Source organism: Methylobacterium persicinum (assembly GCF_022179525.1).
Lineage (GTDB): Bacteria > Pseudomonadota > Alphaproteobacteria > Rhizobiales > Beijerinckiaceae > Methylobacterium > Methylobacterium persicinum.
In genome coordinates, this window is record NZ_BPQX01000016.1 from 1 (window position 1) to 55,875 (window position 55,875).

52 protein-coding genes (1 of these 52 only partly in view) are annotated in these 55,875 nt (G+C 70.0%); 26 read left to right on the forward strand and 26 right to left on the reverse strand.

Features of this window, described 5'->3' with window-relative positions:
• Positions 1-63 precede the first annotated feature (63 nt).
• The 3 genes from MFF22_RS06655 to MFF22_RS06665 form a co-directional block, all read right to left on the reverse strand.
• On the reverse strand, positions 64-930 hold the full coding sequence (locus MFF22_RS06655) for an amidohydrolase family protein (RefSeq protein WP_238248206.1): 867 nt from the start codon (positions 928-930) through the stop codon (positions 64-66).
• Between the two features lie 2 nt (positions 931-932).
• Complete coding sequence (locus tag MFF22_RS06660; RefSeq protein WP_238248207.1) at positions 933-2,240, reverse strand: MFS transporter; 1,308 nt, start codon at positions 2,238-2,240, stop codon at positions 933-935.
• A 146-nt stretch (positions 2,241-2,386) separates the two neighbouring features.
• Complete coding sequence (locus MFF22_RS06665; RefSeq protein ID WP_238248208.1) at positions 2,387-2,899, reverse strand: hypothetical protein; 513 nt, start codon at positions 2,897-2,899, stop codon at positions 2,387-2,389.
• 209 nt (positions 2,900-3,108) lie between these two features.
• Between MFF22_RS06665 and MFF22_RS06670 the strand changes: the two genes are divergently transcribed.
• The gene (locus MFF22_RS06670; protein WP_370877559.1) at positions 3,109-3,870 is read left to right on the forward strand and encodes a phosphodiester glycosidase family protein; all 762 of its coding nucleotides are present in this window, start codon (positions 3,109-3,111) and stop codon (positions 3,868-3,870) included.
• Between the two features lie 107 nt (positions 3,871-3,977).
• Here the strand turns inward: MFF22_RS06670 and MFF22_RS06675 are convergent, their stop codons facing one another.
• A complete protein-coding gene (locus MFF22_RS06675) occupies positions 3,978-5,096 on the reverse strand; it encodes an NADH:flavin oxidoreductase/NADH oxidase (protein WP_238248209.1) in 1,119 nt (372 codons plus the stop codon).
• 189 nt (positions 5,097-5,285) lie between these two features.
• Between MFF22_RS06675 and MFF22_RS06680 the strand changes: the two genes are divergently transcribed.
• Positions 5,286-5,723: a phospholipase A2 family protein gene (locus tag MFF22_RS06680; RefSeq protein ID WP_238248210.1), complete on the forward strand. Its 438-nt coding sequence runs from the start codon at positions 5,286-5,288 to the stop codon at positions 5,721-5,723.
• 28 nt (positions 5,724-5,751) lie between these two features.
• Here MFF22_RS06680 and MFF22_RS06685 read toward each other — a convergent pair whose 3' ends face one another.
• Together MFF22_RS06685 and MFF22_RS06690 are read right to left on the reverse strand one after the other, a co-directional pair.
• A complete protein-coding gene (locus MFF22_RS06685) occupies positions 5,752-7,668 on the reverse strand; it encodes a propionyl-CoA synthetase (RefSeq protein WP_238248211.1) in 1,917 nt (638 codons plus the stop codon).
• A gap of 364 nt (positions 7,669-8,032) precedes the next feature.
• Positions 8,033-8,212, reverse strand: coding sequence for a YdcH family protein (locus tag MFF22_RS06690; RefSeq protein WP_238248212.1), 180 nt, complete (start codon positions 8,210-8,212; stop codon positions 8,033-8,035).
• 173 nt (positions 8,213-8,385) lie between these two features.
• Between MFF22_RS06690 and MFF22_RS06695 the strand changes: the two genes are divergently transcribed.
• The 4 genes from MFF22_RS06695 (at position 8,386) to MFF22_RS06710 (ending at position 11,459) form a co-directional block, all read left to right on the forward strand.
• Positions 8,386-8,604 (forward strand): YdcH family protein, encoded by a 219-nt coding sequence (locus MFF22_RS06695; RefSeq protein WP_238248288.1) that lies wholly within the window; start codon positions 8,386-8,388, stop codon positions 8,602-8,604.
• Between the two features lie 77 nt (positions 8,605-8,681).
• On the forward strand, positions 8,682-9,176 hold the full coding sequence (gene purE, locus MFF22_RS06700) for a 5-(carboxyamino)imidazole ribonucleotide mutase (protein ID WP_238248213.1): 495 nt from the start codon (positions 8,682-8,684) through the stop codon (positions 9,174-9,176).
• Entirely contained in the window at positions 9,173-10,270 is a 1,098-nt protein-coding gene (locus MFF22_RS06705) for a 5-(carboxyamino)imidazole ribonucleotide synthase (RefSeq protein WP_238248214.1), read from the forward strand. Before purE ends, MFF22_RS06705 begins: the two co-directional genes overlap by 4 nt.
• A gap of 316 nt (positions 10,271-10,586) precedes the next feature.
• On the forward strand, positions 10,587-11,459 hold the full coding sequence (locus MFF22_RS06710) for a tetratricopeptide repeat protein (RefSeq protein ID WP_238248215.1): 873 nt from the start codon (positions 10,587-10,589) through the stop codon (positions 11,457-11,459).
• Positions 11,460-11,688: 229 nt separating this feature from the next.
• On the opposite strand, the gene MFF22_RS06715 is transcribed toward MFF22_RS06710, so the two are convergent.
• From MFF22_RS06715 to MFF22_RS06730, 4 genes are all read right to left on the reverse strand, one after another.
• Positions 11,689-12,843 carry an acyl-CoA dehydrogenase family protein gene (locus MFF22_RS06715; RefSeq protein WP_238248216.1) on the reverse strand — a complete coding sequence of 385 codons (1,155 nt, stop codon included), beginning with the start codon at positions 12,841-12,843 and terminating at the stop codon, positions 11,689-11,691.
• 243 nt (positions 12,844-13,086) lie between these two features.
• Positions 13,087-14,283 (reverse strand): acyl-CoA dehydrogenase family protein, encoded by a 1,197-nt coding sequence (locus MFF22_RS06720; protein ID WP_238248217.1) that lies wholly within the window; start codon positions 14,281-14,283, stop codon positions 13,087-13,089.
• A 3-nt stretch (positions 14,284-14,286) separates the two neighbouring features.
• Positions 14,287-15,471: an acetyl-CoA C-acyltransferase gene (locus MFF22_RS06725; protein WP_238248218.1), complete on the reverse strand. Its 1,185-nt coding sequence runs from the start codon at positions 15,469-15,471 to the stop codon at positions 14,287-14,289.
• Positions 15,472-15,664: 193 nt separating this feature from the next.
• Positions 15,665-17,737 carry a 3-hydroxyacyl-CoA dehydrogenase NAD-binding domain-containing protein gene (locus tag MFF22_RS06730; RefSeq protein ID WP_238248219.1) on the reverse strand — a complete coding sequence of 691 codons (2,073 nt, stop codon included), beginning with the start codon at positions 17,735-17,737 and terminating at the stop codon, positions 15,665-15,667.
• Between the two features lie 739 nt (positions 17,738-18,476).
• Between MFF22_RS06730 and MFF22_RS06735 the strand changes: the two genes are divergently transcribed.
• From MFF22_RS06735 to MFF22_RS06745, 3 genes are read left to right on the forward strand one after another with little or no spacing between them, the layout of a single operon-like run.
• Positions 18,477-19,376, forward strand: coding sequence for an NAD(P)H-dependent flavin oxidoreductase (locus MFF22_RS06735; protein WP_238248289.1), 900 nt, complete (start codon positions 18,477-18,479; stop codon positions 19,374-19,376).
• The gene (locus MFF22_RS06740) at positions 19,373-20,161 is read left to right on the forward strand and encodes an IclR family transcriptional regulator (protein WP_238248220.1); all 789 of its coding nucleotides are present in this window, start codon (positions 19,373-19,375) and stop codon (positions 20,159-20,161) included. The genes MFF22_RS06735 and MFF22_RS06740 overlap by 4 nt, the downstream gene beginning before the upstream one ends.
• A gap of 10 nt (positions 20,162-20,171) precedes the next feature.
• The gene (locus MFF22_RS06745; RefSeq protein WP_238248221.1) at positions 20,172-21,371 is read left to right on the forward strand and encodes a CaiB/BaiF CoA transferase family protein; all 1,200 of its coding nucleotides are present in this window, start codon (positions 20,172-20,174) and stop codon (positions 21,369-21,371) included.
• A gap of 112 nt (positions 21,372-21,483) precedes the next feature.
• Here the strand turns inward: MFF22_RS06745 and MFF22_RS06750 are convergent, their stop codons facing one another.
• A complete protein-coding gene (locus MFF22_RS06750) occupies positions 21,484-22,680 on the reverse strand; it encodes a complex I NDUFA9 subunit family protein (RefSeq protein ID WP_238248290.1) in 1,197 nt (398 codons plus the stop codon).
• A gap of 190 nt (positions 22,681-22,870) precedes the next feature.
• Here MFF22_RS06750 and MFF22_RS06755 point away from each other — a divergent pair, with 190 nt between their 5' ends.
• Positions 22,871-23,074 carry a hypothetical protein gene (locus MFF22_RS06755; protein ID WP_238248222.1) on the forward strand — a complete coding sequence of 68 codons (204 nt, stop codon included), beginning with the start codon at positions 22,871-22,873 and terminating at the stop codon, positions 23,072-23,074.
• Positions 23,075-23,090: 16 nt separating this feature from the next.
• Here MFF22_RS06755 and MFF22_RS06760 read toward each other — a convergent pair whose 3' ends face one another.
• From MFF22_RS06760 to MFF22_RS06770, 3 genes are all read right to left on the reverse strand, one after another.
• Positions 23,091-24,050, reverse strand: coding sequence for an MBL fold metallo-hydrolase (locus MFF22_RS06760; protein WP_238248223.1), 960 nt, complete (start codon positions 24,048-24,050; stop codon positions 23,091-23,093).
• Positions 24,051-24,347: 297 nt separating this feature from the next.
• On the reverse strand, positions 24,348-25,511 hold the full coding sequence (locus MFF22_RS06765) for a L,D-transpeptidase family protein (RefSeq protein ID WP_238248224.1): 1,164 nt from the start codon (positions 25,509-25,511) through the stop codon (positions 24,348-24,350).
• A 174-nt stretch (positions 25,512-25,685) separates the two neighbouring features.
• Positions 25,686-28,265, reverse strand: a complete 2,580-nt coding sequence (locus MFF22_RS06770; RefSeq protein ID WP_238248225.1) for an ABC transporter ATP-binding protein — start codon at positions 28,263-28,265, stop codon at positions 25,686-25,688.
• A gap of 302 nt (positions 28,266-28,567) precedes the next feature.
• On the opposite strand from MFF22_RS06770, the gene MFF22_RS06775 reads away from it, so the two are divergent.
• The 14 genes from MFF22_RS06775 (at position 28,568) to MFF22_RS06840 (ending at position 42,632) form a co-directional block, all read left to right on the forward strand.
• The gene (locus tag MFF22_RS06775) at positions 28,568-29,176 is read left to right on the forward strand and encodes a cytochrome c3 family protein (protein WP_238248291.1); all 609 of its coding nucleotides are present in this window, start codon (positions 28,568-28,570) and stop codon (positions 29,174-29,176) included.
• Positions 29,173-32,130: a TAT-variant-translocated molybdopterin oxidoreductase gene (locus tag MFF22_RS06780; RefSeq protein ID WP_238248226.1), complete on the forward strand. Its 2,958-nt coding sequence runs from the start codon at positions 29,173-29,175 to the stop codon at positions 32,128-32,130. Before MFF22_RS06775 ends, MFF22_RS06780 begins: the two co-directional genes overlap by 4 nt.
• Before the next feature lie 37 nt (positions 32,131-32,167).
• Entirely contained in the window at positions 32,168-34,150 is a 1,983-nt protein-coding gene (locus tag MFF22_RS06785; RefSeq protein WP_238248227.1) for a quinol:electron acceptor oxidoreductase subunit ActD, read from the forward strand.
• Positions 34,147-34,695 (forward strand): c-type cytochrome, encoded by a 549-nt coding sequence (locus MFF22_RS06790; RefSeq protein ID WP_238248228.1) that lies wholly within the window; start codon positions 34,147-34,149, stop codon positions 34,693-34,695. The genes MFF22_RS06785 and MFF22_RS06790 overlap by 4 nt, the downstream gene beginning before the upstream one ends.
• Entirely contained in the window at positions 34,692-35,744 is a 1,053-nt protein-coding gene (locus MFF22_RS06795) for a hypothetical protein (protein ID WP_238248229.1), read from the forward strand. Before MFF22_RS06790 ends, MFF22_RS06795 begins: the two co-directional genes overlap by 4 nt.
• Positions 35,741-36,250, forward strand: a complete 510-nt coding sequence (locus tag MFF22_RS06800) for a hypothetical protein (protein ID WP_238248230.1) — start codon at positions 35,741-35,743, stop codon at positions 36,248-36,250. Before MFF22_RS06795 ends, MFF22_RS06800 begins: the two co-directional genes overlap by 4 nt.
• Complete coding sequence (gene coxB / locus MFF22_RS06805; RefSeq protein ID WP_238248231.1) at positions 36,247-37,215, forward strand: cytochrome c oxidase subunit II; 969 nt, start codon at positions 36,247-36,249, stop codon at positions 37,213-37,215. The genes MFF22_RS06800 and coxB overlap by 4 nt, the downstream gene beginning before the upstream one ends.
• Complete coding sequence (locus tag MFF22_RS06810; protein WP_238248232.1) at positions 37,212-38,888, forward strand: cytochrome c oxidase subunit I; 1,677 nt, start codon at positions 37,212-37,214, stop codon at positions 38,886-38,888. The genes coxB and MFF22_RS06810 overlap by 4 nt, the downstream gene beginning before the upstream one ends.
• Positions 38,885-39,565: a cytochrome c oxidase subunit 3 gene (locus MFF22_RS06815; RefSeq protein ID WP_238248233.1), complete on the forward strand. Its 681-nt coding sequence runs from the start codon at positions 38,885-38,887 to the stop codon at positions 39,563-39,565. Before MFF22_RS06810 ends, MFF22_RS06815 begins: the two co-directional genes overlap by 4 nt.
• A gap of 2 nt (positions 39,566-39,567) precedes the next feature.
• Positions 39,568-39,879 carry an oxidase gene (locus tag MFF22_RS06820; protein ID WP_238248234.1) on the forward strand — a complete coding sequence of 104 codons (312 nt, stop codon included), beginning with the start codon at positions 39,568-39,570 and terminating at the stop codon, positions 39,877-39,879.
• A gap of 69 nt (positions 39,880-39,948) precedes the next feature.
• Positions 39,949-40,746 carry a class II glutamine amidotransferase gene (locus MFF22_RS06825; RefSeq protein WP_238248235.1) on the forward strand — a complete coding sequence of 266 codons (798 nt, stop codon included), beginning with the start codon at positions 39,949-39,951 and terminating at the stop codon, positions 40,744-40,746.
• Between the two features lie 151 nt (positions 40,747-40,897).
• Entirely contained in the window at positions 40,898-41,632 is a 735-nt protein-coding gene (locus MFF22_RS06830) for a NepR family anti-sigma factor (RefSeq protein WP_238248236.1), read from the forward strand.
• A gap of 186 nt (positions 41,633-41,818) precedes the next feature.
• On the forward strand, positions 41,819-42,232 hold the full coding sequence (locus tag MFF22_RS06835) for a DUF1236 domain-containing protein (RefSeq protein ID WP_238248237.1): 414 nt from the start codon (positions 41,819-41,821) through the stop codon (positions 42,230-42,232).
• A 130-nt stretch (positions 42,233-42,362) separates the two neighbouring features.
• Positions 42,363-42,632: a hypothetical protein gene (locus tag MFF22_RS06840; RefSeq protein WP_238248238.1), complete on the forward strand. Its 270-nt coding sequence runs from the start codon at positions 42,363-42,365 to the stop codon at positions 42,630-42,632.
• Between the two features lie 33 nt (positions 42,633-42,665).
• Here MFF22_RS06840 and mscL read toward each other — a convergent pair whose 3' ends face one another.
• From mscL to MFF22_RS06865, 5 genes are all read right to left on the reverse strand, one after another.
• Complete coding sequence (gene mscL, locus MFF22_RS06845) at positions 42,666-43,094, reverse strand: large conductance mechanosensitive channel protein MscL (protein WP_238248239.1); 429 nt, start codon at positions 43,092-43,094, stop codon at positions 42,666-42,668.
• A 69-nt stretch (positions 43,095-43,163) separates the two neighbouring features.
• Positions 43,164-44,012 (reverse strand): CDP-alcohol phosphatidyltransferase family protein, encoded by an 849-nt coding sequence (locus MFF22_RS06850; protein WP_238248240.1) that lies wholly within the window; start codon positions 44,010-44,012, stop codon positions 43,164-43,166.
• 11 nt (positions 44,013-44,023) lie between these two features.
• Positions 44,024-44,734 (reverse strand): phosphatidylserine decarboxylase, encoded by a 711-nt coding sequence (locus MFF22_RS06855; protein ID WP_238248241.1) that lies wholly within the window; start codon positions 44,732-44,734, stop codon positions 44,024-44,026.
• A 60-nt stretch (positions 44,735-44,794) separates the two neighbouring features.
• Positions 44,795-45,109 (reverse strand): type II toxin-antitoxin system RelE/ParE family toxin, encoded by a 315-nt coding sequence (locus tag MFF22_RS06860; protein ID WP_238248242.1) that lies wholly within the window; start codon positions 45,107-45,109, stop codon positions 44,795-44,797.
• Positions 45,106-45,336: a hypothetical protein gene (locus MFF22_RS06865; protein WP_238248243.1), complete on the reverse strand. Its 231-nt coding sequence runs from the start codon at positions 45,334-45,336 to the stop codon at positions 45,106-45,108. Before MFF22_RS06865 ends, MFF22_RS06860 begins: the two co-directional genes overlap by 4 nt.
• Before the next feature lie 61 nt (positions 45,337-45,397).
• On the opposite strand from MFF22_RS06865, the gene MFF22_RS06870 reads away from it, so the two are divergent.
• Entirely contained in the window at positions 45,398-46,288 is an 891-nt protein-coding gene (locus MFF22_RS06870; RefSeq protein ID WP_238248244.1) for an NAD(P)-dependent oxidoreductase, read from the forward strand.
• Positions 46,289-46,411: 123 nt separating this feature from the next.
• Here MFF22_RS06870 and MFF22_RS06875 read toward each other — a convergent pair whose 3' ends face one another.
• The 7 genes from MFF22_RS06875 to MFF22_RS06905 all read right to left on the reverse strand — a co-directional run bounded on the left by MFF22_RS06875 (position 46,412) and on the right by MFF22_RS06905 (position 55,109).
• Positions 46,412-47,206 carry an ABC transporter ATP-binding protein gene (locus MFF22_RS06875; RefSeq protein WP_238248245.1) on the reverse strand — a complete coding sequence of 265 codons (795 nt, stop codon included), beginning with the start codon at positions 47,204-47,206 and terminating at the stop codon, positions 46,412-46,414.
• Between the two features lie 63 nt (positions 47,207-47,269).
• Positions 47,270-48,079 (reverse strand): ABC transporter permease, encoded by an 810-nt coding sequence (locus MFF22_RS06880; protein WP_238248246.1) that lies wholly within the window; start codon positions 48,077-48,079, stop codon positions 47,270-47,272.
• Between the two features lie 4 nt (positions 48,080-48,083).
• On the reverse strand, positions 48,084-49,055 hold the full coding sequence (locus MFF22_RS06885) for an ABC transporter substrate-binding protein (protein ID WP_370877562.1): 972 nt from the start codon (positions 49,053-49,055) through the stop codon (positions 48,084-48,086).
• Between the two features lie 247 nt (positions 49,056-49,302).
• Positions 49,303-51,210, reverse strand: coding sequence for an ABCB family ABC transporter ATP-binding protein/permease (locus MFF22_RS06890; protein WP_238248248.1), 1,908 nt, complete (start codon positions 51,208-51,210; stop codon positions 49,303-49,305).
• Positions 51,211-51,437: 227 nt separating this feature from the next.
• On the reverse strand, positions 51,438-52,307 hold the full coding sequence (locus tag MFF22_RS06895; protein ID WP_238248249.1) for a flagellar motor protein MotB: 870 nt from the start codon (positions 52,305-52,307) through the stop codon (positions 51,438-51,440).
• Positions 52,308-52,335: 28 nt separating this feature from the next.
• On the reverse strand, positions 52,336-53,193 hold the full coding sequence (gene motA / locus MFF22_RS06900) for a flagellar motor stator protein MotA (RefSeq protein ID WP_238248250.1): 858 nt from the start codon (positions 53,191-53,193) through the stop codon (positions 52,336-52,338).
• A gap of 368 nt (positions 53,194-53,561) precedes the next feature.
• Complete coding sequence (locus MFF22_RS06905) at positions 53,562-55,109, reverse strand: LysM peptidoglycan-binding domain-containing protein (RefSeq protein WP_238248251.1); 1,548 nt, start codon at positions 55,107-55,109, stop codon at positions 53,562-53,564.
• A gap of 231 nt (positions 55,110-55,340) precedes the next feature.
• Here MFF22_RS06905 and MFF22_RS06910 point away from each other — a divergent pair, with 231 nt between their 5' ends.
• Positions 55,341-55,875, forward strand: the 5' portion of a protein-coding gene (locus MFF22_RS06910; RefSeq protein WP_238248252.1) for an LOG family protein. It continues 62 nt past the right edge of the window; only the first 535 of its 597 coding nucleotides appear in the window; its start codon is at positions 55,341-55,343; its stop codon lies beyond the right edge, outside the window.

Genomic DNA, 55,875 nt, shown 5'->3' on the forward strand with positions numbered 1-55,875 from the left:
GCCGCACCTCAGGATGAGGTGGGGGCTTGGAATGGCCACCATGCGGCCCGCGAGGGGCCCCCCTCAGAACTCGTAGAGACCCTTTGGATTGTCCACGAACAGCTTCCGCCGCCGGTCCTCGTCGGGTACCCAGTCGGCCAGCAGGTCGAGGAGCACGGGAAGCTTCGGCGGCCCGTTCCAGGCGGCGACGTGGGGCCAGTCGGAACCCCAGAGGCAGCGGTCCGGCCCGGCGTCGTTGAGGGCGCGGGCGAAGGAGATCGTGTCCGCGTAGGGCGGCCCCGCGACGGAGACTCGGAAGGCGCCGGAGAGCTTCACATAGGCCCCGTCCCGCACCATTCCGAGGAGGGCCTGGAAGCCCGGATGCTCCACCCCTGCCGATGTCGGCATGTGGCCCATATGGTCGAAGACCAGGGGCACCGGCAGGCGGGACAGGGTGCCGACGATCCCCGGCAAGTCCCGGGCATCGAGGAGGAACTGGAGGTGCCAGCCCATCTCCCGGGCGAGCGCACCGTAGCGCTCCAGCTTGTCGAGCCCGACGCCGCCCCCGAACAGCACGTTGAGGCGCAGGCCCGTCACCCCCGCCTCCTTGAGGGTGGCGAGTTCCCCCTCCCGCAGGTCGAGGGGGATGACGGCGATGCCCCGCAGGCGCTGCCGGTTCGCCCGCAGAGTCTCCAGCATCAGCCGGTTGTCGGTCCCGTGGACGCTGACCTGCACGAGGACGCCGTGCGCCATCCCCGTGGCGTCGAGCATCGCCAGATACGCCTCGGCCGGTGCCGCCGGCGGGGTGTAGCTCCGCTCCGCGACGAGGGGATAGGCCGGCGGCAGGCCGATGACGTGGGCGTGGGTGTCTACCGCCCCCGGCGGCACGGCGTAGCGGGTCGGGCCCGCGGGGTGCGGATCGGGGGCGGGGCAGTCCCGGATCTCAGGCATGCTCAGGTATCCGCGTGCAGGACCCGGCCCCGCGTCTCGGGCAAGGCGAAGGCGGCCAGGAAGAACATCCCGTAGGCCACGGCGGCAAAGAGCGCGATGGCGGAGGCGAGCCCGACCCGCTCGGACAGGTAGCCCACCAGGGCCGGGAACAGAGCGCCGACGCCCCGGCCGAAATTGTAGCAGAAGCCCTGCCCCGAGCCCCGCAGGCGGGTGGGGTAGAGTTCGGTGAGGAAGGCGCCCATCCCGGAGAAGTAGCCGGAGGCGAAGAAGCCCAGGGGGAAGCCCAGCACCCAGAGGATGCCGTTCGACAGGGGCAACTGGGTGTAGGCCACGATCACGGCGATGGCGCCGACAGAGAAGATCAGGAAGAGCGGCCGCCGCCCGAGCCGGTCTGCGAGCCACGCGCCGACGAGGTACCCCGTGAAGGATCCGACGATCAGCGCGGCGAGGTAGCCGGTGGAGGAGACGATCGAGAGGTGGCGCTCGGTCGTCAGGAAGCGCGGCACCCAGGTGGTGATGGCGTAGTAGCCCCCCTGGCAGCCCGCCGCGGCGAGGGAGGCCAGAAGGGTCGTGCCGAGGATCGGGCCGGAGAAGATCTCCCAGATCTTCGGCCGGTCACCCGCCGCGACGGCGGCGGCCCGGGTCCGGGCGGCGACCTCGGGCTCCTTCACGTGGCGGCGCAGGTAGAAGACCAGCAGGGCCGGAAGGGCGCCGACGGCGAACATCCAGCGCCACGCGCTCTCGGGCGGGAGGAGCGAGAACAGGATCGCCTGCGACAGCACCGCGAGCCCCCAGCCGACGGCCCAGCCGGACTGCACCGAGCCCACGGCCCGGCCCCGGTACTCGGCGCGGATGGTCTCGCCGATCAGCACGGCCCCCGCCGCCCATTCGCCGCCGAAGCCGAGGCCCAGGATCGCCCGGGCCACGAGGAGTTGCTCGAAGTTCTGGACGAAGGCGCAGAGGAGGGAGAAGAACGAGAACCAGAGGATCGTGATCTGGAGGGTGAGGACCCGGCCGATCCGGTCGGCCACGAAGCCGGCGATCCAGCCGCCCAAGGCCGAGGCGAGGAGAGTGACCGTCGCGGCGAGGCCGGCGGTGCCGGGATCGACCTTCCACAGGCTGATGATCGTGCCGATCACCAGCGGGTAGATCATGAAGTCCATGCCGTCGAGGCACCAGCCCGCGGTACAAGCCCAGAAGGTGTGCCGCTCCGGTCCCGTCATGGACTTGTAGAAGGCCGTCAGGCTCGCGTCCCGGATCTCGACCGCTCCGGACTCCGCGGCCGCCCCCTGCCCCCCGACCGTATCCATGATTCACTCCCGCTTTTGCGGGAGTATCGGCCCGGGATTCCGGACTGTCCAACGGTGAGCGGGGTTTCTTCCGGGGTTTCTTCCAAGAAAAAGGGCCGCCCTCTCGGGCAGCCCCTTCCAACCTGAGCAGATCAGGCGCGAACGCGTCAGTAGCAGCGCTCGATCAGGACGCGGCGATAGCCGTAGGGCGTCCAGCGTACCCGCGGGACGGTGTAGCAGCCGCCGCCGTAGCCGTAGTCGCCGCCGTAGTACCCGACCGGGGCGTAGCCATAGCCGCCATAGCCGCCGTAGCCGTAACCCGGGTAGCCGTAACCCGGGTAGCCGTAGCCGTAACCGCCGTAGAGGCCGCCCGCCGCGAGGCCGAGACCGAACCCGGCGAGGCCGAAGCCCAGGCCGCGCCCGTAACCGCCGCGGTAGCCGTAGCCGCGATATCCGCCGTAGCCACCGCGGAATCCGCCGTAACCGCCACGGAAACCACCGTAGCCGCCGCGGAAGCCCGCGCCGCGGAAGCCGCCGCCGAAACCACCACCGTGGAAGCCGCCACCGAACCCGCCGCCATGAAAACCACCGCCGCCGAAGCCGCGGGCGTCGGCGCTCACCGGCGCGAGCGCCAGGGCGCCTGCCGCCAGCAGCGCAGATCCAAGCACTGCACCCTTCATGTCACGTCTCCAAAACCTTGAGTGCCCCTTCGACCCGGAAACGTGCGAGCCGGCGAAACGGTTCTTGGGCCATGCGCGGCAGGCGGTCACGGTCCCGTGCGCCCGCCGGAGGGGGCTCGGCGGTCATGGGACGCGCCTTGCGCGAAATCCGCCGTTTTCGTGCGCCAGACGCCCCCCGTGACAAACGAAGGGGCCCCTGCAGCCTTCCCATGATGCGTTCCAGCGTTTTCCGCCCGGCCTGCCTCGCCCTGCTCGCGGGTTTCGTCGTCTTTCCTTCGGCAGCGTGGTCCGCGCCCGCGGAACCCGAGCCCTGCCGCCCGATGGAGGCGCAGGGGGAGAGCTTCACGGTCTGCACCATCGACCTCCGGAGGCGCCGGGTCAGGGTGTTCTGGCGCCGGCCGGACGGGCAGGCCTACGCCTCCCTGTCGGCCCTCGCCGAGGCCGAGGGCCCCGGTCTCGCCTTCGCCATGAACGGCGGGATGTATGACAAGGATCAGGCGCCGGTGGGCCTCTACGTGGAGGACGGACGCGAGCTTCATCCGGTCTCGACGGCGGACGGGCCAGGCAACTTCCACCTCAAGCCGAATGGGGTGTTCTACGTGAAGGGCGAGCGGGCCGGCGTCCTCGACACGCCCCACTATCTCAAGGCGCATCCCCGGCCGGACTTCGCCACCCAGTCCGGGCCCATGTTGGTGATCGACGGGCAGATCCACCCGAAGATCTCAGCCGATGGCCCGTCGCAGAAGATCCGCAACGGCGTCGGCGTCCGGGACGGGGGGCACGTGGCGGTCTTCGCCATCTCGGAGAGGCCGGTCAGCTTCGGCGCCTTCGCCCGCCTGTTCCGGGACGACCTCGGCTGCCGCAACGCGCTGTTCCTCGACGGCTCGGTATCGAGCCTCTACGCGCCAAACCTCGGCCGGTCGGACGTCGGGCGGCCGCTCGGGCCGCTGATCGGGGCGGTGGCGAAGTAGCGGGGCGGAGCGTTCCGCTGCTGGCTGTGGGGACGGTGGCGGAGGGCGGCGTTCAGAAACGCCGCATGTCCCACCGATCCCCCACGATGGCGGCGCGACCCCGCCCGTCACCGCTGCCCGAAGGCGGTGTCCTTGAACAGGTCCTTCAGGTGGTGGGGCTGCGAGCGCCAGTACTGCTTGGGCGCCCGGGCCTTCGCGCCGAGCTCCGCCGCCGCGTGCCAGGGCCAGCGGGGATTGTAGAGCATAGCCCGCGCCAGGGAGATCGCGTCCGCCTTGCCCTCGGCCAGGATGTCCTCCGCCTGCCGCGGCTCGGTGATGAGCCCCACGGCGATGGTGGCGAGCCCGGTCTCGGCCTTGATCCGCTCGGCATAGGGCACCTGATAGCCCGGCCCGATCTTGATCGCCTGCTTGGGCGAGACGCCCCCGGTGGAGACGTGGATCGCGGGCGACCCCGCCTTCTTCAGGGCCTGGGCGAGCTCCACCGTCTCGTCGATGTCCCAGCCGTCCTCGACCCAGTCCGTCGCCGAGACCCGCAGCCAGACGGGCGAGCCGGCCGGCACCACGTCGCGGACGGCGTCGTAGATCTCGAGGGGGAAGCGCATGCGGTTGGCGAGGCTGCCGCCATAGGCATCGGTGCGCTTGTTGGCGATGGGCGAGAGGAACTGGTGCAGCAGGTAGCCGTGGGCCCCGTGCAGTTCCACGGCCTCGATCCCGAGGCGGACCGCGCGCTTGGCGGTGGCGACGAAGTCGTCCCGCACCCGCTTCAGGTCGGCGGCGTCGAGGGCGTGGGGGGGCACCTCACCCTCTCCGTGCGCCACCGCCGACGGCGCCTCCGTGCGCCAGCCATAGGGATGCTCCGGCGGGATCTGCTTGCCCCCGGCCCAGGGCGCGTCGCTCGACGCCTTCCGGCCGGCATGGGCGATCTGGATGCAGACCGGGATCGGCGCGTATTCGCGCACCGCATCGAGCACGCGGGCCAGCGCCCGCTCGCAGCCGTCGTTGTACAGGCCGAGGTCCCAGGCGGTGATCCGGGCCTCGGGCGAGACGGCGGTGGCCTCCAGCGTCAGCAGTCCGGCCCCCGACATCGCGAGTTGGCCGAGATGCATCATATGCCAGTCGGTCGCCTCGCCGTCCCGGGCCGAGTACTGGCACATCGGCGCGATGAGGATGCGGTTCTCCAGGGTGAGAGAGTCGAGGGTCAGCGGCTCGAACAGGCGTGCGGTCATCGATTCAGTCTCCGGGTCCCGGGCCAATCTGGTGCGGTGCGGCCGCCGGGGCCAGCGGCAGCTGCGGCAGAGCGGCCATGCCCGCCCGGTCCGGGAACTCCCCGCGCAGTGCCCCTGTTCTGCCGGTGTCGCCGCGTTGCGGCGGCCGACGCGAGCCGCCTGAGGGGGCGAGATCGCCTAGGGTCCGACATGATGATCACGAGACTTTTCGCCCCGTTCATTATCGCCGCCGCTGGCTGCGCCGCCTTCGCGGGCGCCTCCCAGGCCCAGCCCGCCGCCTTCGGCGGCCCGAAGATGTTGATCCACGGCAACTACTGTGGTCCGGGCAACAACGCCCCGCTGCCGCCGGTGGATGCCCTCGATGCCGCCTGTGCCCGTCACGACGCCTGCACGCCCGAGGGCGGGCTCCCGTCCAGGGCCTGCAACCTCCGCCTCCAGCACGAGGCCGAGATGATCGCCCGCGATCCGCGCAGCTCGGAGAAGGAGCGGGCGATGGCCGGCATGGTCGCCATGGGCGCCACGATGATGCCCACCAGCCCGCAATCGGAGCCGACGATGACCGGCTCGATCAGGACCGCGCCGGCGGCCACCAACGTCCAGCAGGACGACGAGGGCGACGACGAGTAGCCGACGCCCCCGCGGGGACGTTCCCGCCTCATCCCTGCCCGATGCCGCGGTCCTTGAGGCTTTCGCCGATCTCCTCGAGGACCACGGCATCGTCGATCGTGGCGGGCATCGTCCAGGGTTCGTGATCGGCGATGCGCTTCATGGTGGCGCGCAGGATCTTGCCTGAGCGGGTCTTGGGCAAGCGCGGCACGGTGAGGGCCAGCTTGAAGGCCGCGACCGGGCCGATCTCCTCGCGGACCTTGGCGACCAGTTCGCGCTCGATCTCCGCCGGATCGCGTTCCACCCGGGCCTTGAGCACCACGAAGCCGCAGGGAACCTCGCCTTTCAGTTCGTCGCGGATGCCGATCACCGCGCATTCCGCCACATCGGGATGGGCGGAGAGAACCGCCTCCATCCCGCCGGTGGAGAGCCGGTGGCCGGCGACGTTGATGATGTCGTCCGTGCGCCCGAGCACGGTGATGTAGCCGTCGTGATCGATGATCCCGGCATCGGACGTGTCGTAGTAGCCGGGAAAGGTCGAAAGGTAGCTCTCCCGCATCCGCTCATCGGAGCCCCAGAGGGTCGGCAGGCAGCCGGGCGGCAGGGGCAGACGGATCGCGATCGTCCCCATCGTACCCGCGGGGACTTCCCTGCCTCCCTCGTCGAGGACGCGCACGTCGTAGCCCGGCATCGGGACGCAGGTGCTCCCCCGTTTCACCGGCAGGAGGCCGAGCCCCACCGGGTTGCCGGCGATGGGCCACCCGGTCTCCGTCTGCCACCAGTGGTCGATGACCGGCCGGTCGAGCACCCGCTCCGCCCAGGCGACGGAATCCGGGTCCGCCCGCTCCCCGGCCAGGAAAAGCGAGCGGAACTTCGACAGGTCGTAGCCGGCGACGAGGTCGCCGTTCGGATCCTCTTTCTTGATCGCCCGCAGGGCCGTGGGGGCCGTGAACAGGCAGGCGACCCCATGCTCCGCGACGACCCGCCAGAAGGCGCCGGCATCGGGCGTGCCCACGGGCTTGCCCTCGTAGAGGACGCTGGTGCAGCCGTGCAGCAGGGGCGCGTAGACGATGTAGCAATGGCCCACGACCCAGCCGATGTCGGAGGCACAGAAATAGGTCTCGCCGGGGGCGACGCCGTAGAGGTTCGGCATCGACCACGCCAGCGCCACGAGATAGCCGCCGGTATCGCGCACCACGCCCTTCGGCTTGCCCGTCGTGCCGGATGTATAGAGGACGTAGAGTGGGTCGGTGGCGGCCATGACCGCGCATTCCGCTTTGGCCCCCCGGGCCTTCGCCGCGGCCACCGTCTCCGCCCAGTCCCGGTCGCGATCCGGATCCAGCACCGCCGCGCATTGCGGCCGCTGGAGGATGAGGCAGGCCCCCGGCTTGTGCGAGGAGGATGCGATGGCCGCATCCAGGAGCGGCTTGTAGGCGACGACGCGGGCCGGCTCGATGCCGCAGGACGCGGCAAGCACGACCTTGGGGGCCGCATCCTCGATGCGCTTGGCCAGTTCGTTCGCGGCGAAGCCCCCGAACACCACCGAATGCACCGCCCCGAGGCGGGCGCAGGCCAGCATCCCGAACACCGCTTCGGGCACCATCGGCATGTAGAGCACCACCCTGTCGCCCTTGCCGACACCCATCTCCGCCAGGACCGCCGCCAGGGTGGCGACCTCGTGGTGCAACTCGCCGTAGGTGATGCTGCGTTTGGTGCCGGTGACGGGCGAATCGTAGACAATGGCCGCTTGGTCCCGGCGCGATCCCTCCGCGTGCCGGTCGACGGCATTGTAGCAGGCATTCAGGCGGCCATCGGGGAACCAGCGGCCGTAGGGACCCTGGCCGGGGTCGAAGGCGCGCTCCGGGATCTTGTCCCAGGTGAGGGCGTCCGCTGCCGCGAGCCAGAAGGCCTCCGGGTCCCGTGCGGCGGCCGCGTGAGTCTCGGCGTAGCGGCTGGGGTTCGTCATCGAATCGGCGTGTCCTCGCGGGCCGCTCTCCGGCGGTTGCGGACAGATTAGCCGATTTCGGGGCGAGGGCGAGGGCGGCTGTGCCCCTCGCCGCCCCACCGCCGTCGCGGCTTCCATCGCCGCCGTTGCGGCTTCTCTCTCCGCCGTTGCGGCTTCCCTCCCCGTCATTGCGAGCGACGCGAAGCAACCCAGGGGCGGGCGGGCCGCTTCAGGACGTGGTGCGTCCCTGGGTTGTTTCGCTGCGCTCGCAATGACGGCGTGGATTGAGGGGCGCGGCGCTGGCAAGCGCAGCCCCTCGTCCCCAAAAAACCGCGCCGTCCCGATAGGGCGGCGCGATCTGTCACGTCAGTCTAGGAATGCTGTGTCAGTGCAGGGTCCCGTTGGCCTGCAGCCGGTTCATCTCGTCCTTGAGTTGAAGTTTCCGGCGCTTGAGTTCCGCTATCTGCTGATCGCTCGACGAGGGCCTGTGGATTGCGTCCTGAATCTCGCGCTCGAGGGCTTCGTGCTTCCGTGCGAGTTGGCTCAGATGCGTCTGCAGCGACATGAGGCGAATCTCCTGTCATCGTTCTGACATGGCCAGACTGACACAGGTTGCCGTACCTGTCGAAGCGTTTTCGCTGGGCATCCTTTCGCAAGGGTTCGTCCCGGCGCTTGCTCCTCGCTGAGGCGTGACGCATGCTCCTGACCTTCGAAGGGTGTTCGGTTTTCCAGGGTGCGATGGCGGCTGAGTCGGGTGAAAACGGGCAGGCCGATCTCGAATCCGAGCTGGCCCGGCTCCGCGAGGAGCATCGCGACCTCGACAGCGCCATCGACGCGCTGGAACGGAGCGTCGCCGGCGACCAGTTGCAGATCCAGCGGCTGAAGAAGCGCAAGCTGACCCTGCGCGACAGGATCTCCTACATCGAAGACGTCCTGACGCCGGACATCATCGCCTGAGGGGTCTGCTCAGGCACGATCCCGCCTTGCGGCCTGCGTCCCGTGCGGATAAGCGCCCTCTTTTGCCGGAATCCAGCATGTCGGCGCCAACCGTCGCGATCATCATGGGAAGCCAGTCCGACTGGGCGACCATGCGCCATGCCGCCGAGACGCTGGATGCGCTCGGCGTCCCCTACGACGCGCGCATCGTCTCCGCCCACCGCACGCCTGACCGGCTCGTCGCCTTCGCCAAGGGCGCGCGGGCGGAGGGCTTCAAGGTGGTGATCGCCGGTGCCGGCGGCGCGGCCCACCTCCCGGGGATGGCGGCGGCCATGACGAGCCTGCCGGTCTTCGGCGTTCCGGTGGAGTCGAAGGCCCTGTCGGGCCAGGACAGCCTCCTCTCCATCGTGCAGATGCCGGCGGGCGTGCCGGTCGGCACCCTGGCGATCGGCCGGGCGGGGGCCGTCAACGCCGCCCTCCTCGCCGCCGCGGTGCTGGCGCTCTCGGATGGGGCGCTGGCGGACCGCCTCGATGCATGGCGCGCCGCCCAGAGCGCCGCAGTGGCCGAACGGCCGGAGAACCAGGACCCGTGACGCAGAGTGTGATCGCCCCCGGCTCGGTGCTTGGGATCGTCGGCGGGGGCCAGCTCGGCCGCATGATCGCCCTGGCGGCGGCCAACCACGGGCTCAAGGTCCACGTCTACGCCCCCGATGCGGACAGCCCGGCCTTCGACGTTGCCGCGCGCACCACCTGCGCCGCCTACGATGACGAGGCGGCGCTCGCGGCCTTCGCTGCCGCCGTGGATGTCGTGACCTACGAGTTCGAGAACATCCCGCGGGCCACCGCGGAGGTGCTGGCCCGGCATGCCCCCGTCCACCCGAACGCCGACGCCCTGGCGACCACCCAGGACCGGCTCTCGGAGAAGGCGTTCATCAATGGCCTGGGCATCCCCACCGCCCCATTCCTGGCGGTCGACACGCCGGACGACCTCTCCCGCGCCCTGGAGACGATCGGCCTGCCGGCAGTGCTGAAGACCCGGCGGTTCGGCTATGACGGCAAGGGCCAGCGCATCATCCGCGAGCCCGGCGAGGGCGACCGCAACGCCATCTTCGCCGAGTTCGGCGGCGCACCCCTGATCCTCGAAGGCTTCGTGCCCTTCGAGCGGGAAGTCTCCGTGGTGGCGGCCCGGGGGGCGGACGGGAGCTTCGCCGCCTTCGACCTCTGCGAGAACGAGCACCGCAACCACATCCTGGCCTTCACCCGCGTCCCCGCCCGGGGCGTGGCGCCGGAGACGGCGCAGGAGGCGTTCCGGATCGCCCGCACCATCGCCGACGCCCTGGACTATGTCGGGGTGCTGGCGGTGGAGATGTTCCTGGTCCGGGAGGGCGGCGAGCGCCTCGTCGTCAACGAGATCGCCCCGCGGGTGCACAATTCCGGGCACTGGACCATAGAGGGCGCCCTCACCTCGCAGTTCGAGCAGCATGTCCGCGCCGTCTGCGGCTGGCCCCTCGGCGACGCATCCCGTGTCGGCGGCTTGCCCAGCGAGATGGAGAACCTAATCGGCGATCAGGTCGAGGCGTGGCGGGAGATCCTGGCCGAGCCCGGCGCCCACCTGCACCTCTACGGCAAGGGCGAGGCCCGCCCCGGCCGCAAGATGGGCCACGTCACGCGCCTGAAGGCCCGCTGACGCCCGCAACGACGGGGGGGCGCGTGACGGTGGCGGACGGGGAAGCCGATTGCGTCCCCCGCGCCACACCGGTACGCCGCCACGTGCCGCGAATCGCGTGATTTCGCCCCCCGGCGGTGGGGGCCATACCTTCGCCACATCGCGCCGGTTCCAACGCCGCGTGATCCCCGGATGACGGGGAGCCGGCTTTAAGCCGGTCTTCACCGTGTTGCGCGAAACGTGTCCCGATCCCGTGGACGCCGCGCGACCGGCCGGGACTGATCGGACGATGGGGCGGGGCACCGCAGGACACGGTGGCTCCCGGGAGAATGGGGCGATGACGCAACGCTACGGGCTCGTTGGGAAGGCCGCGCTGGTCGGCGCGGCGGTGGTCGCGGCCGCGGGTCTGGCCGGCTGCGAGACCGTCGGCAGCGCCGCGGGTGCGCGCCAATACGCGGTGCTTGAGACGGACACGACGGGGGCGACGACGAGCAACATCGCGTCGCTGAGCGAGGTGATCCAGCGCAATCCCTCGGATGCCGCCGCCTACACCACCCGCGGCGCGGCCTATGCCCGGGCGGGGCAGTTCAGCGAGGCGATCGGCGACTTCACGAAGGCGATCCAGCTCGATCCGAACTCGGCCTCGGCCTACAACAACCGGGCGTTGGCCCTGCGCCAGACCGGCCGCAACGACGCTGCCCTGCAGGATTTCTCGAAGGCGATCAGCGCCGACCCGAACTACGGCCCGGCCTATATCGGCCGCGCCAACGTGGAGCGGGCACAGGGCAACCTCGACGCGGCGCTCAACGACCTCAACATCGCGATCCGGCTGAGCCCGGAATCGGCCGAGGCGTACCATGCCCGCGGCCTCGTCAAGCAGAAGCAGGGGCTCGACACCCAGGCGATCGCCGACTTCGACTCCGCCATCGACCGCAACCCCTTCGTGGCGGCGCCCTACGCCGCCCGGGGCCAGAGCCTCATCGCCACGAACCAGTATCCGAAGGCGATCGAGGACTACAACGCGGCGCTCAACGTGAACAACAAGGACGCGACGTCCTGGGCGTATCGCGGGTTGGCCTACGAGAAGTCGGGCCAGCGCAAGGAGGCCCTGGACAACTACCAGCGCGCCGCCACCATCGACCCGAACAACGCGGTGGCGAAATCCGGCCTGTCGCGGGTGCAGGGCGGTTTGGGCTCGGTGTTCAACTGATCAGGCCACGGCGGCCGTCATTGCGAGCGTGAGCGACGCAATCCAGCCGGCGCCGCCCCGTCCGGAGCCGTCGCGCACTGGATTGCGTCGGCTTCGCCTCGCCATGACGGGTGTGGCGGGCGGGGACACGTGCGTCTCCCCTCCTGCGATGCTGGGTCGGGAGTGACGACGCAGGGGCACTCCAAGCCATCCGCCTCAGGATGAGGTGGTTTGGTGGGACGACCGCGGCTTACGCCGCCAGCAGGCCGTCCTCCGCGTCGGTGATGGTGCGCATGTGGTGGGGGGTGTCGCCGAGTTGGGTGGCGATCATCGCCAGCCGCTTGAAGTGGTGCGCGCCGAGATATTCCATCGTCATGCCGATGCCGCCGTGGAGCTGCACCGCCTCCTGGCCGAGATTGCGGCAGGCGGTGTTGATCCGCACCTTCACCGCCGCCATCGCCGCCGCGCGGGCGTTTGCGTCCTCGGCATCGACCATCATCGCCGCGTAAAGGGCCATCGAGCGGGCCTGTTCCAGCTCAATCAGCATGTCCACCGCCCGGTGCTGGAGGGCCTGGAAGGCGCCGATCGTCGTGCCAAACTGCGTGCGGGTCTTGAGGTACTCGACGGTCAGCCGATGGAGGGTCTCCATCGAGCCCACTGCCTCGGCGGCGAGCGCCGCGATGCCGTGCTCGATCACCCGTTCGAGGAGGGGCAACCCGCCCTCCGGGTCGCCCAGCACCGCGTCCGCCGGCAGCGGCACGTTCGAGAACGACACCTCCGCCGCCCGGCCGCCATCCTGCGTCGGGTAAGGCGCGATGCTGACGCCCGGCGCGTCGGCGGGGACGAGGAACAGGCCGATCCCCGCCCGGTCCCGGCGCTCGCCGGAGACCCGCGCCGAGACCACGATCAGCCCGGCTGAATCGGCGTTCGGGACGATGGATTTCGCCCCGTTGAGCACGAAGCCGCCACCGTCGCGCCGGGCGGTGGTTGCCACGTCGAACAGGTCGTAGCGCGATTGGCGTTCGGTATGGGCGAGGGTCAAGCGCAGCGCGCCCTCGATCAGACCGGGGGCGAGGCGGGCCAGCTGCTCGGAGCTTCCCCCGAGGCGCAGGGCGGTGGCGCCGAGCACCAGGGTCGGGAACAGGGGCTCCACCACGAGGTGGCGGCCGACCGATTCCATCACCAGCATGGTCTCGACGGGACCGCCGCCGAAGCCGCCGGCCTCCTCCGGAAAGGGGAGGCCAAAGATGCCGAGTTCGGCGAACTTTTGCCAGTTCGCGTCGGGGAAGCCGAGCGGCGCCTTGGCATGGCCCTGCCGGGCTTCGAGCGAGGGATACAGCCCGGCGCAAAGCCGTTCGACGCTGTCGCGCAGGAGCGACTGGTCCTCGTTCAGGTCGAAATCCATTCTGCTCTCCTGTGTCGTTCCCTCCCCCGCAGACGGGACGTTTGCGGGATCCGAGCGCCGACCGCCTATCCCACCCCTCCCCCTCATCCTGAGGTGCGGCGAAGCCGCCTCGAAGGAGCCTTCCAGACGTCTCTGCGATCCCTGGAGCCCTCCTTCGAGGCCCGCTGACGCGGGCACCTCAGGATGAGGAAGAGGGTGGGAATGGTTGTTCAATAAACTCCGTCGAGGGGGATGGGCCGGTGGTCACAACCCCAAAATACCCTTGGCGATCACATTGTGCTGGATTTCGTTCGAGCCGCCGTAGATCGAGACCTTGCGGTTGTTGAAGTAGCTCGGCGCCGCGGCATCGACCCAGTCGAAACCGCCGGGCAGGTCGTTGGCGCCCTCCCCCCTCAACGGGGCGGCCAGCGCGAAGGGGCCGGCGAGTTCCAGCAACAACTCGGTCGCCGCCTGCTGCAACTGCGAGCCGCGGATCTTGAGGAGCGAGGAGGCCGGATCGGGCTCGACCGAATCCGCCCTTCCCTGCTTGGCGGCGACCCGCATCTGGGTGATCTCGAGCGCCTTCAGCTCGACCTCGACCCCGGCGACCCGGGCGCGGAAATCGCGGTCGTCCCACATCGTCCCCTGCCCCGCCGGCATCTCCCGGGCGAGGCGCTTGATGCGGCTGATCCGCTCCTTGGTGAGGCCGATCCGGGCGATGCCGGTGCGCTCGTTGGCGAGCAGGAATTTCGCGTAGTCCCAGCCCTTGTTCTCCTCGCCGACGAGGTTCTCCACCGGCACCCGTACGGAGTCGAAGAACACCTCGTTGACCTCGTGTCGCCCCTCCAGGGTGATGATCGGGCGCACGGTGATGCCGGGCGTCTTCATGTCGATGAGCAGGAAGGAGATGCCCCGCTGCTTCTTGGCCTCGAAGTCGGTGCGGACGAGACAGAAGATCCAGTCCGCGTGCTGGCCCAGCGTCGTCCAGGTCTTCTGGCCGTCGACGATGTAGTGGTCGCCGTCGCGCACCGCCTTGGTCTTGAGGGAGGCGAGGTCCGAGCCGGCGCCGGGCTCGGAGAAGCCCTGGCACCACCAGTCGTCGAGGTTGGCGGCCCGGGGGAGGAAGCGCTCCTTCTGGTCCTGCCGCCCGAAGGTGGCGAGCACAGGCCCGAACATGTAGCAGTTGAACTGCTGCGGCAGGGGCACCGCCGCCTGGAACAGTTCCTCCGTGTAGATGTAGCGCTGGACCGTGGTCCAATCCCGGCCGCCCCATTCCTTGGGCCAGTGCGGCACCGCCCAGCCCTTGGCGTTGAGGATCCGCTGGCTGGTGACGATGTCCTCCTTGGAGAGGCCGCGCCCCTCCGAGACCTTGCGCCGGATCTCGGCCGGGATCTGTTCCCGGCAGAAGCTGCGGACTTCGTCGCGGAACGCGATCTCGTCGGCGGTGAAGCGGAGATCCATTGATCAGCCCCCGATTGCGAACAGGCCGGCGCAGCCCTGGCCGCCGGCGACGCACATGGTGACGACGGCGTAGCGCGCCCCCCGGCGGCGGCCTTCCAGCAGGGCGTGGCCGACGAGGCGGGCGCCCGACATGCCGAAGGGGTGGCCGATGGCGATGGCGCCGCCGTTGATGTTGACCTTTTCCGGGTCGATCCCGAGCCGGTCGCGGCAATAGACGGATTGCGAGGCGAACGCCTCGTTCAATTCCCAAAGGTCGATGTCGGAGACCTTGAGCCCGTGCCGTTCGAGCAGGCGCGGCACGGCGAAGACCGGGCCGATGCCCATCTCCTCCGGCGAGCAGCCCGCCGAGGCGAAGCCCCGGAAGGTGCCGAGCGGGGTCAGACCCCGTCGGGCGGCCTCGTCGGCGGACATCAGCACGCTGGCCGAGGCGCCGTCGGACAGCTGGCTGGCATTGCCCGCGGTGATGAACGCCCCCTCCCCGCGAACCGGCTTCAGCTTGGCGAGGGCTTCGAAGGTGGTGTCGGGCCGGTTGCCCTCGTCCTTGGCGAGCCGCGTCTCGACCTGCTGCGTCTCGCCGGTCGCCTTATCGGTGACGGCCATCACCGCATCCATCGGCACGATCTCGTCGTCAAACAGGCCGGCGGCCTGGGCGGCGGCGGTGCGGCGCTGGCTTTCCAGGGCGAAGGCGTCCTGCACCTCCCGGGAGATGCCGTAGCGCTCGGCGACGATGTCAGCGGTCTCGATCATCGGCATGGCGATGGCCGGCAGGTGTTCGTCCAGCCACGGGTGGCGGGTGAGGTCCCGCTGGACATGGGGAAGCACGACGCTGATTGATTCGACACCGCCCGCCACGGCGACGGGCACGCCGTCGAGGATGATCCGCCGGGCGGCGGAGGCGATGGCCTCCAGCCCCGAGGCGCAGAAGCGCGAGACCGTGACGCCCGCCGACTGGACCGGAATGCCCGCCACCAGGGCGGACCGGCGGGCGACGTTGCCCCCCGTGGAGCCCTCGGGATAGCCGCAGCCGATGACGACCTCCTCCACCGCCTCCGGTTCGAGCCGGGCGCGGCCGAGGGCGGCGCGAATCGCATGGGCGGCGAGGTTGGGCCCGTTGGTCTGGTTGAACGCGCCCCGCTGCGCCTTGCCGATCGGCGTGCGGGCGGTCGAGACGATCACCGCGTCGGTCATGCGATCCTCCGTTTGGCGCTGATGCTCCCAGTAGCTTCCCCGTGCCCCACCCGCGGCCTCATCCTGAGGTGCTGGCGCGCAGCGGCAGCCTCTAAGGAGGTTTCCAGGGATCGCGAGACCACTGGAGCCCTCCTTCGAGGCCGCTGACGCGGCACCTCAGGATGAGGTGGGGGATAGCAGCGCGTCGATACCATCACGCCTTCGCCCGCGGGTCCCCGAACCGGCCGCCCTCGGCGGCGAGGCGTTGGAGAAGTGGAGCGGGGGTCAGGCTTTCGTCGCCGGTCTCGGCGGCGAAGCGGGTGAGGTCGGCGGCGATCCGGTCGAGGCCGACCGTGTCGGCCCAGTGCATCGGGCCGCCCCGCCAGGCGGGCCAGTTGTAGCCGTTGATCCAGATCGTATCGATGTCCCCGGGACGGGCAGCGATGCCCTCCTCCAGGATCCGCGCGCCCTCGTTGACCATCGGGTACATCAGCCGCGCGACGATCTCGTCCGCGGTGAAGCTGCGGCGGGCGATGCCGTGTGCCTCGGCGGTCCGGGCGATCAGCGCCTCCACCTCCGGGTCGCGGGTGCCGGTGCGCGCGCCGTCGGCGTAGACGTAGAAGCCGCGTCCGGTCTTCTGGCCGTAGCGGCCCATCTCGGCGAGCGCGTCGGCGACGGGCGCCCGGCCGCCGAAATCCTTGCGCGAGCGCCAGCCGATATCGAGCCCCGCGAGGTCGCCCATGGCGAAGGGCCCCATGCGGAAGCCGAACTCCGTCACCGCCGCGTCGATCTCGTGCGGCAGGGCGCCTTCCAGCAACAGACGCTCGCCCGCCTTGCTGCGCTTCTCGAGCATGCGGTTGCCGACGAAGCCGAAGCACACGCCCACCGCCACCGGAAGCTTGTTCAGCCGCCGGCCGAGGTCGAGGGCCGTGGCCAGTACCTCCGGCGCGGTCCTGTCGGCGCGGACCACCTCCACGAGGCGCATGACGTTGGCCGGACTGAAGAAATGCATCCCCAGCACGTCCTGCGGCCGGCTCGTCACGGCGGCGATGGCGTTCACGTCGAGGTAGGAGGTGTTGGTGGCCAGGATCGCACCCGGCTTGGCGACGCGGTCGAGCTCGGAAAAGATCGCGCGCTTGACGCCCATCTCCTCAAAGGCCGCCTCCACCACGATATCGGCCTCCGCCGCGTGGGCGAGGCCGACCGCGCCGGTGATACGGTTGATGCGGGCGTCCCGCTCCTCCTCCGTGATCGATCCGCGCTTGGCCGAGCCGGCATAGAGCCCCCGCACCCGGTCGAGGCCCTGGCCCAGCGCCCCCTGCTCGGTCTCGATCACCGTGACGGGGATGCCCGCGTTGGCGAAGCACATGGCGATGCCCCCGCCCATCGTGCCCGCGCCGATCACCGCCGCCCGGGCGATCTCCCGGCGGGGCGTGTCCTTCGGCAGGCCCGGCACCTTGGCGGCCTCGCGCTCGGCGAAGAAGGCGTGGCGGAGCGCCCGGGAGCGGGGATCGTCCACCAGGGCGCGGAACTCGTCCCGCTCCGCCGCCACGGCCTCGTCGAAGGGCTTGTCGAAGGCCCCGCGCACCGCCCGGACCAGGGCGGCGACGTTGGTCGCCTGCGGGTCGCGCTTCAGGGCCTCGGCGGCCTTGGCCTCGAAGGTCTCGCGCTCCTCCGGCGTCAGGCGCTCGTCCCGGTCCCGGGCCCGGGGCAGGCGGCCGGCATCGGCCAGCTCGCGGGCATGGGTGCGGGCGGCCTCGCGGAGGTCGCCGAGTTCCACCTCGTCCACGACGCCGAGTTCCGCCGCCTTGCCGGCACCCACCGGCTCGCCGGTCAGCATCATCGCGAAGGCCGCCGTTGGGCCGATCAGCCGGGGAAGGCGCTGCGTGCCCCCGGCGCCGGGGATCAGCCCCAGATTGATCTCCGGCAGGCCGAGCTTCGCCCCAGGGGCGGCCAGCCGCGCGTGGCAGGCGAGCGCCAGTTCGAGGCCTCCACCCAGCGCCGCGCCGTTGATCGCGGCGACGATGGGCTTGGAGGCACCGTCGATCCGCGCCAGGATCTCTGGCAGGATCGGGGACTGGGGCGGCTTGCCGAACTCGCTGATGTCGGCCCCGCCGACGAAGAGCTTGCCCTCGGCCGCGATCACCACGGCGCGGACGGTCGCATCGGCCAGGGCCTCCGCGAGGCCGGCATCCAGGGCGGCGCGAAGTCCGGCGCCGAGGGCGTTGACGGGCGGGTTCGAGAGGGTGAGCACAGCGATGCCGCCGTGGTCGTCACGCTGAATCACTCTGTCCCTCCCTGTTCCGCACTGCGGAATACTATTCTGAATTTTTGCGAGGATGGCCCGGATGATCTAAGGGTGTCAAGGCGAGGCGGGATGACATGGATGGTCGCCGCGCCTGCCATGATCGGTTTGATCGCCCCTCCCAGCCATCCTCCTCATCCTGAGGTGCGGCGTCAGCCGGCTCGAAGGAGGGCTCCAGTGATCTCAGCGAGTCCTGGAGCCCTCCTTCGAGGTCCGCTCTTGCGGGCGCCTTAGGATGAGGGAGAGGGAGGGAATAGTATTGCGATGATCCCCTCCGCGGTGGATTGTTTTGAAGCTCCCGCGTGGTCTGACGCCCTCGCCGTCATTGCGAGCGCAGCGAAGCAACCCAGGGTAGCGGGCCGATTCAGGACGTGGCGCATCCCTGGATTGCTTCGCTGCGCTCGCAATGACGGGCTTGAAAACGGGGATATCACGCCGCTCATAAAACGCCTCATCTGCAGAACCCTATTCTGCAGTGCGGAATGCATCCGAAGACCCCGTTTGACAGCCCAACCGGACGCGTGCGATTTCTCTCCGCCTCGGCGGCGCGGCGAGGCTCCGGAGACCGCCAGGGAGGATCACGCGTGACCAGCCCAACCCCCGTGTCCGGTCATCCGATGCAGGGCGCCCGCCCGTGAGCGACGCCATTCCCGCCCAGGCCGAGAGCCGGCTGCCCCCCGTCTTGCGCGGGCGGCTGGCGTTGCCGGTCATCGCCTCGCCGATGTTCATCGTCTCGGGGCCGGACCTCGTGATCGCCCAGTGCCTCGCGGGCGTGGTCGGCTCGTTCCCGGCCCTCAACGCCCGGCCGCAGCCGGTGCTCGACGAGTGGCTGACCCGGATCAAGACCACCCTCGCCGAGGCCCGGGCCGCCGACCCGTCGCGGAAGGTGGCGCCCTTCGCCGTCAACCAGATCGTCCACGCCTCGAACGACCGGCTCGCCCAGGACGTCGAAGCCTGCGTGCGCCACGAGGTGCCGATCATCATCACCAGCCTGAGGGCGCCGGATGCGGTGATCAAACCGGTCCATGCCTATGGCGGGGTGGTGTTCCACGATGTGATCTCGGTGCGGCACGCGGAGAAGGCCCTGGAGGCCGGGGTCGACGGGCTGATCCTCGTCTGCGCCGGAGCCGGCGGCCATGCGGGGACGCTCTCGCCCTTCGCCCTCGTCTCCGAGGTACGCCGGTTCTACGACGGGCCGATCATCCTGTCGGGGGCCATCACCACGGGCCCGGCGATCCTCGCCGCCCAGGCCATGGGCGCCGACCTCGCCTATATGGGCACCCGCTTCATCGCCACGCAGGAGGCCAACGCCGCCCCCGGCTACCGGGAGATGATCGCGGGCTCGTCCGCGGCGGACATCCTCTACACGCCCTGCTTCACGGGGGTGCCCGGGAACTACCTGACCCCGAGCATCCGCGCCGCCGGCCTCGATCCCGACGCCCTGCCCGAGCGGGACAAGACCGCGATGAATTTCGGCGGCGGCGACAAGGTGAAGGCGTGGCGGGACGTCTGGGGTGCCGGCCAGGGTGTCGGCAGCATCGACGACATCCCCACCACCGCCGACCTCGTCGCCCGCCTCGCCCGGGACTACGCCCAGGCGAAGGCGAAGCTCGCGGGATGAGCGACTTCGTCACGGAGGTGGCCGGGGAGGACCGGCACTTCGTCACGGCCCTCGCCCGGGGCCTGTCCGTGCTGGCCTGCTTCGGGCCGGGGCGGACGAGCCTCGCCAACCAAGACATCGCCGAGAGCTGCGGCCTGCCGCGCTCGACGGTCTCCCGGCTGACCCATACCCTGACCCGCCTCGGCTACCTCCAGCACCTGCCGGAATCCGGCCGTTACCGCCTCGGCACCGCGACCATCGCCCTGTCCTCGGCGGCCCTCGGCGGCCTCGACGTCCGGGCCATCGCCCGGCCGGCCCTGCGGGCCGTGGCGGAGGCGGCCAACGCCTCGGTCGGGCTCGGCGTCCGCGACGGGTTGAGCATGCGCTACGTCGATTGCCACCGGGGCCCGGCGGCCATCGCCCTCAACCTCGATACCGGCTCGCGGATTTCCCTGGCCCGCAGCGCCATGGGCCGGGCCTACGTCGCCGTCTGCCCCGAACGGGAGCGGGAGCGGATCTACGAGGATCTGAAGGCCCTCGACCCGGTGGCGTGGCCGAGCCTCCGGGCCGGCCTCGACCGGGCGGTGGCGGAACACCGGGAGATCGGCTGCTGCACCTCCTTCGGGGACTGGCAGGAGACCGTCTGCGCCATCGGCGTCGGCTTCGACCCCGGCGGCGGGCTGCCGATGATGTCGGTGAATTGCGGGGCGCCCTCGGTGATCACCGATGCCCGCTTCCTGATGGAGGTGGCCCGGCCGCGCCTGATCGCGGCGGTGCGCAGCCTCGACGGCGTCATGGGAGCATGAGAGGTCCGCGATGATGTTCGACCCCGACGACCTGCCGCTCGTGGGCATCCGCGTCCTCGACCTGTCGCGGGTCCTCGCCGGCCCCTGGTGCGCGCAGGTGCTGGGGGACCTCGGCGCCGACGTCGTCAAGGTCGAGCACCCGGAGCGGGGCGACGACACCCGCGACTGGGGCGTGCGGACCACGCCGGGCAACACGTCGTATTTCGACAGCGTGAACCGCAACAAGCGCTCCATCGGCGTCGATCTCGCCGACCCGGAGGGGCTCGCCCTGGTGAAGGCCCTCGCCCGCGAGAGCGACGTGCTCGTCCAGAACTTCAAGACCGGGGGGGCGGACCGGCTCGGCCTCGGCTACGCCGCCCTGTCCGCCGAGAACCCGCGGCTGATCTACTGCTCGGTCTCCGGCTACGCCTCGGACGGGTCGGAGGCGACCCGGCCGGGCTACGACCTCGTGGTCCAGGGCGAGTCGGGGGTGATGGCGCTGAACGGCGACTATGGCGGGCCGCCCCTCAAGTTCGGCGTGGCGGCGGTGGACCTGTTCACCGGCCAGTATGCCGCCCAGGCGGTGCTGGCGGCCCTCTACCAGCGGGAGCGCACCGGGAAGGGCCGCCGAGTCGACCTTGCCCTGTTCGACAGCGGCGTATCCCTGACCTCGTATTACGGCCTCGAATCCCTGGCCCAGGGCTTCGATTCCCCCCGCTACGGCAACGCCCACCCGTCCATCGTGCCCTACGGGGTGTTCGAGGCGGCGGACGGGCCGGTGGTCATCACGGTCGGCAACAACGGCCAGTACCGGCGCTTCTGCGAACAGGTGCTCGACCGGCTGGATCTCTGCGACGACCCGCGCTTCGCCACCAACCTCGACCGCTCGCGGAACCGCTCGGACTTCTTGCCGGTGCTGGAGGCGGAACTCGCCCAATGGACCCGCCACGACCTGCTCGCCCGTCTGCGGCAGGCAGGCATCCCCTGCGGCGAGGTGGCGGGCCTGCGGGAGGCGCTGCTCGGCGAGCGGGCGCGGGAGGCGGGGCTGATCGTCGGCGACGGCGAGGCGGGCCGGGTCATTGCGCCGATCTACCGCCTGGACGGCCGGCGGATGCCGGTGAGACGCATGCCGCCGCCGCTCGGTGGGTCGACGGCGGAGATTCTGGAGGAACGCCTGGGGCTTGGGTCGGAGGAGACGCAGGTGCTCAAGGCGAAGGGCGTGGTGCGCTGAGACTGCCCAGGGCCTCAGCTCGCCCGGACCCCGAGAAGGGAGCAACCCCCTCTCCCCGCAGGCGGGGAGAGGGATTCCGGTGCCTTTCCGGCCGAACCCTGGGAGGAGGCCCCTACTTCCGCGTGCCCCAGCGGTTGCCCATGCGGCTCGGGTTGCCGCCCGCGTCGGCGCCGATGGCCGGGCCCGAGGCGCGGTCGGGCCGATGAGTCGAGGGCGCGGCCATCGGGGTCGAGGCGATCATGTCCGGCACGCCGGCCTGGGCTTCGGTCCCGCGGCCGTCGGCGAACTGGCCAGCCTTCCGGAAGGTCCAGAGATAGCCCGGCACCACCGCCTCGGCGGCGGTCGGCACGATGCCCAACGCCTCGAAGCTGCGGCCCTCGGCCTTGGCCGCCTCGGACACGACGTTGTCGGTCTGGAGCAGGATCACCTGATCGCGGGTGAGCTTCAGCGCGTCCGGGAGCATGCCGAGGGTCAGCGTGTCGACGAGCTCCAGCGCCCGGGCCTGGATCTTCGCCAGGGGCAGCGGCAGGTCGAGGACGAGGCGGCTGCGCTGGATCGTCTTCAGCATGTAGCGGACGAGGTGGTCGAGGGTCGCAACCTCCGGGCCCCCGAGTTCGTAGACCCGTCCCCCGGCGACCTTGCCGTCCACCGCCCGGGCGATGGCCTCGGCCACGTCGCCGACGAAGACCGGCTGGAAGCGGGTCTGGGCGCCGGCCAGCGGCAACACCGGCAGGGCGCGGGCGAGCCCGGCGAAGCGGTTGAAGAAGCTGTCCCCCGGCCCGAAGATCAGGGAGGGGCGCATGATGATCGCGTCCGGGCAGGCGGCGAGCACGTTGCGCTCACCCTCCGCCTTGGTGCGGGCATAGGCCGAGGGCGAGTTCGCGTCGGCACCGATGGCCGAAACCTGGATCATCCGCGCGCCGGCCGCCGCGGCGGCCCGGGCGATGGCGCCCGCCCCCTCCGCCTGGAGCCGGGCGAAGCGCTGGGGGCCGCTCTCCTGCAGGATGCCGACGAGGTTGATGACCACGTCCGACCGCTCGACGGCCCGGGTGATCGAATCGGGGTAGCGCAGGTTCGCCTGGACGGCGACGATCTGCCCGACCTTGCCCAGCGGCTGGAGGAACAGCGCGAGGTCCGGCCGGCGCACGGCGACGCGGATCCGGTAGCCGCGCTTGGCGAGCGCCCGGACCACGTGGCGGCCGAGGAAGCCGGAGCCGCCGAAGATCGTCACGAGCTGCGTATCGGGGCGCCGCGCCGGCCCGGCGGGCGTCTCGTGCTGCGGATCGAGGTGCGTATCCTGGCCGGTCATCACCGTGGTCTCGGGCTCCCTGCGGGGGCGGAAAGGCACCGCCGCGGGCCTCCTTAGCCCAACCCGGCGCCGCATGGGAGGGGCGTCGGCGGTCCGCGTCTGCGTGACCGGGGATCGCCCGGGGCCGGGGAACGCCGTTGGGGCCTACGCATTCTCCAGGCTCCCGCCCCGGGGCGCCGGGGATCGAGCGATGGATGCGATGATTCTGGGAATGCTCGCTTCGGCGGTGATTGCCGTCTTCGGCCTGCTGGTGGCCCTCGGCCGGATCGGTCATCCGATCGACGATCAGGCGGTATCGCCCTACGGCTGGAGCATTCTCACCGTCGGCGCGGCACTGTTCGTCCTGTTCGCGTTCAGGCTCTACCTGCGCTCCCGGCGCAAGGGCACCGCCTGAGGCCCGGCCGGCGCAGTCAGGCGGCCCTAACCCGGCGGCGGCGGACCTCGCCCGCCGGGCGGCAGGAGGCCCCCGAGGGAGCGCCCGGCCTGTCCGACAGGGCTGGCTGCTGTCCGCCCACCACGATGCTCTGCCGTTCCCGGGCGATGAACGCGCTCGGCATCGCCGCCTGGAGGTCGGCCTCCATCTCCAAGAGCATCGTGTCCGAATGGGCCGGGTGCAGGTGGATGATCGCAAGGGCCTTCACCCCCGCCGCCTTGGCGAGCTCGACGCCCTTCTGCCACGTGGAGTGGCCCCAGCCGCGGCACGTCGGATACTCACCGTCGGTGAACATGCCGTCGTAGACCATGAGGTCGGCGCCGGAGACGAACTCCGCCAGCGCCGGATCCGGCCACGGGTCCCGGTGCTCGATGTCGCTGATGATGCAAAGGCGCCGGCCCTGGTGGTCGAACCGGTAGCCCACCGAGCCCTGCGGATGGTTCAGGAGCATGGTGTCGACGCGCGACCCGTCCTCGAAGACCAAGGACTCGCCCGCCTCGAACCCGTGATGGTTGAAGGTGCAGCAGAGGTCGCCGAGCGACACCGGAAAGAGCGGCGGGGAGAACAGCCGTTCGAGGGTCGGCCCCGCCGATTCGCCGTGGAGGTTCCCGCACCATGTGTTGATGGTCCGGCTGCAATCCAGCACCGCCGGCTTGAAGAAGGGCAGGCCCGCCGTGTGGTCGAGGTGAAGGTGGCTGAAGAGGAGATCCACCTGCTGGGGAAGGTCTGTCCGGTGGTTCTGGCCCAAATTGTAGAGGCCCGAGCCCGCATCGATGACGAACAGGCGCTCGCCGCACCGGACTTCCAGACACGGCGTGCTGCCGCCGAACTCGGCGTATTGCGGCCCGCACACGGGGGTCGATCCCCGCACGCCCCAGAACCTGAGGACGAGGTCGTCTTTCGCTGTGCCCGGAAGGGGCACGGGATCGTGGGACATGGTGATCACGGGGCTTCGGACGGACCTTCCCGACCGCTTACGGTCAGGCCCCCGTCGTCGTTCCAGAGAAATCGGGCGAAGTTCGAGAGTCGAGTGGGACAGGAGTACCGTTTCGTCCCTCGCGGACAATGAATTGGGGAATGCAACCTTGCTGCGATGTGCGGGCGCACACATCGGGCTCGGCGCCCAGGGCCGGCGTTCACAGGGCAGCCATGCCCCACGTGATGGGAGCCCCGTCCACGACCTCGACTCAGCGTAAAGCTTTGCCGTCTCTTAATTTTCAGGACAAACCGCGCGTCAGAAAGGGGCCGACGCGGCCAAGGTCGTGGGCCTGACGGTCACCTCCCCCCGCTTGCCCATTTCCTCCCGCATAAGTTGCGGCAAGCTGTCGGCGTAGCGCGACTGGAAGGGGTCGGCCAGCACTGCCGCCGAATCGCGGGTGGCGGAATAGGGAGGGACAAAGGCGGTCCGGACGGGGGCGGGCACGGCGCGCGTGGCGAGCCAGGCGGTCCAGACATGCTCCGGGACAGGCACCGGGCGGCGGCGGGCCGGCACCATGACGACCTCCTGCGCGGCGAAGGCCAGGGCCTCGGGCCGGCTGATGTCGCCCACCGTCCCACCCTTGGAGACGTAAGCGGCCCAGAACGCGTTCTGCCCGCCGTCGGAATAGGTGGTGCGCACAGCGGGCGCCTCGGCCTCCAGGGCGGCGATCCGCGCCTCCTCCACCGCATGGCGGGTGACGTAGGCCGCCTCGCGCCGGGGGTCCTTCGACGGAGCGAAGGCGTAGCGCCCGCCCGCCACCGAGACCTGCGGTTCCTCGCCCGTCGCCTCGAACCGGTCCGACCCCTCTTTGAGGTTCTGCCAGAAGGCGAAGTTCGGGTCGGCCCGGTGCCGGGCGAGGTTCTCCACGGTCATGTGGAACGGGTAGGACTGGAACTGGAACGCCGCCTGGCCGCCGGCCAGGGCCTCGCGGGCGATGGCGTAGATCTCCTCCACCGTCCCGTTCGTCATGGCGAAGCAGCCCATGGACGAGCAGATGCCGTGCACCATGATCGCCGAACCCGAGCTGCCATGCGCCCGGTCGTATTCGTTCGGATAGCCGACGTCGAAGGACAGGTGATAATGGGAGTTGGGGTTCATCTGCCGGCGGGAGACCGTGTAGAACCCCTCGGGGACCTGCCTGTCCCCGTTCTGATGCTTGGGGCCGAGCTGCCCGGACCAGCGGCAGATCGGGAAGGTCTTGATGTAGACGTAGCCCTTGGGGCCGCGCTTCCACACCTCCAGTTCGGACTCCCGCTTATAGGCGCGGAAGACGACGGGCGCCGAGGCGCTCGTGCCCTTGGCCGCCATCAGGGCCAGGGTCGCCGCCGGGATCGGTGCCTGCGCCTTGTCCTGCGCCGCCGCGGCGGTGCCGAGGGCGAGACACACGAGGCCGGCGGTGAGGCTTCTCCGGAGGAACATGGACCGGGGGCGAATTCCTGGGGCACGACGCGGCGTCACGGGAACCGCATCATGCTTAACCGACTGTTAAACCACGCGTCTCCCCGCCGACCCGCCCCTTTGAGCGCGATGGACTCGCTCCCACGGTGCCGGTGGGCGCGTGAACCTGCGGCGACGATGGACCTTCGCCTCCTTTTACGGCGTGCTTAAGGCCGGTTCCGAGATGGTCCGGGCGTCCGCCGGGACGACGGCGCTGTTGTCCACTGCGATTACCGCATCGAACGGGTCGAGGCTGTCGGGCACCGTGCTGCCGTGCAGGCAGACGATGAGTCCCCGTTCGGCCCGGGAGTGGCGCAATCCGGTGAGGCGGGAATCGAAATCCTCCGGCTGGCGGGCCTCCAGCACCGCCATGACGAGGATGTCCGGGTCCCGGGCGAGGCACCGGACGAGTTCGATGCCGATCCGGTCGCGGGCGCCGACCGCGCCGTCGGAGAGGGCGCCCCCGCCCGCGGGATCGACGGCGCTGTCGAGGCCGAGGCGATAGACCGCCGCCTCCAGCCCCTCGTCGGCCAGGAAGCGCCGGAGCAGGGCCCGGACCCGCTTCTCGGCGTTGGCCTCCCCGAGGCTCACCCGGCCGAACAGCAGGTTCTCCTCCAGGCTGGCGGCGGGGTTGATCCGGGCGGGGTCGTGGAACTCGACCGCGCCGGACAGGTGCGGCGGCAGCATCCGGGCGAAGGAGCGCCGGGCCTGAAGCAGGCGCTCCTCGAAGGGCGGATCGATCAGGCCGAAGCGGTGGCGGGTCTCGCTGTAGCGCAGGGCGAGGCCGATGAGCCGCATGCGGTCGCGCTGTCCGGCGGGACCCCGACGCAGGGCTCCGGCGGCAGGCAGGCGCACCACCAAGTCCTCGAAATACCCCCGCTCGGCCGCCGGGAAGAGGGAATAGGCATCGAAGAGCGGGTGGTCGTTGGGCAGCTCCGAGAAGATCTCGACGGTCATGCGCGCCACCGTCAGGCCGATCTCGGTCAGGGGCCTGACGAGGTCCTCCGCCTCCAGCACCGCGCGCATGTAGGGGTGGCGGGCGAGCCGCGCTGGGGCGAAGGCGCTCCCGACCGGTGTGCCGAACAGGATGTTCTCGCCGATGCTCGCTTGGTGATTGTAGGTCTCCGGGTCGAACGGCTCCACGAGGCGGCCGGCCCCCTCCAGGGCGAGGGCGGCCTGCATCCCCCGCCTTGCTCCCACCACGGCGGCGGCGAGGGTGGGATCCCCCTCCGGATCGAGCCGCCCTTCGAGGCCCCGGCGGTAGACGAAGCCGTCGAGCCCTGTCAGCCGGCAGAGGCCGACGAGGGCGATGTCGTCGGGCGCCTGAGCCGGAAGGGTGCCGTAGAGCAGGTTCTGGCGCAGGCTTCCCTCGATCAGGACCGCCTCGCCGCCCGCGAAGGCGATCCGTCTCGCCCGCAGGGCCGGATCGAGGGACGCGAGGGCCTGACCGGCATAGGTGACCCGTCCGGCGGTGGGCTCGATCTGTCCCGCTAGGATGGCCGCGAGAACCCGCGCCCCGCTGCCCCGGCCCCCGGTGATCGCCACATGGCCCGGCATGGTGACGGTCACGTCGACCCGCGACAGCCGCTCGCCGGTGACGGGGTCGAAGGCGCCGACGCCCTCGGCGGCGAGCACCCCGCGCCCCGGCAGCCGCGTGGCCGGGGCGGATACGGGATTCGGGGCGGTGCGCCCTTCAAGGGCGGTGATGGCCCGGGCCAGTTCCCGGAGGCGGGGCTGGACGGCCTGCCGGGTGAACCACAGGCGGACGCAGGCGCCCACGAGCCAGGCGGCCACGCCGAAGGCGCCCACCGCCGCCGCCAAGGCCTCGGGCGCCACGGGGAGCGCCGCCGGCCCCGCCGTCCCGGAGGAGCGCCAGAGGGCCGAGCCGATGGCGAGGGCCGGCAGGATCGCGGCCAGGGCCACGGCCGGGGCCCGGGCATAGGCGAGGCGCGCTTCGGCCCGGGCCATCTTCTCCCGGTTGACGGCGACCCGGGCGGTGATCCGCGCTTCTTCCAGAGCACCCGCGCCGTGGTTGCGCACCGCCGGCAGGCGCCGGACGAGGTCGCTCAGGCCGGCCTCGATCCGCGCCCCCGTGCGCATCCGCAGGTCCTGCCGCTCCCGGCCCCGCCGGAGGATCAGCGTATCGGCCAGACCTGCCGCCGCGAGGGCGATGGCCGCCGCCGGCACCAGACGGGGCGCCGCCAGGGCCGCGAAGGTCAGGGCGAGGACCACGGCGACCAGGGTCATGGCCGGCACGACGATGCCGGCCGAGAGCAGGCGCTCGCTGCGGCTGAGGACTTCTCCGACCAGACGGGCGAGGCCACGGATGTCGTCCCGGGCGCCGGCCGGCGCGGCGATGATCGCCCGGATCACCCGCTCGCGCACCGCATCCGTTGCGCGGTTCTGGGCGCGGAAGCACAGGGCGGCGACCAGCCAGCCGAGGCCGGCGAGGACCAGGGCGCAGACCGCGATGCCGAGGAAGCCCGCCAGCTCCAGATCCGCCGGCCGCAGGGCGACGCCCGGCGCCAGGATCCTCTCCCCCTGCGGCATGGCCACCGCGAGCCGCAGGAACGGCAGGCTCGCCGCCTCGTCCTGGGGCATCACCCCGATCAGGTCCCTCAGGCAGAGCAACGCCAGGGTGCAGAGCGGCGCGCCGAGGCCCACGGCGAGGGCGACCGCGACCGCATGCAGCCGCCGGGCTGTCCGCCATGTGAGGAGCAGGGGATCTGTGTCCATCGGACCTTCGGAAACGGGGTGAACCGGGCTCTTACACTGTTTCAGGCCGGACCGGGCGTCCGGTGTCGCCCGCGCCGCGGGGGGGACGGATGCGCGCAGGGCCCCGACCCCAACGCGATTGGCCGCAGGCTTAGGGCTGGCCCCACCCCGGAATGGCGCTACCTTCGCCGCTGGGTTGAACGCGCCGGGTCCGGCTCGTCGGAGGGGTTGTGGTGACGGGGAACGCCGACGAACGGCCAGCGGGCCCCGCGACGGCGCAGCTGTTCTCGCCCGGCGCCGATGCGATCTACCGTCTCGTCCTGATGACGCTCGCCGCCTGTCTCGTGGCCGTGCCGGTGCTGGCCGCGGGCATCGTCCGGTCGAACTACGTCACGGGGGTGGGGATCGCCCCGAGCCAGCCCCTCCCATTCAGCCATAAGCACCATGCCGGCGAACTCGGGGTCGACTGCCGCTATTGCCATACCGGTGTGGAGAAGGATGCCAGCGCCGGCATCCCGCCGACCCACACCTGCATGACCTGCCATTCTCAGATCTGGACCGGCTCCGACATGCTCAAGCCCGTCCGCGACAGTTATGCCAGCGACGAGCCCCTGGTCTGGAAGCGGCTGAACAAGCTGCCCGGCTACGTCTACTTCAACCACTCGGTCCACGTGACCAAGGGGGTCGGCTGCTCGAGCTGCCACGGCGACGTCACGTCGATGCAGATGACCTACCGAGCCAACGCCTTCGAGATGAAGTTCTGCCTCGATTGCCACCGGGCGCCGGAGAAGAACCTCCGCACCCCTGCGGAGGTTTGGAATATGGAGTGGAAGCCCCCCGCCGATCAGGCGAGCCTGGGGCCCAAGCTCGCCGAGCGCTACCACGTCAAGGGCGGCGAGCGCCTCACCGAATGCGGGATCTGCCACCGATGACCGGCATTCCCGACCTCCCCGCCCTTCGCGCCCGGCTCGCCGGTGGGGACGGACCGCGCTTCTGGCGCAGCCTCGATGCAGTGGCCGATTCGGACGAGTTCCGGACCTACCTCGCCGTCGAGTTTCCCGCCGCCTCGTGCCTCGCCGCCCAGCCGGGCCGGCGGGGTTTCCTGAAGCTGATGGCCGCCTCCTTCGCGCTGGGGGGCCTCACCGCCTGCGGGGTGGACGGTCGGGACTACGAGGTCCCCTACGTCAAGGAGCCCGAGCGGATCGTGCCCGGCGCGCCGCTCTCCTACGCGTCGAGCGCCCTGTTCGACGGGTTCGGGAACGGCATCCTCGTCACCACCCGGAACGGGCGGCCCCTGAAGGTCGAGGGCAATCCCGACCATCCCTGGAGCCGTGGCGGCACCGACATCCTCGGGCAGGCCTCCGTGCTCGGCCTGTACGATCCGTTCCGCAGCCAGGCGGTGCAGCATCTCGGCCGGCCGGCCTCCTGGGGGGCCTTCAACGGCGCGATGCTCGCCGAGACCGCCACGTGGCGGGTGACGGGGGGCAAGGGCCTCGCCCTGCTCACCGGCCCGATCACCTCGCCGACGGTCGCAGCGGAGCTGGCGCGGCTGCGCAAGCTCTATCCGGAGGCGCGCTGGTTCGCCGGCTCGTCCCGCGACGGGATCCTGGAAGGCGCCCGCCTCGCCTATGGCCGCCCCGTCGAGACCTTGCCCGATTTCGGCAAGGCCAGGGCCATCGTGTCGCTCGACGGCGATTTCCTCGACCTCGGGCCGGGGCAGGTCGGGCTGTCGCGGCGGTGGAGCGATGCCCGCCGGGCGGCCCTGGCCGAGGGGCGTCTGCTCCCGCTCTTCTCCGCCGCGCCGACACCGGGCCTGACGAGCGCCAAGGCGGACGATGCGGTGCCGGCCTCCGCCGGGCGCCTGGAGGCCATCGCCCGGGCCATGCTCGCCGCTGCCGGGGGCGGGGCCGAGCCGGCGGGCGACGATCCCACCGGACGCTGGGCTCGCCGGGCCTGGACGGCCCTGGCGCAGGGTCGGGGCGCCGGCATCGTCACGGCGGGCCTGTCCGCCGATCCGGCGTTGCACGCCCTCGTCCACCGCCTCAACGGCGCGCTGGGCAATACGGGGACCACCCTGCACCATCTGGCGCCCGTCGCGGAGGGGGGCGCCGGATCCCTCTCCGACCTCGCCGGGGCGATGGACGGGGGCGAGGTGCAGGCGCTGATCGTGCTGGGGGCCAACCCGGTCTACGAGGCGCCCGGCGCCCTCGACTTCGCCAAGCGGATGGAGCGCGTGCCGCTCAAGATCCATGCGGGGCTCTACTACGACGAGACCGGCGCCCACGCCGACTGGCACCTGCCCCTGGCCCACCCCCTCGAATCCTGGGGCGACGTGCGCTCCCCGGACGGGACGGTGGGGCTGATCCAGCCGACGGTAGCGCCGTTCTACAACGGCCGCACGCCGCAGGAGGTGCTCGCCTTTCTCACCCGGGCGGACGAGGGCACCGATGCCCTCGGCCTGCTCAAGGCGCAATGGCGCCGCGACGGCGAGGACGACACGGCTTTCGAGGCACGGTTCTCGGAGGCCCTGCGGCTGGGGTTCTTCGCCGACAGCGCGCCAGCGGCGGAGGATGTGCGCGTGACGGGGACGGCGCCCGAGGCCAAGGCCGCCGCGCCGGCTTCGGGCATCGAGGTGGTGTTCCGCCCGGACGGCACCCTCTACGACGGCACCCATGCCGACCTCGCGTGGCTTCAGGAACTGCCCAAGCCCCTGACCAAGGTGGTGTGGGAGAACGTGGTCGCCCTGAGCCCGGCGCTCGCGGCCCGGGAGGGAATCGCCGACGGCGACCTCGTGCGGATCGAGGCGGGCGGGCGCAGCGTCACCGGCCCGGCCTGGATAATGCCGGGCCAGGCCGAGTCCACCGTGACCCTGAGCCTCGGCTACGGCAGGGACGTGCCCGACCACCTCTCCCGCGGCCTCGGCTACGATGCCGGCACCCTGCGCCCCCTGGACACGCCCTGGCGCCTGACCGGCGCCCGCCTCGTCCGCACGGGCGAGACGCGGATGCCGGCCACGACGCAGCATCTCGGCGCCCTGCCGGACGACGAGGAGGGCCGCGCCATCATCCGCACGCAGGCCGTCGGCGGCCCCCCCGTGGGCGACGCGAAGGATGCGGCCCCGGCCCCCTCCTTCTACCCGCCGCCCGAATCCCAGGACCGCTGGACCGCCGCCCAATGGGGCATGGCGATCGATCTCGATGCCTGCACCGGCTGCAACGCCTGCGTCACCGCCTGCCAGGCCGAGAACAACATCCCCGTGGTGGGCCGCGAGGAGGTGGCGCGGGGGCGCTGGCTCGGCTGGATCCGGATCGACCGCTACTACGAGGGCGATCCCGAGGCGCCGGCGACCCATTTCCAGCCGGTGCCCTGCATGCATTGCGAGGCGGCGCCCTGCGAACTCGGCTGCCCCGTCGAGGCGACGATCCACGACAGCGAAGGCTTGAACCTGCAGGTTTACAACCGCTGCGTGGGGACCCGGACCTGCCAGAGCTACTGCCCCTATAAGGTCAGGCGGTTCAACTACCTCGACTATTCCGGCGGGATGCCGCCCGTGACGCAGCAGCAGCGCAACCCGGATGTGACAGTCCGCGCCCGGGGGGTGATGGAGAAATGCACCTACTGCATCCAGCGCATCGCCAGCGCCCGCATCGATTCGGCCAAGGACGCCCACGCGCCGATCCCCGACGGCACCGTGGAGACGGCCTGCCAGGGGGCCTGCCCGACCCGGGCGATCACCTTCGGCAACGTCGCCGACCCGAAAAGCGCGGTCTCGGTGGCCAAGGCCGACCCGCGCAACTATGCGCTGCTGGGCCACCTCAACACCAAGCCGCGCACCACCTACCTCGCCGGACTCAAGGCGTCCGCGAAGGAGGGCCAGCGCACATGAGGGCGTTCGTCCATCTTCGGCTGCGAGAGTGTTGAGCATGGCCGCACCCGCGATCCATCCCGGCGAGGACATGAACTCCGTCGGCGACGCCGTCAGCGCCATCCCCCTCACCCATCCCGCGGGCCGCCGCTGGTGGATCGCCTTCGCCGGAGCCGTGGCGCTACTCGGGCTCTTCGCCCTCACCCTCGGATACCTGCTCTACGAGGGCGTCGGGATCTGGGACAACAACAACGCCGTCGTCTGGGCGCTGGACATCGCCAGCTACGATTGGTGGATCGGCGTGGCCTGCGGCAGCATCCTGGTCTCGGGCATCCTGCTGTTGCTCGAGGCCGAATGGCGGGGGCCGGTGAACCGGATCGCCGAGACCGTCGCCCTGCTGGGCACGGCGGCGGCCGGGCTGTACCCGATCATCCATCTGGGACGGCCGTGGTTCTTCTACTGGAACCTGCCCTATCCCAACACCTTCAACCTCTGGCCGCAGTTCCGCTCCCCGCTGCTGTGGGACGCCATCGACATCGTCTCATTCCTAGTCGTCACCCTGAGCCTCTGGTACATCGGCCTCCTGCCCGACATCGCCTGCCTGCGCGACCACGCCCACGGCGAGGCCGCCCGGCAGCTCGCGGCGGTGTCACCGACGAGGAAAGTCGCCCTGTTCCGCGCCCAGGCCTACGGCATCCTCGCGTCGGGCTGGCGCGGGTCGGCCGCGCATTGGCAGATCTGGGGGCAGGCCTATCGGGTCGTGGCCCTCCTCGGCATCCTCCTCGTCGTCTCGGTGCAGACCGGCGCCTCGGTGATGCTCGCGGGCTCGGTCATGCCCGGCTGGCACGGCACGCTGATGCCGATCAGCTTCCTGATCCATGCCGTGCTGTCGGGCGTGGGGGTGACGGCGGCGGTGATCGTGCTGATCCGGCAGGTCTATGGCCTCGACCATCTCGTCACGGACCGCCACCTCGACGCCCTCGCCCGCCTGATGCTCTGCCTCGGCTGCGCCAGCGCCTACTGCTACGGCGCCGAGTTCTTCGACACCTTCCTCAACGGCGACGCTGCCGGCCGGGCCGTCCTGGTGCGCCGGATGGAGGGAGGCCATGCCCTCGCCTTCTGGGCGGCGGTGCTGGGCCTCGTGCTGCCGCCACAGATCTTCTGGTCGGCCAGGGCGCGGCGCTCGGCCCCGGCTCTCGCGGCGGCGGGCGTTCTCGTCGCGGCGGGCGCCTATGCCGACCACGTCATGATCCTCGTCGTGACCCTGACGCAGGACTTCCTGCCCTCCTCCCGCCTGCCCTACGCCGTGGACGTGTGGGGCATCGCGACCTTCGTGGGGTCGCTCGGACTGTTCCTGACCCTCGTCCTCCTGTTCGTGCGGTACTTCCCGGCGATTTCCATCACCGCAATCCGTCGCCTCGTCCCCCCGGGGAGCCCCGAAGAACCGGCGGGGGCCCAACGGCAGGAGGCGGCCTTGCGGGGGAGCGGGCAGGAGGCGCCCCTCTGGGGGGTCGCCGCCGCCTTCCCGACGGAGGCCGAGCTCGCCACGGCCCTCCAGGCCCTCTCCACCCTCAGGGGCCCGGTCCGCCTGGATGCCTACGGGCCGGTGCCGATGCCCCGTACCCTGCGGGCCCTCGGCCTGGAGGGGCGCTCGATCCTGCCCTACGCCCTGATGGGCGCGCTGGGCGGCGGTGCGGCCTTCTACGCCATGTGCGTCTACGCCACCGCCTACGACTACGTCTTCCTGATCGGCGGGAGGCCCCGTTTCTCCTGGCCGTCCTTCGTCGTGCCGAGCGTCTCCTTCGCGATGCTGTGCGGGTGTCTCGCCGTCCATGCGGCGCTCCTGGTGCTGAACCGGCTACCGCGCCTGAACCATCCGGCCTTCAACATCCCGGACTTCCACCGGGCGACCGGGGACCGCTTCTTCCTGGCGGCCGAAATGGCCGAGGACGGCACCGATGCCGCGAGGCTGGAACGGCGCCTCGCCGGCCTGCCCGCCGGGGGCGGACGGCCCCTGGCCACGGCGCGGGTCCCCCGATGAGCCGGCCTTTCCTCCGCCGCCCCATCCTCCTGTCCGTTCTCCTCGCCCTGCCGCTGGCCGCCTGCGGGGAGGCGAACATGGACGAGCAGGCCAAGGCCCGCACCTGGGACAAGAACCCGTTCTTCCCGAAAGCCATGACCATGCGGCACCCGGTCGCCGGGACCGTGCCCCGGGCCGATCCCACCCGGGAGGCGCCGCAGCCCGCCACCATCACGGCGGCCCTCGTCGAGCGGGGGCAGGACCGCTACGCCGTGTTCTGCACCCCCTGCCACGGGCAGGACGGGCGGGGCGCGGGCATGATCGTCGCCCGCGGCTTCCCCCATGCCGCAGACCTCACCTCGGACCGCCTGCAGAAGGCAAGCGCGGGGGAGATCTACGGGGCGATCTCCAACGGCTACAAGAGCATGTTCGGCATGGGCCAGATGATCCCCTCGGAGGATCGCTGGGCCATCGTCGCCTATGTCCGCGCCCTGCAGATCAGTCACGACGCGCCCGTCGCCTCCCTGCCCGCGGCCGACCAGGCCGCTTTGGAGGCGACCCGATGAGGATGCCCATCCTCGCCCTCCTCGGCGCGGGCGCCCTGGCCCTGGCGATCCTCTTCGGCGGGACCCGGGGCGCGTCCGCCTCCTGCCTCGCCGCGTGGCTCGTCCTCCTGGCCCTGCCCGTCGGCGCCCTGCCGGTGACGGTGGTGGCCGAGCGCTTTGGCCGGAAGGTCCGCGAGCGCGGTGGGATCGAGATGCTCGCCTCCCTCCGCCGCCTGATGTCGCTCATGCCGGCCGCCGCGCTGCTCGGCCTGCCGATCCTGGCGGCGAGCACCTCCCTTTATCCGTGGACCCATGAGCCGCCGCGCACGGCCCTGGCCGCGATCTGGTTCACGGTGCCGTTCTTCCTCGCCCGGGGAATCGTCTACCTTGCCGCCTGGACTTGGCTGTGCCTGCGCTTCGCCCGGCCCTTCGACGCGCCGGGCGAGGGCCGCACGGTGCCGGCGGTGGCCCTGCATGCGGTCGTCGGGACCCTGTTCGCCATCGATGTCGTGGCGGCCCTCGATCCCCGGCTCGATTCGGCGATCCTCGGCCTCCTGTTGATGACCGCCTGGAGCGGACTCGCCTTCGCCGCCGCCACCCTGCTGGCCTGGGAAGAGCCGGAGCCCATCGGTCGGAACCGGGTCGTGCCCGGGCGGGGGCGGCTCATCCCCCTCGTCGTGTTGCTCGGGCTGTGGGCCTACATGCATTTCGTGCAGGCGCTGATCGTCTGGTCGGCCAACCTGCCCGCCGAGGTGGCGTGGTATGCCGCCCGGGGTGGGTGGACAGGCCGGTCCCTGGCGATCCTGTCGGGGATCGTGGCGAGCCTCGCCGGTCTCGCCACCCTGCGTCCCGGCCGGGTGATCGTGCGGGCTCTGGCCGCCGCGGCCCTCCTCGTCCACGCCCTGGAGATGTTCTGGCTCGTCACGCCGTCCGTGCGGGACCGGTTCGCCATCCGGCCGGCCGACATCCTGGCCGCCCTCGCCGTGGCGTGCCTCGCGGGCGTGCTGCACCCCCTCCTCGCCGGCCGCCTCGGCCAGCCGTCTCCCACCCGCGCGAGGAATGCCCGATGAGCGGAGGAAGCCGGTCGCCCGCGGGCCTCGTCTCCGCCATCCTCGCGGCCCTCGCCCTACGCGGTGCCAACGTCGTCCCCCGTCGCCCGGACGGCGCACCGGGCTCCGGCCCGCCACGGGCGCACAGCGAGGGGCAAGGCCAGACGGGGCCGGGTCACGAGACGCGCGACGTGAACGTGCGCACGACCGCCTACGTTATGGGTGGCCTCGCCGTCTCCGCCGTGACGGTGATCGGCGGCATGGTGTTCCTCATGCACCTCTTCGTCACGCACCAGGAGGCCGCCCTCCCCACCCTCACGCCGCAGCAGACGACGCAACTCGTCCCGCCCGCGCCCAATCTGCAGCCGAACCCCTATGCCGACCTCGACCGGCAGCGGGAGGGCGCCGAGAAGGCCCTCGCCGGTTACGGCTACGCCGACGCCGCCCGCAGCCGGGCCCACATCCCGATCGACCGGGCGATGCAGCTCGCGGTCGGGCGGTCCCTCGACGGAGGCGCTCCGCGATGACCCCCGACCACGCCGCCATCCAGTTCTGGCCCGTCGCCGCCTCGGTCAAGGCCGTCGAGACTGACGAGCTGATCCTGGCCTTCACGGTCCTGACTCTGGCGCTGACCGTACCGGTCTTCATCGCCATCACGTGGTTCGCCCTGCGCTACCGGGAGGGATCGGAGGCCGACCGCAGCCCATCCGGCATCCGCTCGAACCTCATCGAGATCAGCTGGATGCTGATCCCGTTCCTCCTCACCCTGATCTTCTTCGCCTGGGGGGCGCAGCTCTTCGTGCAGTCCAGGAACGCGCCGCCCGACGCGATGGTGGTCGAGGCGGTGGGCCGGCAATGGATGTGGAAGTTCCAGCACGCCACCGGGCAGTCCGAGATCAACGATCTGCACCTGCCCATCGGCCAGCCGATCAAGATGCGCATCATCAGCCAGGACGTGATCCACGCCCTCTACCTGCCCGCGGTGCGGATGCAGGTGGCTGCCCTCCCCGATCGCTACACCGAGATGTGGTTCAAGGCCGACAAGGTCGGCACCTTCCACCTCTATTGCTCGGAATATTGCGGCACCGACCACTCGGTGATGGGCGGCAAGGTGACCTTCATGAACCCCGGCGACTATCAGGACTGGCTGGTCCATGCGGGCGCCCAGCAGGGCAAGGTCGCCGCCGGCCGCGTCCTCTACCAAGCCTACGGGTGCGCGGGCTGCCACGAGCCCGGCTCGCCGGTCGGGGCGCCGGGCTTCGCCGGTCTCTACGGCAGCAAGGTCCAGCTCGCCGACGGCCGCACGGTCACCGCCGACGACGGGTGGCTGCGGGACAAGATCCTGAACCCCAACGGCGACAAGCTCGCCGGCGGCGGCAAGCAGGTGATGCCGAGTTTCGCCGGGCGGATCCCGGAGGACGACCTCGGCCGGATCATCGACTTCATCAAGGCCTATCCGGGCACCGGCCAATCCGCGGAGGCGACGCGATGAGCGCATCGGGCACGGTCGAGGGCGCCGCCCACCGGGAACCGCATTCCCCTGAGGCGACCATCGGGCGCAAGCCCGACTACCTCCACGCGGAATCGACCCTGCGCTCGTGGTTCCTCGCCACGGACCACAAGCGCATCGCCATCCTCTACCTCGTCTCGATCACCGGCTTCTTCGTGATCGGGGCGCTGGCGGCCGGTGTGGTGCGGCTGGCGCTGGTCGTGCCCAACGGCGCGATCATGAGCAACGACACCTACAACAAGGCCTTCACCATCCACGGGGTGGTGATGGTGTGGTTCTTCCTGATCCCCTCCATCCCCGCCACCTTCGGCAACTTCCTCATCCCGCTGATGATCGGGGCCAAGGACCTCGCCTTCCCCAAGCTCAACCTGACGAGCTGGTACGTGTTCATGGCCGGGGCGCTCTTTACCCTGGTTTCGGTGGTGCTCGGCGGCGTCGACACCGGCTGGACGTTCTATGCGCCGCTCTCCACCGCCTTCTCGAACACCTGGGTGCTGCCGGCGCTGATCGGGGTGACCATCGTCGGGTTCTCCTCGATCCTGACTGGGCTGAACTTCGTGGTGACGATCCACACCATGCGTGCGCCCGGCATGACGTGGTTCAAGCTGCCGATCTTCGTCTGGACGCACTACGCCACGAGCCTGATCTTCCTGCTCGCCACCCCGGTCATCACCACGGCGCTGATCCTGCTCATCGCAGAGCGGGCCTTCCATGTCGGAGTGTTCGATCCGGCCTTCGGCGGCGATCCGGTGCTGTTCCAGCACCTGTTCTGGTTCTACTCGCACCCGGCCGTGTACATCATGGTGCTGCCGGGGATGGGGGTGATCTCCGAGATCGTCCCGGCCTTCGCCCGCAAGAAGCTGTTCGGCTACCGCTTCGTCGCCTACGCCTCGATCGGGCTGGCCTCGGTGACGTTCTTCGTGTGGGGCCACCACATGTTCATCAACGGCCAGAGCGATCTCGCGAGCCTCGTCTTTTCGTCGCTCTCCTTCGCCGTGGCGGTGCCGTCGGCGGTGAAGGTCTACAACTGGACCGCGACGATCCATAAGGGCAGCCTGCGCCTCGACACGCCGATGCTCTATGCGATGGGCTATATCGGCCTGTTCGTGCTGGGCGGCCTGACGGGGCTCTACCTCGCCACCCTCGCGATCAACCAGCACGTGCACGCCACCTACTTCGTGGTGGCGCATTTCCACTACATCATGGTCGGCGGCACGGTGCTCGCCTTCCTGGGCGGCCTGCACTTCTGGTGGCCGAAGTTCACGGGCCGGATGTACAGCGAGCCGTGGGGAAGGGTCTCGGCCCTGCTGATCTTCCTCGGCTTCAACGTCACCTTCTTCCCGCAGTTCATCCTGGGGTATCTCGGGATGCCCCGGCGCTACGCGACCTATCCGCCGGAATTCCAGCTCCTGAACGTGCTCTCCTCGGCCGGGGCGACGATCCTGGCCGCGGGGTACATCTTCCCGATGCTCTACCTCGTCTACTCCCTGTGGTTCGGCCGGAAGGCGCCGGCCAACCCCTGGGACGCGAAGGGCCTGGAATGGGAGACCTCCTCCCCGCCGCCGACCCTGAACTTCGTGAGCCCGCCGGAGGTGCCGCGCATCCCCTACGACTACCCGATCCAGGCCACCGAATCCAAAGACCAGCACCGATGAGCGAGTCTTTCGTCAACGAGCCCCTCGCTGACGGGGTGGGCGTCGCCCGCGCCCACCATTTCGAGAGCGTGGCGCAGCAGCGCGAGGCGGCGACGCTCGGTATCTGGGCGTGGCTGATCACAGAGCTTCTGCTGTTCTCGGCCCTGTTCCTCGTGGCCCTGATCACCCGTATCCAGCATCCGGAGGCGACGGTGGCGGCCGCCCGCCACCTGAAGTTCTGGATCGGCGCGACGAACACCGTCGTGCTGATCTGTTCCAGCCTGACTATGTCCATGGCCATCGAGTTCTCGCGCATGGGCTGGCAGCGGGCGATGGTGCGGGCCATGCTCGCCACGGCGGCGCTGGGAGCCCTGTTCCTCGTCCTGAAAGGCTACGAGTACTACGCGGACTGGTCGGAGCACATGATGCCCTTCCTGGCCGACCGCCCGTTCGAGCTGGCCGAGACGCCGGCGGCGCGGCTCTTCGTGAACCTCTACTACGTGGCGACTGTCCTCCACGCGGTCCACCTGTTCACCGGCATCGCCCTCCTGCTCGGCATGACGTGGATGGCGGCCAAGGCTGGGTTCCTGTCCCGGCACCAGAACTGGATCGAGGTCTACGGCCTGTACTGGCACTTCATAGACCTCGTCTGGATCCTCGCCTTCCCGATCCTCTACGTCGTCAACCGGGCGACTTGACCATGCGCGGCCCCCTCGCCTCCCTGACCGCCGACGACCGCGCTCGGCTCCGGCGGCGGATGCGCACACCCGTCCTGACCTTCCTGGCGCTGCTGAGCCTGCTCGCCGTCAACGTCACGCTCGGGGCGACCCTGCCCTTCGCCCATGTCTGGGCCCTGGAAATCGCGGTGGTCGGGGTGATGGTCGCGCTGATCCTCCTCGTCTCGATGGAGGTGCGGAAGGAGCCGCCCCTGATCCGCCTGTTCTCCGGCCTTGGCTTCTTCTGGGTCTGCATCATGGTCGGCATGACGCTCACGGATTACCTCGCCCGCTGATTTTGTGTTGTTCGGCCGGGGCGGGGCGCTTAAAGGCGAACGTCCCTCCCCTCATCCCCGCCCGATCCGATGTGCGAATTGCTCGGCATGAGCGCCAACGTGCCGACCGACATCCGCTTCTCCTTCGCCGGCCTCGCCCGGCGTGGCGGCGAGACCGGGCCCCATGCCGACGGGTGGGGGATCAGCTTCTACGAGGGGCGTACCACCCGCAGCTTCCACGAGCCGGAGCCGAGCTCCCGCTCCCAGCTCGCCCGGCTGCTCCGGGACATGCCGATCAAGAGTTGCATCGTCCTCGGCCATGTCCGCCGGGCGAACCGGGGGCGCGTCAGCCTGGAGAACACCCATCCGTTCTCCCGGGAACTGTGGGGCCGGCGATGGACGTTCGCCCATAACGGCCAGCTCAAGGGCGTGAAGCGGCTGGAGCTCGGCGCCTTCACCCCCATCGGCACCACCGACAGCGAATACGCCTTCTGCTGGATGCTCGGCCGGCTTCAGACGCGGTTCCGCACCCTGCCCCGCCCCGCCACCCTGGACCGGGCGGTGGCCGATCTCTGCGCCGAGTTGCACGGGCTCGGCGTGTTCAACATGCTGATGTCGGACAGCAGGACTCTCTACGCCCATTGCGGCAAGCGGCTCTGCTACCTCACCCGCCGCGCCCCCTTCGGCAAGGCGACCCTGATCGACGAGGACTGGACCATCGATTTCGCCCGGGAAACCGGGCCGAACGATGTGGTCACCGTCGTCGCCACGCAGGCCCTCACGCGGGACGAGCATTGGACCGTCGTCGAACGCGGGGACATGCTGACCCTGCGCGAGGGCGAGGTCGAGGTGTTGAGAGGGAGCAACGCTTCTGCGGATGCGACCTGAGCGAGGGTGCATGCGGCGGCCCGATGCGCTACAACTAAGATAATCAGGTGCGCAAAGGTCGGACGTTCACACTGTAACCGGCCCTCAACCGCGCCGCTCGACCGCTTCGGACCGGCGGTCGGGTCACGGCAAGCTGACGAGTGCGACGAGCATGACCCGCGACGACTCCGCCGTCCTGCACGCGCAGGAGGGTTCTTCGAACGACCGCCCGAACCTCTCTTCCTCCATCCGGACGCATCTCGGCGAGCACCTTCGCACCGCCTACGACCGCCTGGGCGAAGACCAGATGCCCGTTCGCTTCGCCGAGCTGATCGATAAGCTGGAAGCGGCGCTCCGGGCCCGGGGCGAGGCGATCGAGCCGGAATTCCGTGATGGGTTGCTGGCGGCGGTGCCGTCCCTGCGTGCCTTCGCCCTGTCCCTGACCTCGAACCCGGCCCGCTCGGACGACCTTGTGCAGGACACCCTGCTGAAGGGCTGGCAGCACCGCGCCCGGTTCCAGCCGGGCACGAACCTCAATGCGTGGCTGTTCACGATCCTGCGCAACATCTTCTACTCGGATCACCGCAAGCGGGTCCGGGAAGTCGAGGATCAGGACGGCTCCTACGCCGCGCGTCTCGCCACCGCCCCCCACCAGGGCGACCGGCTGGACGTCGAGGATCTCCAGAGCGCCCTGGCGAAGCTTCCGCCGGACCAGCGCGAGGCGCTGGTGCTGGTGGGCGCCGAGGGCGTCTCTTACGAGGAGGCCGCCACGATCATGGGGTGCAAGGTCGGCACGGTGAAGAGCCGCGTCAGCCGCGCCCGGGGCCGCCTCGCGGAACTCCTCGGCTATGACGAGGAGGATCTCGGGTCCGACCGGTTCATCCAGTCCGCGATGCCCGACGCTTAGGCTTGGGAAACCGGGTTTCGCAGGGCTCTACCCTGCACCGGCCAAAGGACTCGTCCTTTGGAAACCATGATCGGGCGCCCAGGCCGCGCCTGAAATTTCGATGCATCCGATTCCGGTGATCGGGCGTTACTTGCCCGAGCTTCGCTGCGTCCATGCGGCGGAACGACACGGAAACGGAGCATCCGTATGAACGTCAAGATCCTTCTCGCCACCTCGGCCCTCGCCCTCTCGCTGCCCCTCGCCGCCCAGGCGCAGGGCACCATACCGGGTGCCGAGCGCGGCGCTGCGGCTGGTGCCGATGCGGCCGGCCCGATCGGCGGCATCGTCGGCGGCGCAGTCGGCGCGGCCACCGGCACGGTGGGTGGCATCCTCGGCGTCGACATGGCGCCGCGCTTCCGCAGCTATGTCCGCGAGCGCAACGTCCGCTCGTACGACTACGATGGTCGCGTCGCCGTCGGCTCGACCCTCCCGTCCTCGGGCGTCACCTACTACGACGTGCCCTCCGAGTACCGCGTGCAGCCCGGCTACCGGTACACCGTCGTCAACGACCGCCCGGTGCTGGTCGATCGCGGCCACCGCATCGTCGAGGTGATCGACTAAGCGTTCGGGGCCTCGCCCAGGGCGTGTTCCGCCGGAACGGTCACCCGGCCGGCGGAACGTGGACGGCCAGGGCCCCGGAGCGCAAGGCTTCGGGGCCTTTTCTGGTAATGAGACCAGAGGGAACACGACGATGAACGACGACCGGACCGCCGGCGGGCCGGTCCTGCCCGAGCCGGTGCGGGACCATCTCGGCCAGCAACTGCGAGGGGCCCTTCCGGCGGTTGAGAAGCCTCAGTTCCTCGGTGATGAGCCGCCCGTCCCGGGCGAGTTCGAGCCGCAACTGCGACGCCTGGAAACGCGCCTCAAGACCCACGAGGAAGGCACCGAGGCAGTCGAGGAAGCCCTCGACCGCATCCTCGACGCGTTCGGGGTCAAGGCCGACGGGACGAAGGAAGCCTGAGACGAGGCTCCCGATCGTGAGAACGACCGGAGATCAGACCGTCGGCTTGGCCACGAGGATATCGCGGATCTCGCCCAGCAGCTTCACGTCGGCCGGTACTTCGGCGACGGGCTCGGGCTTCTTATCCTCGGCGTGCTGGAGCTTGTTCATCGCCCGGATGACGAGGAACAGCACGAAGGCGACGATGATGAAGTTCAGGGAGACGGTGAGGAACTGGCCGTAACCCAATACTGCGCCTTGCTTCTTTGCCTCGGCGTAGGAAAGGCCGGTCTGTACCTTCGAGGACAGGGGCAGGTAGTAGTTCGAGAAATCGAGCCCGCCTGTGACGGCACCGATCGCTGGCATGAACAGGTCCTGCACCGCCGAGGTGACGATCGCCCCGAAGGCCGCACCGATGATCACGCCCACCGCGAGGTCGACGACGTTGCCCCGCAGGGCAAACTTCTTGAATTCCTCGAGCATCCCGTTCCCCGCCTCGTTCCAGGAAGAACGTGCCTCATGCGGCGGGCCGGTGGGAGCCCGACGGCGAAGCTATCCACCGTCGGTTGCGACGGCGTCCCTGTCCTCACCCCTGTCCTCCCCGGAGGCCTGTTCGGCCTTGAGGCGGCGGCGGTACTGGGCCGCCCCCACGGGGATGGTGACGAGATAGGCTCCGCTCACCGCCACCAGCGCCTCGAACGGGTAGCTGATGAGGATTCCGAAGGCAGCCACGCCCAGCAGGAAGATCGGCAGCACGAGGCCCCTGGGCACGCGCTTGCCCATGGTTTTGCCGGAGAAGGTCGGCACCGTCGACACCACCATCAGGGCGATGCAGAGGACGTAGGCCAGCACGGCGGGCGCCGCCCAGGCATCGAAGGTGAGGCCGAGGAAGTGCAGGTAGAGGGGCAGCATCGCCGTCAACGCCCCGGCCGGGGCCGGCATGCCGACGAAGAAATCCTTCTTCCATTCGGGCCGGGATGGGTCGTCGAGCATCGCGTTGAAGCGGGCGAGCCGCAGGCCCATGGCGATGGCGAAGATCAGGGAAATGATCCAGCCCAGCGACTTCAGGTGGAACAGCACGAAGCCATAGAGGATCAGGGCCGGGGCGCAGCCGAAATTCACGAAGTCGGCCAGCGAGTCGAGTTCCGCCCCGAAACGGGAGGTGCCCTTTAAAAGGCGCGCCACCCGCCCGTCGATGCCGTCGAGGACGCCCGCCGCCACGACCGCGATGACGGCGGGCTCGAACTTGCCTTCGAAGGCGAGCCGGATCGCCGTCAGCCCCAGGCACAGGGCCATCAGGGTGATCATGTTCGGCGCGATCATGCGGAACGGCACCGGCTTGAACCGGCGCGGGCGCGGCTCGTTCGGGTCCGGCGCGAAGGGCGGGAAGAGATCGTCCACGGCTGATCCCCTCAGATCCGGCGGAAGCTGCGCTCGGGACCGCCGCTAAGATCGGCCAGCACCGTCTCACCGGCCACCGCCTTCTGGCCAAGGCCGACGAGGACGCGGGTGCCGGCCGGCAGGTAGACGTCCAGCCGCGACCCGAACCGGATCAGGCCGAACCGGTCCCCGGCGGCCAACGAGTCCCCCGCCGAGACGAAGCCGACGATCCGCCGGGCGACGAGCCCCGCGATCTGCACCACGCCGATGCGGGTCGGGTTTCCGCGATGGTTCGCCTCGATGACGAGGCCGTTGCGCTCGTTGTCCTCGCTGGCCTTGTCGAGTTCGGCATTGAGGAACAGGCCGGGCGTGTAGTGGATCTGACCGATTTTCCCGGCGACCGGCATGCGGTTCACGTGGCAATCGAACACGTTCATGAAAACCGAGACGCGGAGCGTCGGCACCTGGGGCAGGTCCAGCTCCGGCGGGGGCAGGACGGTGGCGATCAGGTTCACCCGCCCGTCGGCCGGCGAGACCACCAGACCGTCGCCCACCGGCACGACCCGCTCGGGATCACGGAAGAAGTAGCAGACCCACAACGTCAGGATCAGGAAGATCCAGCCGAAGAACTGGGAAAAGTAGCCGGCGAGCACCGTGAGGACGATGCCGATCAGGATGAAGGGGTACCCCTCCTTGTGGATCGGCACCAGCGTCCGCCGGATCGTCTCGATGAGGTCGGTCATGCTGTGGGGGCTCGGGGGATCAGATCTCTGCCCGGCGGATGGCAGTCCGTTAGGTCTACGTCAACTTTCGGGATCGGGATCGCGTTGGTCGCCCGGCATCGAAAACGGATCCCGGGCAGCATGCCGCACGGCGATCACGACGACCGCGTCGTCCCTCGGTTCGTAGAAGATTAGATAAGGGAAAAGCCTCACCAGGATACGGCGCAACGGCGGGGAGCTGGTGCGGGTGCCACAGAGGGGGTGATCGACCAGCCGGTCCAAGGTGGCCTCGATCCGCCGGCGGACATTCGAGGCCCCTATCGGTGATTTGTCGGCGATGCCGCCGAGGACGGCATCGATCTCGGCCAGAGCGTCGGGTGTGAAGCGGAGCTTCACGCGCCATACTTCTCCCAAAGCGCGCGAACCTGCTCGTCCGAGGCGTACTCGCCGCGCGCGGCTTGAGCGCGTGACTTCGCCAGCGACGCCTCTTCCTCGGCAGTCAGGTGATACACCGGTTCGTCCTCGCCACTGGCAAAGACCAGTAGCATCCGCGCCGCATCGTCCTGCATGGCCTCCGGGAGCGCGCGGACGCGCGCGATGGCTCGTTCCAGTAGCTCGGTCATCGCGCCATGATACACCGCCTCGCTTCGGAAAAAAGCGATTCCCCACGGAGTTCAGGGCCCTATGCGCAGCCACATCGCCTTCCTCGGCCTCGGCGCCATGGGCGCGCCCATCGCCCGGCATCTGGCGACCAAGGGGTCCGAGACCGTCACGGCGTGCGATGCCGACCCCGCCCGCCTCGCCGGGCTCGACGGGCCGAGGTTGGTGGCCACCACCGACCGGGGACGGATCGCGGGGGCCGACCTTCTGTTCCTCTGCCTGCCGGACGGGGGCGTGGTGGAGAAGGCCCTGTTCGGGCCGGACGGGGCGGCGGCGCGCCTCGCGCCAGGCGCCATCGTGGTCGATCTCAGCACGACTACCCACGCGGACGCCCTACGCATCGGCCGGGCGCTGGAGGCGGGGGGCCGGCGCTTCCTCGACGCGCCGGTCTCAGGAGCCCCGGCCGGCGCCGAGGCGGGGACGCTCACCGTCATGTGCGGCGGCGACGCGGACGCCTTCGAGGCCGTGCGCCCGCTCCTCGACCGGTTCGGCGCCACGGTGCTGCACATGGGGCCGGCGGGGGCGGGGCAGCTCACCAAGACGGTCAACAACGTGCTCTACGACATCAACATTGCGGCCCTGGCCGAGGTGCTGCCGATGGCCGTGGCGATGGGGCTCGATCCGGCCCAGTTGGGCCAGGTCGTCACCACCGGCACGAGCCGGAGCTATGCCTCGCAATACTTCGTACCGCGCATCCTCCGGGGAGAGTTCGACCAGGGCTACCCGCTCGCCAAGGCGTACAAAGACCTCGTGAGCGCCGCCACGGTGGCGGCCGAGCACGGCTTCCCCCTCCCCGTCACGGCGGCGGCGACCGCCACCTACCAGACCGCCCTCCGCCAGGGCCATGGTGACCGGGACAAGGGCGCGATGGTCCTGCCCTTCGAGGCGCTGCTGGGGGTCAAGATGCGGGGGTAAGCGCCACGGCCACCCCGTGATTGCGAGCGCAGCGAAGCAATCCAGGGATCCGCCACGGCTTCAGACCGTCCCGCTGCCCTCGATTGCTTCGCTTTGCTCGCAATGACGGGGGGCGTACTTTCCTCAATCCACCGCCGGCGCGTGCAACTCGGCGTCTGTGAAGCGGGCCTGTTCCTCCATGACGAGTTGCCCCAACTCCCGCTTGATCACGTTGAACTCAGCACTCGCGGGATCGCGTGGGCGGGGCATGGGGACCATGACGTCGCGCTTGATGCGGCCTGGGCGGTAGGTCATCACCAGGATGCGGTCGGCGAGGTAGATCGCCTCCTCGATGGAGTGCGTGACGAAGACGATGGTCTTCCGGTACTCCGCCCAGATCCGCAGCAATTCGTCCTGAAGGGTTCGCCGGGTCAGTGCGTCGAGGGCGACGAAGGGTTCGTCCATGAGCATCACGGGCGGATCGAGGGCGAGGATGCGGGCGATGGCCACCCGTTGCCGCATGCCCCCGGAGAGGTCCTTCGGGTAGCGCTTGAGGAAGTCGGACAGGCCGAGTTTTTCCGTAATCCGCGCCACCGTCGCGTCGGCCTGGGCGCGGGGCACGCCCTTCACGTCGAGGCCGAAGCGGACATTGTCCTCGACGCTCATCCACGGGAACAGGGCGTATTCCTGGAACACCATGCCCCGGTCGGGCCCCGGGTCCCGCACCGGCTTGCCGCCGATGGTGATCGTCCCGGAGGTGAGCGGGGTGAAGCCCGCCATGGCGTTCAGCAGGGTGGACTTGCCACAGCCGGACGGGCCGAGGAGGCACAGGAACTGCCCTTCCGGCACAGTGGCGGTGATGTCCTGCAGGGCGGGGACGCCAGCGGCTCCGCTGCCGAACACCTTGACGGCGTTCGCGACGACGATCTCTGCCGACATCAGTGTGCTCGCCGCATGATGTGGCCGGACAACCGGCCTCCACTGTTCCGCATCATGCTCGCTTCAGCGCTCCAGGCCGCGGTGCCAGCGCAGCAGGTGGTCGTTCAGCCGGCTCATGGCGCCGTCGATGATCAGGCCGAGGATGCCGATCGTCAGCATCCCGCCGATGATCTTGTCCGACCACATGTATTCCCGCGCCTCGAGGATCCGGTAGCCGAGCCCGTCCGACACCGCGATCATCTCGGCGACGATCACCACGATGAACGCCGTGCCGATGCCGATCCGCATCCCCGCCAGCACGAACGGGCTTGCGGCGGGCAGGATCACCCGGCGGAACATCGTCCAGCGCCCGGCTCCGAGGTTGCGGGCGGCGCGGATGTAGATCGAATCGACCTGCCGCACCCCGGCGATGGTGTTCACCAGCACCGGGAAGAAGGTCCCCAGGGCGATCAGGAACAGGGCCGGCGGGTTACCCAGCCCGAACCAGACGATGGCCAGAGGAATATAGGCGATGGGCGGGATCGGCCGCAGGACCTGCAGCAACGGGTTGAACAGGCCGTAGAGGCCGTCGCTGGTGCCGAGCATCAGCCCGACCGGCACGGCGAGCCCGGCGCCCAGCGCAAACCCCGCGAGCACCCGGCCGAGGCTGGAGACCGCATCGTGCGGCATCTCCCCCGAGAACAGCCAGGAGAGGTAGCTCTCCTGGGCCGGGTCGTAGGGCAGTGCCGGCTGGAGCCCGGCCCACCACTTCACCGCCACCGCAGAGGGCGGGGGCAGCACCACGGGGGAGACGGCCCCCGTGCGGCTCAGGATCTCCCAGAGGAGGAGCAGCGCCACCGGGACCAGGGCACCGCGAAGGGACGCGAGCGACATCGGCTCAGTTCACCTTCAGGTCGGCCTTGGCCTTCTCAAGCAGATCGAGCTTCACCCACTCCGCATCGGATTTCGGCGGGTTCTGCATCTTCCCCAGGCCGTACTTCACCATGTAATCGGCCGTGGTCTGCATGTGGCCGGCGGGCATCGCGTAGGTGTAGCTGGCATTGGCCATGCCATCGCGAAAATCCTGGCTCGACAGCTGTCCCTTGAAAACCTGCTCGCGCACGTATTTCTCGGCCAGCGCCGGATCGTCGATGAAGGCCTTGGTCGCAGCCACGAACAGGTTCAGCACCTTCTGCGCCACTTCCGGGCGCTCGTTGTACATCTTCTCGGTCATGACGAGAGGGCGCACCGGCTTGCCGATGGGCGTGTCGTAGGGCTTCACCAGCTCGACCCCCCAGCCGGCGCTGATCGCCTGCGTCGATTGCGGCTCGGACTGGCAGATCACGTCGACGTATTTCTGGGCCAGAGCCTGGTTCAGGTCGGCGTAGTTGTTGAAGTAGGTGAGCTGCACGTCCTTGCCGGGCCGCTCGGACCAGGTCAGCCCGTGCTTGTCGAGTTCGGCGAGCAGCATCAGGTCCTGGGTGCCGCCCCGGACGGTGGCGACCTTCAGACCCTTGAGATCGGCGGCGCTCTTGGCCGCCAGGTCCGGCCGCTTGAGGATGCGCACCCCGCCATCGGCGAAACCCGCCACCACGAGGAGCTTCACGCCGTTGCCGCGTGCCGCCACGGCGCCGTCGCCTCCGGAGGCCGCGATATCGATCTGGTCCACCGCCATGGCGGGGTAGATGTCCGCGCCCTTGGCGAACTGGCGCTCGTCGATCTTGAGGCCGAATTTCGGGGCGATCTCCTTCATGTAGGAGATGGCACCGTAATGGGCGAATTTCAGGTTGCCGAGGCGCACGACGTCCTCGGCGCGGGCCGGTGCGGCAAGCACGACGGCGGCGGCGCAGGCGGCCAGCAGATGTCTGATCACGAAGTCTCTCCCCAGAGGCACGTTTTCGCCGAGCCGGCCTTCTTCGCGGGCCGTGCCTGTCAGGGGTATATCGCTTCCGGGGCCGTGTTAATCCCGGCCGGGACGGGCGGGGCGGATTTTGTATGCATCGATCCCGGGGCGGATGCGATGCGCCCTCTTGGGGTTTGGAGACGGTGATGTTCAGAGACGCCGTATTCCGCGCTCCCCTCTCCCCGCCTGCGGGGAGAGGGGAACCCGTTGCCCCTTACTCCGCCGGCACAGCCTCGGCGCGCGCGGGCGGAAGCAAGGCGCCGTCGGCGTCCCGGGCCAGGACCTGCCGGGCCGCGTCGACCTCCCGCTGGCGGTTCCACAGGGCGGCGTAGATCCCGCCCCGTTCCAGCAGCTCCCCGTGGGTGCCGCGCTCGGCGATCACCCCCCGGTCGAGGACCAGGATCGCGTCGGCGTTGACCACGGTGGAGAGCCGGTGGGCGATGACCAGGGTCGTGCGCCCCTGCGCCACCCGGTCGAGGGCGCCCTGGATCTCCGATTCGGTGAAGGAATCGAGCGCCGAGGTGGCCTCGTCGAGGACGAGGATCGGCGGGCCCTTGAGGATCGTGCGGGCGATGGCCACACGCTGCTTCTCGCCGCCCGAGAGCTTCAGGCCGCGCTCGCCGACCGGTGTCTCGTAACCCTCAGGCAGGCCGGAGATGAAGCGGTCGATCTGGGCGAGCTGCGCCGCCTCCTGGACCTCGGCGTCGGTCGCATCGGGGCGGCCGTAGCGAATGTTGTAGCCGATCGTATCGTTGAACAGCACCGTGTCCTGCGGGACCATGCCGATGGCGGCCCGCAAGGAGTCCTGCGTCACGGCGGCGATGTCCTGCCCGTCGATGCTGATCCGGCCGGATTGCGGCTCGTAGAAGCGGAACAGCAGCCGCGACAGGGTCGACTTGCCGGCCCCCGAGGGGCCGACGATAGCCACCGTCTGGCCGGGCTTCACCTCGAAGGAGACGCCCCGCAGGATCGGCCGCTCCGGGGTGTAGGCGAAGCGCACGTCCTCGAACCGCACCGTGCCGCCGGCGACGGCCAGGGGCTTGGCACCGGGCCGGTCGGCGATCTCGGGGTTCTGCCCGAGGATGCGGAACATGTCGTCGATGTCGATCAGCGCCTGTTTGATCTCCCGGTAGATCATGCCCATGAAGTTGAGGGGCATCGAGAGCTGCACCAGCATGGTGTTGGCCAGCACGAAGCCGCCGATCGTCGTCCGCCCGGCCAGGATGTCCCGGGCGGCGAGCCACATCACCACGGTCATGCCCGCGGTGAAGATCGCCGCCTGCCCGGCGTTGAGCACGGCCAGCGAGACGTAGGTCTGCGTCGAGGCCTTTTCGTACTTCGCCATGGAGAGGTCGTAGCGGGCTGTCTCGCGGGCCTCCGCGCCGAAATACTTCACCGTCTCGTAATTCAGCAGCGAATCGACCGCCTTGGTGTTGGCGTCGGTGTCGGATGAATTCATCCGGCGGCGGATGGCGATCCGCCACTCCGTCGCCTTGTAGGTGTAGCCGAGATAGGCGACGACCGTGAGCAGGGCGGTGAGCGCGTAGAGCCAGTTGAACTCGTAGGCGAGGATGCCGAGCACCAGGGCGAACTCGACGATGGTCGGCACCAGCGTCAGCACCATGAGGCGCGACAGGTCTTCGATGCCGGAGCGGCCCCGCTCCAGCACCCGGGTGAGGCCGCCGGTCTTGCGCTCCAGATGGAAGCGCAGGGACAGGGTGTGCATGTGCGCGAAGGTCATCAGGGCGAGGCGGCGCACCGCGTGCATCGCGACCTTGGCGAACAGCCCGTCGCGCACCTGCGTGAGCAGGGCCATCGCCACGCGCGAGAGACCGTAGAGGCCGATCAAGAGCATCGGCGCGGCGACCAGCCCCGCCGGCACCCCGTTCTCACGGCCGCCCACCGCCGCCACGAGGGCATCCGTCGCCCATTTGAAGGTGAAGGGGGTCACCATCGTCGCCGCCTTGGCGACAAGGAGGAGCCCGAAGGCGATGAAGACCCGCCGCTGAAGGTCGGGCCGCCCGTGCGGCCAGAGGTGTGGCCACAGGCGGCGGTAGGTGTCGATCAGGCCGGGACGAGCGGGCGAGCTCGTCCCCGGCGGGGACGCGGTGGGGTCTGACATGGGCAGAGGGACGGGCCGGGTTCCAGGTCGGGATTACGCCTGCATATAGGCCCGTGCAGCCCCGGCTGCACCCTCGCGCTGCCAGGGGGCTCAGCCTGGCCGGATCGTCCGGCAAGGGGGCAGGGCTCGACCCAACGCGGCCGTTCCCGGTGCTGACCGCGATGCCCGGACGTGGATGTCACGCTCAGTACAGCCCTTCGGCTGTGATCAGCCGAAGGGGTGGCGCCTTATCGGAGGCGAAGGAGGTTCGAGGGCGCCGGCGGGCTCGCATTGTGCAGGGTGATCGTCACCCGCCGGTTCGACGCGATGTAGGGATCGTCGGGAAACACCGGCTCGGTGTCCGCGCGCCCGACCACGGACGCGAAGTTGTCGTTGGGGACCCCGGCGCTTGACAGGATCTCGCGCACGGCCAGCGCTCGCCCGGCGGTGAGGTTCCAGGGTTCGGCGCCAGGTCCCGAGCCAGGACGCGCGGTGGAGGTGTGGCCGGTGATGGTCAGGCGGTTGGTCAGCTGGCGCAGGGTGGGCGCGAGCGTCTCCAGCACGCGACGGGTGCGCTCGTAGGGGGCGACGGAGCCGTCGCGGAACATGGACCGGCCGTTCTCGTCCGTCAGCGACACGTTCACGCCGTCCTTGGTCGCCTCGATGACGACGTTGTGCGACAGCTCGGCGATGTCCGGCATCGTCTGCAGCGCCTGCCGGAGGCTGGCCATGGCGGTGACATTGGCCTGCACGCTAGCGTCCGGGCGGCTGGGATCGAGTTCGCTGGAACGGCCCGGACGGGTCGTCGGACGGTCCTTGTCGTCCCGGTCGGCAGTGCCGGTCTCGGCTTCGTTGGGCGTGGACGGCTTGTTGCCCGTGGTGTCGAGGGCGGTGCCGTACATGATGCCGCCCGCACCGCTGCTGGCCGGGCTCAGCGCCGCCGGCGCGAAGTATTCCGCCAGACCGACTTTCTGCTCCTGCGTCGTCATGCTGATCAGCCACATCAGCAGAAAGAACGCCATCATGGCGGTCACGAAATCCGCATAGGCGATCTTCCAGGCCCCGCCGTGATGGCCGTGGGCGGCCTTCTTGACCTTCTTGACGACGATGGTGGCCATTGCGTCCCTGCTGGCGAATGAGTCGGATCTAGGCGGGAAGGGCGGCGGTCGCCTTTTCCACTTCGTCGAAGGTCGGGCGGACGTCGCTCAGCAGAGACTTGCGGGCAAACTCGATCGACATCACCGGCGGCTGTCCGCTGATATGGGCCAGCAGACCCGCCTTCAGCGAAAGGTAGTATTTGGATTCGGCCGCGAAGAGGCTCTTGAGCGACTGCGCCATGGGGCCGAAGAAGCCGTAGGCGACGAAGACGCCGAAGAAGGTGCCGACGAGCGCGCCGCCGATCAGATGTCCCAGCACCTCCGGCGGCTCCTTGATCGCCCCCATCGTCTTGATCACGCCGAGCACGGCGGCGACGATGCCGAGCGCCGGCGTTCCGTCGGCGAGCGACTGCATGGCCGAGACGAGGCGCTCCTGCTCCTCGTGGTGCGTCTCCAGTTCCTCGTCCATGAGGACTTCGATCTCGTAGACGTTGTTGACGCCCAGCGTCACCATCCGCATGTAGTCGCAGACGAATTCGACCGCGTGATGGTTCGCTGCGAAGGTCGGGAAGGCGTTGAACAGTGTCGACTCGCTCGGATTCTCGATGTGCGGCTCGAGCGCCATCGAACCCTTCTGCTTGGCGAGTTTGAACAACGAGAACTGCATTCCCAGCAGTTCGAGATAGCATTGCTGCGAGTACTTCGGGCCCTTCACCAGCGTGGCCAGCATGCTGGGTACGGATTTGAGCACCGGCCCGATGTTGCCGATGATGAAGGCGCCGATCGCGGAGCCGAGGATGATGACGAACTCGAACGGCTGCCAGAGGACGAGCAGGTGGCCACCCATCTGCGCGTAACTGCCGAAAACGCAAGCGAAGACGACCAGTGCACCAACGATCAGCCGCATAAATTGCTATCCTTGCGTGGCGGCAGATACGGCCCACGCCAGCTACTGATGAGGGCATCGTCTCATCGACCTCCTAACTCACTGTTTAAATGAGTGCGGAGGCTGGCCGGCACCGTGCCACGTTGAAGTTCATTCTGCGGACATTCCGCGCGATAACAAACGCTTCGCGCGGAAAATGACGCAACCTAATTCATAAAGAGCAATGATTAAAATTTACTATCGAGTTCTAAAATATGAACTGATCAGTTTTTCATGAAACGTCGCGTGCGGTTGTTAACTAGTTCTAAGGCGCGTCTGCTTCCTCCGGTTCCGGCTCCGGAGAGACGGCCACGGCGCCACCCTGAGCGGTCCTGCCGTTCGGCCCCCCGTCACCCGCGCCTGTCGTCGGGGAGCACGAAGATCTGGCCCGGATAGATCAGGTCGGGATCGCGGATCTGGGCTTGGTTGGCGTCGTAGATCACCGTGTAGCGCTCGCCCCGGCCGTAGGTCCGCTTGCTGATCTGCCACAGGTTGTCGCCGCGGATGATGCGGGCGGTGGCGATGCCCGGGACGAACACCGCGCCCGTGCGCATGCCGTCGGTCGCGCCCCCGGCCCCCGGCTGGGGGGCCGCCATGGACACGGCCGCCTGCCCGGACGGGGCGCCACCCGTCGCAGGCGGAGCGCCGGCCTGGCCTGTCCCCGGCGTCCCGGTCACGGTCCCTGCCCTGCCGGACGACGGCCTGCCCGGGGTCGTCTGACCCGCAGCGGTTCCGGCGGCGTCCTTTCGGGCCACCTCCGCGCTGTGACCGCCTGCTCCGGCGGTACCGGTCTCAGCCTTGAGCGCCGACGCTGCCGAGGCGACGGTCTGCGGCATGGCAAACGGCACTTCGGCGCGATGGGTGACGTGCCCGGTAGCCGGATCGATCTCGTCGAGGCGGACCTGATAGCGGCCCTGCGCCACCCCGCGGCCGATGGTGAAGGTCACGCGGCCGTCCGGTCCGACCTTGCCCGGGGCAATCAGCGTGTCGTTGAGGTAGAGGCGGACCTCGGTGCCGGGCTTGCCGGCACCGGTCACGTAGAGGCGGCCGCCGGGCTCGGCATCGACGCTCACGATGCGCGCGGCCTGCCCGCCGGCCGCGCCGGCCGGGCCCTTGCCCGCTTCCGCCGCCTTGTCTCCCCCGCCCTGTCTGGCCTCTGCCGTGGCCGGGGGCGTCTCGGACGCTCCGGGCTGCGACAGCACGACCGTCGGCGCATCGGGGGCCGTCAGGGCCACGAGGGGACGTGTCTTGCCCTCCGGCGAGATCGACACGGCAACGCTCTGCGCCGAGCGGGTTTCCTGCCCGTCGGCGGTCTTGGAGCGCAGCACGATCTCGCTGGAGCCCTTCGGAAGGGGTGGCGGGACGATGGCGAACTGGCCGTTCGGGTCTGCCAGGGCCCGGGCGACGGGCTTGCCGTCCACCAGCATCTCCACGACCGTGTTCGGCTTGCCCCGTCCCGCGACCACGGCGTCTCCGTTGGGCTCGATGCGGACGATGTCGAAGCGCGGCGCTTCTGGGTTTGCGCCATCCTTCGGAGCTGCGCCATCCTTCGGAGCTGCGCCATCCGCCCGGCCGGGCGCGCCGGGTTGCACGGCGTCGGCCGCTCCCGGTTTCGCACCCCCGCCGGTAGCACCGGCGCCGTTCCGGGCGGCCTGGCGATTGCCGGAGTCCAGGTCCGGATCCTTGCGGGCGCCCTCCTGCGCCGTCGCCGGGGCGCCGTCGGGGCCCGATCCCGCCGGGCGGTCAGGCGACAGGGCCGCCGCGGGGTTCTGCGCCGCCGGCTCGTCCGTCCGCTTCGGGCCGCCGCCCCCGTACAGGGCGGCCACGATCCCGAGCCCCGCCAGGAGGCCGACGAGCGTCAGGACGATACCGTGCCGCACCCGCCGCGTCGTCACCACCGTTGCCTCCTCAATCGCCCCGCACTCAAGGGACGAAAACTCGAAACTTGGCGGACCTCCTCATGGAAACCCGTCGACTGCACTGCCTATAATACCGTACATGGGCCGGGTACCAAGCCGCCGCCTCCCCCACACGGGCGAATCCTGCGGGAATTCAGCACTTTGGCGCGGGGACCTCCGGTCGCGGGTCTCCCTGAGGCGGCCCCCAAGATGCGCGAAGGAGGGCGCCGGATGGCCCTGGTGAGGACGGTTTGTGTCTATTGCGGTTCCGGGTTCGGCCGAAATCCCGCCTTTCGGGAGGCCGCCGAGACCCTCGGGGCCGCCCTGGCACGGGCCGGGATGGCCCTCGTCTACGGCGGCGGCGATGTCGGGCTCATGGGCACCGTCGCCCGAGCGGTGCTCGAAGGCGGGGGCCACGTCACCGGCATCATCCCCGACTTCCTCCAGGCCCGGGAGAACATGCTGGAGGCCGTGAACGAGACGATCGTCGTCCCGGACATGCACACCCGCAAGCGCCTGATGTTCGAGCGCTCCGACGCCTTCGTGACCCTGCCGGGCGGGATCGGCACCCTGGAGGAACTCGTCGAGCAACTGACCTGGGCCCAGCTCGGGCGGCACAGGAAGCCCGTCGTGCTGGTCTCGGTGGACGGGTTCTGGACACCGCTGCTCGGCCTGTTCGACCACATGCGCAGCCACGGCTTCATCCGCGAAGGGCTCGATCTCAGCTACCTCGTCGCCCCCGAGGCTGCCGACGTCGTCCCCCTGC

Coding starts and splice junctions, on each gene's coding strand:
- MFF22_RS06890 (WP_238248248.1), bottom strand. CDS start 51,210: ATGTCAGACCCCACCGCGTCCCCGCCGGGGACGAGCTCGCCCGCTCGT.
- MFF22_RS06775 (WP_238248291.1), top strand. CDS start 28,568: ATGACGCTCGCCGCCTGTCTCGTGGCCGTGCCGGTGCTGGCCGCGGGC.
- MFF22_RS06655 (WP_238248206.1), bottom strand. CDS start 930: ATGCCTGAGATCCGGGACTGCCCCGCCCCCGATCCGCACCCCGCGGGC.
- MFF22_RS06795 (WP_238248229.1), top strand. CDS start 34,692: ATGAGGATGCCCATCCTCGCCCTCCTCGGCGCGGGCGCCCTGGCCCTG.
- mscL (WP_238248239.1), bottom strand. CDS start 43,094: ATGCTCGAGGAATTCAAGAAGTTTGCCCTGCGGGGCAACGTCGTCGAC.
- MFF22_RS06755 (WP_238248222.1), top strand. CDS start 22,871: ATGGATGCGATGATTCTGGGAATGCTCGCTTCGGCGGTGATTGCCGTC.
- MFF22_RS06675 (WP_238248209.1), bottom strand. CDS start 5,096: ATGACCGCACGCCTGTTCGAGCCGCTGACCCTCGACTCTCTCACCCTG.
- MFF22_RS06840 (WP_238248238.1), top strand. CDS start 42,363: ATGAACGACGACCGGACCGCCGGCGGGCCGGTCCTGCCCGAGCCGGTG.
- motA (WP_238248250.1), bottom strand. CDS start 53,193: ATGCGGCTGATCGTTGGTGCACTGGTCGTCTTCGCTTGCGTTTTCGGC.
- MFF22_RS06895 (WP_238248249.1), bottom strand. CDS start 52,307: ATGGCCACCATCGTCGTCAAGAAGGTCAAGAAGGCCGCCCACGGCCAT.
- MFF22_RS06720 (WP_238248217.1), bottom strand. CDS start 14,283: ATGGATCTCCGCTTCACCGCCGACGAGATCGCGTTCCGCGACGAAGTC.
- MFF22_RS06690 (WP_238248212.1), bottom strand. CDS start 8,212: ATGTCGCTGCAGACGCATCTGAGCCAACTCGCACGGAAGCACGAAGCC.
- MFF22_RS06790 (WP_238248228.1), top strand. CDS start 34,147: ATGAGCCGGCCTTTCCTCCGCCGCCCCATCCTCCTGTCCGTTCTCCTC.
- MFF22_RS06735 (WP_238248289.1), top strand. CDS start 18,477: ATGTTCATCGTCTCGGGGCCGGACCTCGTGATCGCCCAGTGCCTCGCG.
- MFF22_RS06670 (WP_370877559.1), top strand. CDS start 3,109: ATGATGCGTTCCAGCGTTTTCCGCCCGGCCTGCCTCGCCCTGCTCGCG.
- MFF22_RS06745 (WP_238248221.1), top strand. CDS start 20,172: ATGATGTTCGACCCCGACGACCTGCCGCTCGTGGGCATCCGCGTCCTC.
- MFF22_RS06665 (WP_238248208.1), bottom strand. CDS start 2,899: ATGAAGGGTGCAGTGCTTGGATCTGCGCTGCTGGCGGCAGGCGCCCTG.
- MFF22_RS06800 (WP_238248230.1), top strand. CDS start 35,741: ATGAGCGGAGGAAGCCGGTCGCCCGCGGGCCTCGTCTCCGCCATCCTC.
- MFF22_RS06880 (WP_238248246.1), bottom strand. CDS start 48,079: ATGTCGCTCGCGTCCCTTCGCGGTGCCCTGGTCCCGGTGGCGCTGCTC.
- MFF22_RS06765 (WP_238248224.1), bottom strand. CDS start 25,511: ATGTTCCTCCGGAGAAGCCTCACCGCCGGCCTCGTGTGTCTCGCCCTC.
- MFF22_RS06725 (WP_238248218.1), bottom strand. CDS start 15,471: ATGACCGACGCGGTGATCGTCTCGACCGCCCGCACGCCGATCGGCAAG.
- coxB (WP_238248231.1), top strand. CDS start 36,247: ATGACCCCCGACCACGCCGCCATCCAGTTCTGGCCCGTCGCCGCCTCG.
- MFF22_RS06830 (WP_238248236.1), top strand. CDS start 40,898: ATGACCCGCGACGACTCCGCCGTCCTGCACGCGCAGGAGGGTTCTTCG.
- MFF22_RS06685 (WP_238248211.1), bottom strand. CDS start 7,668: ATGACGAACCCCAGCCGCTACGCCGAGACTCACGCGGCCGCCGCACGG.
- MFF22_RS06815 (WP_238248233.1), top strand. CDS start 38,885: ATGAGCGAGTCTTTCGTCAACGAGCCCCTCGCTGACGGGGTGGGCGTC.
- MFF22_RS06810 (WP_238248232.1), top strand. CDS start 37,212: ATGAGCGCATCGGGCACGGTCGAGGGCGCCGCCCACCGGGAACCGCAT.
- MFF22_RS06835 (WP_238248237.1), top strand. CDS start 41,819: ATGAACGTCAAGATCCTTCTCGCCACCTCGGCCCTCGCCCTCTCGCTG.
- MFF22_RS06715 (WP_238248216.1), bottom strand. CDS start 12,843: ATGGATTTCGACCTGAACGAGGACCAGTCGCTCCTGCGCGACAGCGTC.
- MFF22_RS06875 (WP_238248245.1), bottom strand. CDS start 47,206: ATGTCGGCAGAGATCGTCGTCGCGAACGCCGTCAAGGTGTTCGGCAGC.
- MFF22_RS06855 (WP_238248241.1), bottom strand. CDS start 44,734: ATGACCGACCTCATCGAGACGATCCGGCGGACGCTGGTGCCGATCCAC.
- MFF22_RS06825 (WP_238248235.1), top strand. CDS start 39,949: ATGTGCGAATTGCTCGGCATGAGCGCCAACGTGCCGACCGACATCCGC.
- MFF22_RS06870 (WP_238248244.1), top strand. CDS start 45,398: ATGCGCAGCCACATCGCCTTCCTCGGCCTCGGCGCCATGGGCGCGCCC.
- MFF22_RS06770 (WP_238248225.1), bottom strand. CDS start 28,265: ATGGACACAGATCCCCTGCTCCTCACATGGCGGACAGCCCGGCGGCTG.
- MFF22_RS06760 (WP_238248223.1), bottom strand. CDS start 24,050: ATGTCCCACGATCCCGTGCCCCTTCCGGGCACAGCGAAAGACGACCTC.
- MFF22_RS06750 (WP_238248290.1), bottom strand. CDS start 22,680: ATGACCGGCCAGGATACGCACCTCGATCCGCAGCACGAGACGCCCGCC.
- MFF22_RS06785 (WP_238248227.1), top strand. CDS start 32,168: ATGGCCGCACCCGCGATCCATCCCGGCGAGGACATGAACTCCGTCGGC.
- MFF22_RS06865 (WP_238248243.1), bottom strand. CDS start 45,336: ATGACCGAGCTACTGGAACGAGCCATCGCGCGCGTCCGCGCGCTCCCG.
- MFF22_RS06820 (WP_238248234.1), top strand. CDS start 39,568: ATGCGCGGCCCCCTCGCCTCCCTGACCGCCGACGACCGCGCTCGGCTC.
- MFF22_RS06710 (WP_238248215.1), top strand. CDS start 10,587: ATGACGCAACGCTACGGGCTCGTTGGGAAGGCCGCGCTGGTCGGCGCG.
- MFF22_RS06740 (WP_238248220.1), top strand. CDS start 19,373: ATGAGCGACTTCGTCACGGAGGTGGCCGGGGAGGACCGGCACTTCGTC.
- MFF22_RS06660 (WP_238248207.1), bottom strand. CDS start 2,240: ATGGATACGGTCGGGGGGCAGGGGGCGGCCGCGGAGTCCGGAGCGGTC.
- MFF22_RS06780 (WP_238248226.1), top strand. CDS start 29,173: ATGACCGGCATTCCCGACCTCCCCGCCCTTCGCGCCCGGCTCGCCGGT.
- MFF22_RS06680 (WP_238248210.1), top strand. CDS start 5,286: ATGATGATCACGAGACTTTTCGCCCCGTTCATTATCGCCGCCGCTGGC.
- purE (WP_238248213.1), top strand. CDS start 8,682: ATGTCGGCGCCAACCGTCGCGATCATCATGGGAAGCCAGTCCGACTGG.
- MFF22_RS06695 (WP_238248288.1), top strand. CDS start 8,386: ATGGCGGCTGAGTCGGGTGAAAACGGGCAGGCCGATCTCGAATCCGAG.